This is a genomic window from Streptomyces sp. NPDC031365 (genome assembly GCF_055569765.1).
In genome coordinates this window covers 57,222-112,228 of record NZ_JBVIIM010000027.1, presented here as the reverse complement: position 1 = coordinate 112,228, position 55,007 = coordinate 57,222, and the positions used below count along the sequence as shown (strand labels likewise).

51 protein-coding genes and 14 pseudogenes are annotated in these 55,007 nt (G+C 68.9%); 38 read left to right on the top strand and 27 right to left on the bottom strand.

Going from position 1 to position 55,007, the window contains the following annotated elements; all coding sequences use genetic code 11:
- The first annotated feature begins 623 nt into the window (after positions 1-623).
- The 4 genes and pseudogenes from ACZ5C2_RS30760 (at position 624) to ACZ5C2_RS30745 (ending at position 4,152) form a co-directional block, all read left to right on the top strand.
- On the top strand, positions 624-1,034 hold the full coding sequence (locus ACZ5C2_RS30760; RefSeq protein WP_468798710.1) for a DUF4259 domain-containing protein: 411 nt from the start codon (positions 624-626) through the stop codon (positions 1,032-1,034).
- Positions 1,035-1,299: 265 nt separating this feature from the next.
- A pseudogene (locus ACZ5C2_RS30755) lies at positions 1,300-1,748 on the top strand (hypothetical protein); the annotation flags it as partial.
- Between the two features lie 41 nt (positions 1,749-1,789).
- Complete coding sequence (locus ACZ5C2_RS30750; RefSeq protein ID WP_468798707.1) at positions 1,790-1,915, top strand: aromatic-ring hydroxylase C-terminal domain-containing protein; 126 nt, start codon at positions 1,790-1,792, stop codon at positions 1,913-1,915.
- An 86-nt stretch (positions 1,916-2,001) separates the two neighbouring features.
- Positions 2,002-4,152: an MMPL family transporter gene (locus ACZ5C2_RS30745; RefSeq protein WP_468798704.1), complete on the top strand. Its 2,151-nt coding sequence runs from the start codon at positions 2,002-2,004 to the stop codon at positions 4,150-4,152.
- 199 nt (positions 4,153-4,351) lie between these two features.
- Here the strand turns inward: ACZ5C2_RS30745 and ACZ5C2_RS30740 are convergent, their stop codons facing one another.
- The 3 genes from ACZ5C2_RS30740 to ACZ5C2_RS30730 all read right to left on the bottom strand — a co-directional run bounded on the left by ACZ5C2_RS30740 (position 4,352) and on the right by ACZ5C2_RS30730 (position 7,310).
- Positions 4,352-5,803, bottom strand: coding sequence for a sensor histidine kinase (locus ACZ5C2_RS30740; RefSeq protein ID WP_468798701.1), 1,452 nt, complete (start codon positions 5,801-5,803; stop codon positions 4,352-4,354).
- Positions 5,800-6,492, bottom strand: a complete 693-nt coding sequence (locus ACZ5C2_RS30735) for a response regulator transcription factor (RefSeq protein ID WP_468798698.1) — start codon at positions 6,490-6,492, stop codon at positions 5,800-5,802. Before ACZ5C2_RS30735 ends, ACZ5C2_RS30740 begins: the two co-directional genes overlap by 4 nt.
- Positions 6,493-6,608: 116 nt before the next feature.
- Entirely contained in the window at positions 6,609-7,310 is a 702-nt protein-coding gene (locus ACZ5C2_RS30730; RefSeq protein WP_468798726.1) for a hypothetical protein, read from the bottom strand.
- Between the two features lie 854 nt (positions 7,311-8,164).
- On the opposite strand from ACZ5C2_RS30730, the gene ACZ5C2_RS30725 reads away from it, so the two are divergent.
- The 7 genes and pseudogenes from ACZ5C2_RS30725 to pepN all read left to right on the top strand — a co-directional run bounded on the left by ACZ5C2_RS30725 (position 8,165) and on the right by pepN (position 13,618).
- Entirely contained in the window at positions 8,165-8,611 is a 447-nt protein-coding gene (locus ACZ5C2_RS30725; protein WP_468798695.1) for a cold-shock protein, read from the top strand.
- Positions 8,612-9,010: 399 nt separating this feature from the next.
- A complete protein-coding gene (locus ACZ5C2_RS30720; protein ID WP_468798692.1) occupies positions 9,011-9,754 on the top strand; it encodes an ABC transporter transmembrane domain-containing protein in 744 nt (247 codons plus the stop codon).
- The gene (locus ACZ5C2_RS30715) at positions 9,715-9,990 is read left to right on the top strand and encodes an AMP-binding enzyme (RefSeq protein ID WP_468798689.1); all 276 of its coding nucleotides are present in this window, start codon (positions 9,715-9,717) and stop codon (positions 9,988-9,990) included. Before ACZ5C2_RS30720 ends, ACZ5C2_RS30715 begins: the two co-directional genes overlap by 40 nt.
- The gene (locus ACZ5C2_RS30710; RefSeq protein WP_468798686.1) at positions 9,987-10,136 is read left to right on the top strand and encodes a hypothetical protein; all 150 of its coding nucleotides are present in this window, start codon (positions 9,987-9,989) and stop codon (positions 10,134-10,136) included. The genes ACZ5C2_RS30715 and ACZ5C2_RS30710 overlap by 4 nt, the downstream gene beginning before the upstream one ends.
- Positions 10,136-10,489, top strand: a complete 354-nt coding sequence (locus ACZ5C2_RS30705) for a hypothetical protein (RefSeq protein ID WP_468798683.1) — start codon at positions 10,136-10,138, stop codon at positions 10,487-10,489. Before ACZ5C2_RS30710 ends, ACZ5C2_RS30705 begins: the two co-directional genes overlap by 1 nt.
- A complete protein-coding gene (locus tag ACZ5C2_RS30700; RefSeq protein ID WP_468798680.1) occupies positions 10,486-11,223 on the top strand; it encodes a tyrosine-protein phosphatase in 738 nt (245 codons plus the stop codon). Before ACZ5C2_RS30705 ends, ACZ5C2_RS30700 begins: the two co-directional genes overlap by 4 nt.
- A 3-nt stretch (positions 11,224-11,226) precedes the next feature.
- Positions 11,227-13,618, top strand: a pseudogene (pepN, locus tag ACZ5C2_RS30695) (aminopeptidase N).
- Between the two features lie 602 nt (positions 13,619-14,220).
- Here pepN and ACZ5C2_RS30690 read toward each other — a convergent pair.
- Entirely contained in the window at positions 14,221-14,970 is a 750-nt protein-coding gene (locus ACZ5C2_RS30690; protein ID WP_468798677.1) for an SDR family NAD(P)-dependent oxidoreductase, read from the bottom strand.
- A 128-nt stretch (positions 14,971-15,098) separates the two neighbouring features.
- On the opposite strand from ACZ5C2_RS30690, the gene ACZ5C2_RS30685 reads away from it, so the two are divergent.
- Positions 15,099-15,533 (top strand): Rrf2 family transcriptional regulator, encoded by a 435-nt coding sequence (locus ACZ5C2_RS30685; protein ID WP_468798674.1) that lies wholly within the window; start codon positions 15,099-15,101, stop codon positions 15,531-15,533.
- A gap of 69 nt (positions 15,534-15,602) precedes the next feature.
- Here the strand turns inward: ACZ5C2_RS30685 and ACZ5C2_RS30680 are convergent, their stop codons facing one another.
- Complete coding sequence (locus ACZ5C2_RS30680; protein ID WP_468798671.1) at positions 15,603-16,313, bottom strand: hypothetical protein; 711 nt, start codon at positions 16,311-16,313, stop codon at positions 15,603-15,605.
- 119 nt (positions 16,314-16,432) lie between these two features.
- Between ACZ5C2_RS30680 and ACZ5C2_RS30675 the strand changes: the two genes are divergently transcribed.
- The 4 genes and pseudogenes from ACZ5C2_RS30675 to ACZ5C2_RS30660 all read left to right on the top strand — a co-directional run.
- The gene (locus ACZ5C2_RS30675) at positions 16,433-16,810 is read left to right on the top strand and encodes a DUF6233 domain-containing protein (RefSeq protein ID WP_468798668.1); all 378 of its coding nucleotides are present in this window, start codon (positions 16,433-16,435) and stop codon (positions 16,808-16,810) included.
- A gap of 294 nt (positions 16,811-17,104) precedes the next feature.
- Complete coding sequence (locus ACZ5C2_RS30670; RefSeq protein ID WP_468798665.1) at positions 17,105-17,710, top strand: dihydrofolate reductase family protein; 606 nt, start codon at positions 17,105-17,107, stop codon at positions 17,708-17,710.
- 878 nt (positions 17,711-18,588) lie between these two features.
- Entirely contained in the window at positions 18,589-19,242 is a 654-nt protein-coding gene (locus tag ACZ5C2_RS30665; RefSeq protein WP_468798662.1) for a DUF6357 family protein, read from the top strand.
- A 100-nt stretch (positions 19,243-19,342) separates the two neighbouring features.
- Positions 19,343-20,363: pseudogene (locus ACZ5C2_RS30660) on the top strand (DUF6357 family protein); the annotation flags it as partial.
- Here the strand turns inward: ACZ5C2_RS30660 and ACZ5C2_RS30655 are convergent.
- The gene (locus ACZ5C2_RS30655; RefSeq protein WP_468798729.1) at positions 20,338-20,520 is read right to left on the bottom strand and encodes a hypothetical protein; all 183 of its coding nucleotides are present in this window, start codon (positions 20,518-20,520) and stop codon (positions 20,338-20,340) included. The pseudogene ACZ5C2_RS30660 and the gene ACZ5C2_RS30655 sit on opposite strands and share 26 nt — an antisense overlap.
- Before the next feature lie 652 nt (positions 20,521-21,172).
- Between ACZ5C2_RS30655 and ACZ5C2_RS30650 the strand changes: the two genes are divergently transcribed.
- A complete protein-coding gene (locus ACZ5C2_RS30650) occupies positions 21,173-21,934 on the top strand; it encodes an isocitrate lyase/PEP mutase family protein (protein ID WP_468798659.1) in 762 nt (253 codons plus the stop codon).
- A gap of 651 nt (positions 21,935-22,585) precedes the next feature.
- On the opposite strand, the gene ACZ5C2_RS30645 is transcribed toward ACZ5C2_RS30650, so the two are convergent.
- From ACZ5C2_RS30645 to ACZ5C2_RS30630, 4 genes and pseudogenes are all read right to left on the bottom strand, one after another.
- Positions 22,586-22,801 (bottom strand): hypothetical protein, encoded by a 216-nt coding sequence (locus tag ACZ5C2_RS30645; RefSeq protein WP_468798656.1) that lies wholly within the window; start codon positions 22,799-22,801, stop codon positions 22,586-22,588.
- A gap of 357 nt (positions 22,802-23,158) precedes the next feature.
- Entirely contained in the window at positions 23,159-23,725 is a 567-nt protein-coding gene (locus ACZ5C2_RS30640) for a hypothetical protein (RefSeq protein WP_468798653.1), read from the bottom strand.
- 5 nt (positions 23,726-23,730) lie between these two features.
- Positions 23,731-23,889 (bottom strand): hypothetical protein, encoded by a 159-nt coding sequence (locus tag ACZ5C2_RS30635; RefSeq protein ID WP_468798650.1) that lies wholly within the window; start codon positions 23,887-23,889, stop codon positions 23,731-23,733.
- Between the two features lie 209 nt (positions 23,890-24,098).
- A pseudogene (locus ACZ5C2_RS30630) lies at positions 24,099-24,287 on the bottom strand (TIGR02679 family protein); the annotation flags it as partial.
- A 225-nt stretch (positions 24,288-24,512) separates the two neighbouring features.
- Here ACZ5C2_RS30630 and ACZ5C2_RS30625 point away from each other — a divergent pair.
- Positions 24,513-24,686, top strand: a complete 174-nt coding sequence (locus ACZ5C2_RS30625; RefSeq protein ID WP_468798647.1) for a hypothetical protein — start codon at positions 24,513-24,515, stop codon at positions 24,684-24,686.
- Positions 24,687-25,487: 801 nt separating this feature from the next.
- Here ACZ5C2_RS30625 and ACZ5C2_RS30620 read toward each other — a convergent pair.
- On the bottom strand, positions 25,488-26,627 hold the full coding sequence (locus ACZ5C2_RS30620) for a PucR-like N-terminal domain-containing protein (protein ID WP_468798644.1): 1,140 nt from the start codon (positions 26,625-26,627) through the stop codon (positions 25,488-25,490).
- Between the two features lie 86 nt (positions 26,628-26,713).
- On the opposite strand from ACZ5C2_RS30620, the gene ACZ5C2_RS30615 reads away from it, so the two are divergent.
- On the top strand, positions 26,714-27,769 hold the full coding sequence (locus ACZ5C2_RS30615) for a ferredoxin reductase (RefSeq protein WP_468798641.1): 1,056 nt from the start codon (positions 26,714-26,716) through the stop codon (positions 27,767-27,769).
- A 7-nt stretch (positions 27,770-27,776) separates the two neighbouring features.
- On the top strand, positions 27,777-28,895 hold the full coding sequence (locus tag ACZ5C2_RS30610) for a fatty acid desaturase family protein (protein ID WP_468798638.1): 1,119 nt from the start codon (positions 27,777-27,779) through the stop codon (positions 28,893-28,895).
- A 14-nt stretch (positions 28,896-28,909) separates the two neighbouring features.
- On the opposite strand, the gene ACZ5C2_RS30605 is transcribed toward ACZ5C2_RS30610, so the two are convergent.
- Positions 28,910-29,119 carry a hypothetical protein gene (locus tag ACZ5C2_RS30605; protein WP_468798635.1) on the bottom strand — a complete coding sequence of 70 codons (210 nt, stop codon included), beginning with the start codon at positions 29,117-29,119 and terminating at the stop codon, positions 28,910-28,912.
- A 239-nt stretch (positions 29,120-29,358) separates the two neighbouring features.
- On the opposite strand from ACZ5C2_RS30605, the pseudogene ACZ5C2_RS30600 reads away from it, so the two are divergent.
- Positions 29,359-29,946 (top strand): annotated as a pseudogene (locus ACZ5C2_RS30600) (TerD family protein); the annotation flags it as partial.
- 97 nt (positions 29,947-30,043) lie between these two features.
- Positions 30,044-30,320, top strand: a pseudogene (locus tag ACZ5C2_RS30595) (transposase); the annotation flags it as partial.
- A gap of 492 nt (positions 30,321-30,812) precedes the next feature.
- Here ACZ5C2_RS30595 and ACZ5C2_RS30590 read toward each other — a convergent pair.
- Positions 30,813-31,373, bottom strand: coding sequence for a TetR/AcrR family transcriptional regulator (locus ACZ5C2_RS30590; RefSeq protein ID WP_468798632.1), 561 nt, complete (start codon positions 31,371-31,373; stop codon positions 30,813-30,815).
- A gap of 95 nt (positions 31,374-31,468) precedes the next feature.
- On the opposite strand from ACZ5C2_RS30590, the gene ACZ5C2_RS30585 reads away from it, so the two are divergent.
- Positions 31,469-32,212, top strand: coding sequence for an SDR family oxidoreductase (locus tag ACZ5C2_RS30585; RefSeq protein WP_468798629.1), 744 nt, complete (start codon positions 31,469-31,471; stop codon positions 32,210-32,212).
- A gap of 646 nt (positions 32,213-32,858) precedes the next feature.
- Here ACZ5C2_RS30585 and ACZ5C2_RS30580 read toward each other — a convergent pair.
- The 3 genes from ACZ5C2_RS30580 to ACZ5C2_RS30570 form a co-directional block, all read right to left on the bottom strand.
- Positions 32,859-33,242, bottom strand: a complete 384-nt coding sequence (locus ACZ5C2_RS30580; RefSeq protein WP_468798626.1) for a hypothetical protein — start codon at positions 33,240-33,242, stop codon at positions 32,859-32,861.
- Between the two features lie 66 nt (positions 33,243-33,308).
- Entirely contained in the window at positions 33,309-33,668 is a 360-nt protein-coding gene (locus tag ACZ5C2_RS30575) for a hypothetical protein (RefSeq protein ID WP_468798623.1), read from the bottom strand.
- On the bottom strand, positions 33,665-33,961 hold the full coding sequence (locus tag ACZ5C2_RS30570; protein WP_468798620.1) for a hypothetical protein: 297 nt from the start codon (positions 33,959-33,961) through the stop codon (positions 33,665-33,667). Before ACZ5C2_RS30570 ends, ACZ5C2_RS30575 begins: the two co-directional genes overlap by 4 nt.
- A 55-nt stretch (positions 33,962-34,016) precedes the next feature.
- Between ACZ5C2_RS30570 and ACZ5C2_RS30565 the strand changes: the two are divergent.
- Positions 34,017-34,144 (top strand): annotated as a pseudogene (locus ACZ5C2_RS30565) (MBL fold metallo-hydrolase); the annotation flags it as partial.
- A gap of 136 nt (positions 34,145-34,280) precedes the next feature.
- Here ACZ5C2_RS30565 and ACZ5C2_RS30560 read toward each other — a convergent pair.
- Complete coding sequence (locus ACZ5C2_RS30560) at positions 34,281-34,727, bottom strand: IS110 family transposase (protein ID WP_468798617.1); 447 nt, start codon at positions 34,725-34,727, stop codon at positions 34,281-34,283.
- 99 nt (positions 34,728-34,826) lie between these two features.
- Positions 34,827-35,021 (bottom strand): hypothetical protein, encoded by a 195-nt coding sequence (locus tag ACZ5C2_RS30555; protein ID WP_468798614.1) that lies wholly within the window; start codon positions 35,019-35,021, stop codon positions 34,827-34,829.
- Between the two features lie 236 nt (positions 35,022-35,257).
- Between ACZ5C2_RS30555 and ACZ5C2_RS30550 the strand changes: the two genes are divergently transcribed.
- Positions 35,258-35,386, top strand: coding sequence for a hypothetical protein (locus ACZ5C2_RS30550; RefSeq protein WP_468798611.1), 129 nt, complete (start codon positions 35,258-35,260; stop codon positions 35,384-35,386).
- On the top strand, positions 35,387-35,611 hold the full coding sequence (locus ACZ5C2_RS30545) for a hypothetical protein (protein ID WP_468798608.1): 225 nt from the start codon (positions 35,387-35,389) through the stop codon (positions 35,609-35,611). It begins immediately after the preceding gene.
- Between the two features lie 759 nt (positions 35,612-36,370).
- Here ACZ5C2_RS30545 and ACZ5C2_RS30540 read toward each other — a convergent pair.
- A pseudogene (locus ACZ5C2_RS30540) lies at positions 36,371-36,743 on the bottom strand (transposase); the annotation flags it as partial.
- 42 nt (positions 36,744-36,785) lie between these two features.
- Positions 36,786-38,069, bottom strand: a complete 1,284-nt coding sequence (locus ACZ5C2_RS30535) for a phosphatase PAP2 family protein (RefSeq protein WP_468798605.1) — start codon at positions 38,067-38,069, stop codon at positions 36,786-36,788.
- A gap of 743 nt (positions 38,070-38,812) precedes the next feature.
- On the opposite strand from ACZ5C2_RS30535, the gene ACZ5C2_RS30530 reads away from it, so the two are divergent.
- Complete coding sequence (locus ACZ5C2_RS30530; protein ID WP_468798602.1) at positions 38,813-39,997, top strand: Cmx/CmrA family chloramphenicol efflux MFS transporter; 1,185 nt, start codon at positions 38,813-38,815, stop codon at positions 39,995-39,997.
- 34 nt (positions 39,998-40,031) lie between these two features.
- Positions 40,032-40,254: pseudogene (locus tag ACZ5C2_RS30525) on the top strand (IS6 family transposase); the annotation flags it as partial.
- A 79-nt stretch (positions 40,255-40,333) separates the two neighbouring features.
- On the opposite strand, the gene ACZ5C2_RS30520 reads toward ACZ5C2_RS30525, so the two are convergent.
- Positions 40,334-40,960: a TetR/AcrR family transcriptional regulator gene (locus ACZ5C2_RS30520; RefSeq protein WP_468798599.1), complete on the bottom strand. Its 627-nt coding sequence runs from the start codon at positions 40,958-40,960 to the stop codon at positions 40,334-40,336.
- A 152-nt stretch (positions 40,961-41,112) separates the two neighbouring features.
- On the opposite strand from ACZ5C2_RS30520, the gene ACZ5C2_RS30515 reads away from it, so the two are divergent.
- From ACZ5C2_RS30515 to ACZ5C2_RS30490, 6 genes and pseudogenes are all read left to right on the top strand, one after another.
- Positions 41,113-42,072: a saccharopine dehydrogenase family protein gene (locus ACZ5C2_RS30515; RefSeq protein ID WP_468798723.1), complete on the top strand. Its 960-nt coding sequence runs from the start codon at positions 41,113-41,115 to the stop codon at positions 42,070-42,072.
- Positions 42,069-42,881 carry a class I SAM-dependent methyltransferase gene (locus ACZ5C2_RS30510; protein ID WP_468798597.1) on the top strand — a complete coding sequence of 271 codons (813 nt, stop codon included), beginning with the start codon at positions 42,069-42,071 and terminating at the stop codon, positions 42,879-42,881. Before ACZ5C2_RS30515 ends, ACZ5C2_RS30510 begins: the two co-directional genes overlap by 4 nt.
- Positions 42,878-43,081, top strand: coding sequence for a hypothetical protein (locus tag ACZ5C2_RS30505; RefSeq protein WP_468798594.1), 204 nt, complete (start codon positions 42,878-42,880; stop codon positions 43,079-43,081). Before ACZ5C2_RS30510 ends, ACZ5C2_RS30505 begins: the two co-directional genes overlap by 4 nt.
- Positions 43,082-43,142: 61 nt before the next feature.
- Positions 43,143-43,649: pseudogene (locus tag ACZ5C2_RS30500) on the top strand (response regulator); the annotation flags it as partial.
- Between the two features lie 448 nt (positions 43,650-44,097).
- Entirely contained in the window at positions 44,098-44,772 is a 675-nt protein-coding gene (locus ACZ5C2_RS30495; protein ID WP_468798591.1) for a lytic polysaccharide monooxygenase auxiliary activity family 9 protein, read from the top strand.
- 142 nt (positions 44,773-44,914) lie between these two features.
- A pseudogene (locus ACZ5C2_RS30490) lies at positions 44,915-45,141 on the top strand (IS1380 family transposase); the annotation flags it as partial.
- 98 nt (positions 45,142-45,239) lie between these two features.
- Here the strand turns inward: ACZ5C2_RS30490 and ACZ5C2_RS30485 are convergent.
- Positions 45,240-45,869 (bottom strand): TetR/AcrR family transcriptional regulator, encoded by a 630-nt coding sequence (locus ACZ5C2_RS30485; RefSeq protein WP_468798588.1) that lies wholly within the window; start codon positions 45,867-45,869, stop codon positions 45,240-45,242.
- 64 nt (positions 45,870-45,933) lie between these two features.
- Here ACZ5C2_RS30485 and ACZ5C2_RS30480 point away from each other — a divergent pair, with 64 nt between their 5' ends.
- Together ACZ5C2_RS30480 and ACZ5C2_RS30475 are read left to right on the top strand one after the other, a co-directional pair.
- Positions 45,934-46,416: an SRPBCC family protein gene (locus ACZ5C2_RS30480; RefSeq protein WP_468798721.1), complete on the top strand. Its 483-nt coding sequence runs from the start codon at positions 45,934-45,936 to the stop codon at positions 46,414-46,416.
- 115 nt (positions 46,417-46,531) lie between these two features.
- Positions 46,532-47,086, top strand: a complete 555-nt coding sequence (locus tag ACZ5C2_RS30475; RefSeq protein ID WP_468798585.1) for an AAA family ATPase — start codon at positions 46,532-46,534, stop codon at positions 47,084-47,086.
- Positions 47,087-47,217: 131 nt separating this feature from the next.
- Here the strand turns inward: ACZ5C2_RS30475 and ACZ5C2_RS30470 are convergent.
- A pseudogene (locus ACZ5C2_RS30470) lies at positions 47,218-47,399 on the bottom strand (telomere-protecting terminal protein Tpg); the annotation flags it as partial.
- Positions 47,400-47,539: 140 nt separating this feature from the next.
- Positions 47,540-48,133 (bottom strand): annotated as a pseudogene (locus ACZ5C2_RS30465) (methyltransferase domain-containing protein); the annotation flags it as partial.
- A gap of 533 nt (positions 48,134-48,666) precedes the next feature.
- Between ACZ5C2_RS30465 and ACZ5C2_RS30460 the strand changes: the two are divergent.
- Complete coding sequence (locus ACZ5C2_RS30460; RefSeq protein ID WP_468798582.1) at positions 48,667-51,447, top strand: SpoIIE family protein phosphatase; 2,781 nt, start codon at positions 48,667-48,669, stop codon at positions 51,445-51,447.
- A gap of 53 nt (positions 51,448-51,500) precedes the next feature.
- On the opposite strand, the gene ACZ5C2_RS30455 is transcribed toward ACZ5C2_RS30460, so the two are convergent.
- The gene (locus tag ACZ5C2_RS30455) at positions 51,501-52,262 is read right to left on the bottom strand and encodes an ABC transporter substrate-binding protein (protein WP_468798579.1); all 762 of its coding nucleotides are present in this window, start codon (positions 52,260-52,262) and stop codon (positions 51,501-51,503) included.
- Between the two features lie 527 nt (positions 52,263-52,789).
- On the bottom strand, positions 52,790-53,764 hold the full coding sequence (locus tag ACZ5C2_RS30450; protein WP_468798576.1) for an AraC family transcriptional regulator: 975 nt from the start codon (positions 53,762-53,764) through the stop codon (positions 52,790-52,792).
- Positions 53,765-53,877: 113 nt separating this feature from the next.
- On the opposite strand from ACZ5C2_RS30450, the gene ACZ5C2_RS30445 reads away from it, so the two are divergent.
- Positions 53,878-54,558 (top strand): NAD(P)H oxidoreductase, encoded by a 681-nt coding sequence (locus tag ACZ5C2_RS30445; protein WP_468798573.1) that lies wholly within the window; start codon positions 53,878-53,880, stop codon positions 54,556-54,558.
- An 83-nt stretch (positions 54,559-54,641) separates the two neighbouring features.
- Here the strand turns inward: ACZ5C2_RS30445 and ACZ5C2_RS30440 are convergent.
- Positions 54,642-54,839: pseudogene (locus ACZ5C2_RS30440) on the bottom strand (DNA glycosylase AlkZ-like family protein); the annotation flags it as partial.
- Positions 54,840-55,007 lie beyond the last annotated feature (168 nt).

The window sequence follows — 55,007 nt, the reverse complement described above, 5'->3', positions numbered from 1 at the left end:
GGCTCAGTGCTTGGCATATGGGGCGGTTCTCCTGTCGTGCCCTCTCAGGCTAACCCCGCAGAGCGGGACGTCTCACCCAAGGCTGACAGAGAGGGCGCCGCCACCAGCAGCATGAAGAGCATCTGGAGATGCCTCACCGCCACATCGAAGACATGGAAGGCGATGCGTACGCACTGGGGGTACTCATCACCAACAGCCACACCCACCTACCCGGCCCGCGCCCGAAGCAGCCGACAAAACCACCCATCCGCAACCAGTGATCACTCCAGCCGCCCCACCAGGACCACGCCCACGACATCTCCCACTGCACCGCCACCGCGTCATCCTCATGGCCTTGCTCCGACGCCGCTACCCATGACAGAGCGTCACCGGCGCACGGTCGCACCCCCAGCATCACGAAAATCTTGCCAGGGCCGCATAGACGAGTACGCCGACACTCACCCTGCCCTGGGACTCCGGCGTCGTCGAAGGACACGTCAACCGGACCGAGATGCTCAAGCGCCAGATGTTCGGACGGGCCGGCTTCGCATTGCTCCGCAAGCGGGTCCTCCTCGCCCCATGACCGATGTCAGCGGCTCCTGGAACCATGCCTTCGTCCGAGACAGCCGTATCAGGAGCGATGCATGGGAACGTGGGGAACCGGCCCCTTCGACAGCGACCTCGCCGCAGACTTCGTCGATGAACTTGAGGGACTCACCCACCAGCAGGTCATTGATGTGCTGGGGCGGGCATTTCAGCGAGTCACCGACTCGGGAGAACGCGTCGATGGCGGAGACAGGGCCGGAGCCGTTGCCGCCGGCGCTCTCGTAGCCAGCACCCTCCCGGACAGTCCCATCGTGATTGACCCGGACGACGGCCCCAGGGAACCGCTGCCCGAACTGCCAGCCTCCCTTGGAGCGTCGGCGAGACTCGCACTGGACCGGGTTCTCCGGGACGGATCAGAAATGGCAACCGGCTGGGTGGACAGCGCCGACGCCGACCAGTGGCACCAGGAAGTACGACAGATCCTCCAAGCACTCGAGCACCAATCGTGACCGTTATACGGGAGTCGTGCCAGAACCGGAGAACGGGCAGCAGATGTTCACCGCTTCGGGAGGCGCCACGGCACACCGGACATTCGAACACTGAGTGAGTCGCTTGCCTCGGTCGGAGGCGACCGCCGGTACCACGGCGGTGCCAGGTGTCGCTCCCGCAACAAATGAGAAACCCTGTCCGGTTGCCGACGAGCTGCGAAGATGCCCCTGTTTCCGCATCGGTGGACATTCGTTCGTTTTCGTGCGTGCGGGGTGCGGCACCGAGTTGACCACCCCGCTGTCCCAGGTCTCACTGCTCGTCCATGCCCGCCAGAAGTACGGAAAACGGGGCCCAGCTTCCGGTGCTCATGGAGTCCGGGACGTTTGCCGTGGACCCGGACCCTTGTGGGAGGGCCGTGGCGGATGTGGGATGAACTCGATCCGGGCGAGGCGGCGGCACGCGGCATCTATGCGCCGGTGCACGCCCTGCTCGACAGCCCGCCCGGGGCGAGTGTCATCGCGCCCGGCGATATCCGCGGAACCCGGCTGATGCCTGAGAAACTCGGCGGTGCCTGCTGCGGCCTCGACGGGGCCGACGGGGCCAACATGGCCTGTGAAGCCTGCGGCCTCCCCGTCGCAACCAGGGTCGACGATTGCTCGCTCTGGCAGGCAGTGCCCCTCAGCCCGGACGCGGTGCACCGCGTCCCCGTGGACGGTATCCATCCTGGACCCCTCCAGCCCCTTCGCTCAACACCGTCACCGCCCGCACGGACCAGGTGGACGTCGACGCGTTGCTCATCCGGCCCGACGGCTGTGTCACCTGGGCCTTGCCTACCGGGCAGAACCTCGACGCCACCACGCTGGTGCGTGCGCTGGGCACATGGTTCGGCCAACCGGCCTGAGCACCGTATTAACAGTCGTCTCAGGTTCGCTCGGTAGCAAGTAGGCATCCAGATAAGCGATGCAACCCGTGTGTAGGAGGCTAGTGATGGCAGTCAACGCAGCGCCGTCCGGGGAAGCGCCGGCCGGTCGGTTGGCAGGCCGGTGGGTGCCATGGTTGGTGATTGGCTTGTGGCTGGTGCTGGCGGCGGGCATGGTGCCACTGAGCGGAAAGTTGAGCTCGGTCACCACCGACAGCGCCGTGGACACCCTTCCGGCCAGTGCCGAGTCCACCAAGGTGGCGGCGCTGGACGACAGTCTCCCCGGCGGTGAGGACAGCACGTTCGTCTTCGTGTACCACCGGGCCGACGGCATGAACGCCGCCGACCGCGCGGCGGTCGAGCGCCACTACGACACCCTTGCCAAGCGGTACCCGCCGAAGACGACGCCGGCGGACGGCGAGGACGACGGGGGCTCACCGACGAGCCTCTCCACCGACCGCAAGGCGATGACGTTCACTCTCGAGGTGAGCACGGCCTACGGCCCACCGGAGGAGATCGTCGGCCCGTTGCGTGACGCCGCGAAGGACCGCCCCTCCGGCCTGGAACTCGACGTGACCGGCCCGAGCGCGATCGACGGCGACATGGATGCCGTCTTCGACGGCATCGACGAGCAGGTCCTCCTCACCACCATCGCCGTCGTCACGCTCCTGCTCATCCTCACCTACCGCAGCCCGGTGTTGTGGATCATCCCGCTGGTGGCCGTCGGCGCGGCCGCACTGACCTCGATGGGGACCGTCTACCTGCTCGTCAAGGGCTTCGGCATCGTGGTCAACGACCAGAACTCGGCGCTGCTGACGATCCTGGTATTCGGCGTCGGCACGGACTACGCGCTGTTGCTCATCGCTCGATATCGGGAGGCACTGCACCACCATGAGAACGTCCGGGTCGCGATGGTCCACGCGCTGCGCGGCGCGGCGCCGGCCATCGTCGCGTCCGCGGCCACCGTGGTCGCCGGCCTGCTCTGCCTGCTCGTCGCGGACCTGAACAGCACCAGCGGGTTGGGCCCGATCGGTGCGGCCGGCATCCTGTGCGCGCTGGTGGCCATGCTGACGTTGTTCCCGGCGGTGCTCGTGGTGCTCGGCAGGCGGATCTTCTGGCCGGCCATCCCGCGGTTCAGCACGGCCGTGGAGGAGAAGCCGGGGCTGTGGGGACGGCTCGGCACCGCCATCAGCCGCCGCCGGTGGGTGGCGACGCTCGGCTCGCTCGGAGTCCTCGGCGTGCTCGCCCTCGGGCTGGCGGGCAACACCGGCGCCCTGCGGGAGCAGGACCAGTTCCTGTCCGCGCCGGAGTCGGTCACCGGCTTCACCGTTCTCCGCCAGCACTTCCCGGAGCTCGGCGGCCAGCCGATGACGGTCTTCACGCGGCCGGCACACCAGGAGCGGGTGCTCGACATCGTCAAGGACACGCGCGGCGTGGTCCTGGCCGTCCCGGAACAGACCAGCGGTGGCTGGGCCAACATCTCCGTGTTCCCCAAGGACGCGCCGGACACCGCCGCGGAGTACGACACGATTCTGCGGGTGCGCACCGCCGTGCACGCGGTGAGCGGGGCGGAGGCGATCGTCGGCGGGCCGAGTGCGGAGAACCTCGACACCGAGGTGACCACCAAGCGCGACGAGAAGCTGGTGATCCCGCTGGTGCTCGTCGTCGTCCTGATCGTCCTCGGACTGCTGCTGCGCGCGATCGTGGCCCCGCTGATCCTGATGTCCACCGTGATCGTCTCATTCGCCGCGGCCTTCGGCGGCAGCGTGTTCGTCTTCGACACGATCCTCGGATTCAAGGGCATCGACTATTCGGTGCCGCTGCTGGCATTCCTGTTCCTGGTGGCGCTCGGCGTCGACTACAACATCTTCCTGACCAGCCGGGCCCGGGAGGAGACCGTGCGTCTCGGCACCAGAGAGGGCATGCTCAAAGCCCTCTCGGCCACCGGTGGCGTCATCACCTCGGCAGGCCTGGTCCTGGCGGCCACGTTCGGGGTCCTCGTCACACTTCCGCTGGTGATGCTGGTCGAGGTCGGGTTCCTGGTGGCCTTCGGCGTGCTGCTCGACGCCCTGCTGGTGCGGTCGGTCCTGGTGCCCGCCCTCACCTTGCTGATCGGCCGGCGGATGTGGTGGCCAAGCCGGCTGTCCCGTCCAGCGGCGGAGCTGCCGGACGGTCAACAGCCGCTCGCCGACGACGAGGAGCCCGCGCTGCAACGGTGAGCGCGGCGGCACGGACGAGTTCCGGGACGGGCCCCAGGCCCGTCCCGGATTTTCATGAGCCGCGGCCGCCGCCCTTTGGTCCTGCGCCACGCGCCGGGGCTGGGGTCGGCGCATCGCGGTGTCCTGCCCCGACGGGTGAGCCGCGCAGGGCCATGCCCGAGGGCCGGCCCCTTGTCCTGCGCCGCGCCACCAGGGCGGGTCAGCGCACCTCGGTGTCCTCCCCGGCGGTGAGCCGCGCGATCGGGGCGGGCGGGGCCGCGGCCGGAAGATCGACCCGCAGCAGCGCGCCACCGCGTGCGGAGCGGGCGACGGTGGCCCGGCCGCCATGGGCTTCGACGACCCGCTGCACGATCGACAACCCCAGACCGGATCCCGGCAACGCCCGGGCGCTGTCGGCACGGTAGAACCGGTCGAACACCCGCGGTACGTCGGCGGCGTCGATGCCCGGCCCGGCATCATCGACCTCGAGCACCGCCGACGCGCCCTCGGCACGGAGCCGGACCTGGACCGGCTGATCCGCGGGGGACCACTTGCCGGCGTTGTCGATGAGGTTGAGCACCGCCCGCTCGAGCGCAGCGGGGCGCCCGCTCACCCACACAGAGGTCACGTCGAGCGCGACCTCGCTGTCGGGCACGCGGGAACGCGCCCGGGTCGCGGCGGCCACCACCACGTCAGCGAGGTCGAGCACCTCGGTGCTCTCGTCGCTGACGTCACCGCGCGCCAGGTCGGTCAGCTCGGCGGCAAGGGTGCTCAACTCGGCCACCTGGACGCCGAGATCGTTGAGCAGCCGGGTCCGGCTCTCCGCCGGCAGTGCGCTGTCCAGGGTGCCGCGCCGATCGAGCCGGATCAGCAGCTCGACGTTGAGGCGCAGACTGGTGAGGGGGGTCTTGAGCTCGTGGGCGGCGTCCTCGGCGAGCAGCCGCTGGGCCCGCCGGGAGTTGCGGAGCGCGGCGAGCATGTCATTGATCGACTGGATCAGCCGCCGGATCTCCCCACCGCCCTCATCCGGGATGTCGGCGTCGAGATCCCGGGTGTGCGCGACACGTACGGCGGCGGCGGTCAGCCGGTCGATCGGTGTCAGCCCGGTCCGCGCCACGGTCCGCCCGACAAGGGCGCCGCCGACCACGCAGAGCAGCCCGATCAGCAGCATGCCGAACCCGAACTGGTTGATCGGGCCGTCGTCGACGACGCGGGCCACCTGGACCGCGCCGTCGCCCGCCCGCAGCGTGTAGATGACGTAGCCTTCTTCGTCGCTGTCGTTCGACTCCATCAGGTCGGCCGACACGCCCTGCGCCACGCGCCCGGCCTGCTCGCTGACCGGGGGCAGCGAGGGTTGGCCGGCCGGCGTCCGGATCGAGCCGTCGGACAGGATGACCCGCACCAGCCGACCGGCTCCGGGATATGGCGGTAGCTCGACCTGTGCCAGACCGGCGCGCTCCGCGTTCGCCGCCAGGACGCGGGAGTCGGCGCGCAGCTGATTCTCGGCGGTGTCCCGCAGCTCCCAGTCCAGTAGCTCGCTGGCCACCTGGAAGGCCAGGAACACGCTGACCGCGATGGCCGTCGCCGCGATCACCGTCAGCCTGGTCCGCAGGGACCGCCGGCGCCACCATCGGGTCAGCCGGCGCGGTTCCCGGCCGGCGGGCCTGCTCACGGAGGAGTCTCCCGCAACGTGTATCCCAGGCCGCGCAGCGTGTAGATCAATCGCGGCTCACCCTCGGCCTCCATCTTGCGGCGCAGGTAGCTCACGTATACCTGAAGGTTGTTGGCAGTGGAGCTCATGCCAAAGCCCCAGATCGCCTCGAACAGCACGTCGCGGGTCAGGACCCGGGTCGCGTTGCTCATGAGGACCTGCAGGAGGGAGAACTCGGTCCGGGTCAGACGCAGCGGCCGCCCTCCCCGCCACGCCTCGAACCTGTCGGGATCGAGCCGGACGTCGGCGAACGACAGGATCTGCGACTCCTCGTCGGTCGGCGTACGCCGGCGCAGCAGGGCCCGCACCCGGGCCAGCAACTCCTCGGTGGCGAACGGCTTGGGCAGGTAGTCGTCGGCGCCCGCGTCCAGCCCCGCGACCCGGTCGGAGACCTGGTCACGGGCGGTCAGCATCAGCACCGGCAGATCCCGCCCCGCGGCCCGCAACCGCCGGCAGGTCTCCAACCCCCCGAGGTGGGGCATCATCACGTCGAGGAGCAGCAGATCCAGCGTGTCACCGCTGGCCCCACCGACCCCTTCGAGCACGGCGAAACCGTTGGCGACGGTGCTCGTGTCGTAACCCTCGACCTGGAGCACTCGCTCCAGCGACTCACGGATGGCCACGTCATCATCCGCGATCATGATCCGCACGCCGGCCCGCCCCCTTCCAGTCGATGTTTTTGCCGCTCATTGTCCCCGATCAACCTGAGGCCAGGATTAGAGCGTCGCTGGGGACCGCGCCCCTACGGATGCCTAAGAAATGGAACCTACCTCGGCTCATGAGCAGGGGAGGACCAGATGACCAGCATCGCACCCGGCAACCAGACAGTAGATCCTCCGCGGCGGTCACGGGCGCTCGACGTCCCCAGGTGGCTCCCGCGCCCAACCCTCATCATCCTGCGGCTGCTGCCATTGATCCCGGTGCTCCTGGTGACCGTGCTGCTGGCCGCTGCGCTCAGCGGCGACGACGACGCCGTGGCCACGCTGAAGCAGAACGCCGCCGGCGTACTCGGAAACGCCGCGTTGCTGAGTCTCGCCGTGACGTTCGCGATCACGTCGGTCGCGCTGCCGAAGCGGCGCATCGACCACCGGTTGGAGGTGATCGCGAGGGGGACAAGCAGCAGGGTGGCGAAGACCGGTCTGTCCGAGGACCAGAGAGCTTGTTCCGCTACCGTCCGTCCGTCGGGGAGCACGAAGGGGTCGGCCTCTGCCGCGATTGGGGGGTACTCGAAAGACCGCGTGCGTGAAGTCCACCGTGGCGTAGCGCAGCCGTACCTGGGCCGTGGAGAACCAGCGCGTGCGTCGGCGCTCCAGGCGGCGCGCGGCAACGAGAGGGCCGTTGGGCCGTTGAACACCGCCCCAGACAACCTCACCCGCCCGGTGCACACAAACGGCCCGAGATTTACCAACCGTTCGAAAACCGCCTGCTCGAACCAGGCGTCGCCTTGGAAGGCAGCTGACTCGAACACGGCATCGCTCTGGAAGGCCGCCGCCTCGAATGAGGCGCCGCGCTCAAAGGTCGCCGACCTTAACCAGGCGCGGCCCTGGAAGGTGACCGCATCGAACACGGCGCCGTCCAGGAAGGTCGTCCTCGGGAACCAGGCGCCGTCCTGGAAAGTCGCCAACCCGAACGCGGCACCGCCCCCAAAGGATGCCGACGCGAATGTGCTGCCGCTCTCAAAGGCCGCCGACGTGAACACGGCGCCGCCCCGAAGGATGCCGACGTGAACACGGCGTAGCCCTCGAAGGTCACCGACACGAACCTGGCGCGGCCCAGGAAGACCGCTGAATCAAATCGGGCTCTGCCGAAGCGGGGGTGTCTGGTGGCGGGGGGGGCGCGGAGGGCGTTGAGGAGGGCGTCAAGAAGGAGCGAGGTGAAGGGGATACCGCGGTGATCGATGTCGGTGCCGGAGGTCAGGCTGGGCAGGTAGGCGTCGCGGTCGGCGTCGGACAGATGGGCGAGGCACGCGGTGTGGCCGGGGACGTGGATGCCGCGGCAGCCGACCGGGTCCTCCGGGGTGGTGCCTTGGCCACAGTGTGGCCAGTCAAGCTGAGTTGTGGACCGTTCGGGGCTCGGGTGTGGCATACCCGCAGGACGATCAAGCCCGGCCGATGGTTGCCGACTTCGCTTCTGAAGCCGCCGCGATGAACGCTCTGAAATGAACCGTGCGCTACTGAAATCTGACCTGGCGGGACGAGCCACCGACGGCGGGCCCGTGGGGGCGGCCCGCCGGTGCGCTCGCCTCCGAAGGCTCCCCTGTCCTATCTTCTGCAGTATGACGCTGATCCGGGCAAGGGGCCCGGTGGCAAGGGGTTGGTGGGTATGGTTACCGGTCGTGTGGTGCGGTTCGACAGTGTGCGGGGTTTTGGTTTCATTGCTCCCGATCATGGAGGGGACGACGTCTTCCTGCACGTGAACGATCTCCTGATCCCCGAGCACTACCTCCGCTCGGGCCTCTCGGTCCAGTTCGAGGTGGAGGAGGGTGACCGCGGGCTGAAAGCCTCGGCCGTCCGGCTCGCGGAGGGGGCCGACGCCAAGTCTCCGGCCTTCCAGACGCCCGCCGACGCCGCCGCGGCCCTGGCGTCGGAGCCCGCCAGGCAGGCGGACGGTGACGACTCCCTGTGCGACGTGCTCGCCGCGAACGAGTACCTGCACGAGGTGACCGAGGTGCTCCTGTCGAGCGCTCCATCACTGACGGGCGATCAGATCGTGCAGATCCGAGCGGGATTGCTCCAGTCCGCCAAGAACCACGGCTGGACCGAGGGCTGACCGACTGTCCGGGGGAGCTTCGGCTCCCCCGGATGTCACCCGCACCGTTCACTGCCTGCCGGTTTTTCAGGGGCTCCCACGCGCGTGACGCCATTCCGCGCCGGCACCCAGAAGCGCCGCTATCTCGTTCTCCTGTCTCGGCACCCTACCCGGGCCATTGGCCGAGCACCCCGCGTAACGTCCGGGTGAAACGGTCCCGTCCGGTATTGATCGGGGCGACCGTGCAATGCATCGTGGATGTCACGGTTTTCTGGAATGCTGCGACGGCGATTCAGCACACCGCAGAATTCCGCTCCTGGTCGCCGGATGTTGACCCGATGTCTTCTCTCCACCCGTTGCGGCGAAGCGGGAAGAACAGAGAGCGAGGCAGTTTCCGTGACCGTGCTAAACCGCCCGTCCATGGGCCCGATACGGCTGCGGCCGGGCGACGAGTCGCTCCAGCGCCAGCAGGTCAGACCGGGAACGGTGCGGCGCATCCTCCCGTACGCCCGGCCATACCGCTGGCAGGTCGCGCTGTTGCTGACGGTGACCGCCGTCGACGCCTGTATCACGGCCGCCAGTCCGCTGATCCTCAAGTACATCATCGATCACGGCATCCTGCCCGGGCACCTCGACGTCGTCGTGTGGCTCAGCCTGGCGCTGGCGGGACTCGCCCTGGTGAGCGCCGGGGTCGTCTACGTCAAGAGCCAGTGCTCGGGCCGGATGGGTGAGGGAGTCGTCTACGAACTGCGCACCCAGGTGTTCGCGCATGTGCAGCAGCAGCCACGGGCGTTCTTCACCCGCACACAGACCGGCAAGCTGATCAGCAGGCTCAACACGGACGTCGTCGGCGCCCGGCAGGCCGTGACCACTCTGCTCACCCAGGCCGTCTCCACGGTTCTGACCCTGGTCCTGGTCCTCGGCGCGATGTTCTACCTCTCCTGGCAGATCACCGTGGCGGCCCTGGTGATGATTCCGCTGTTCCTGATCCCCCGCGCGTCTGCTGACGCGTCGCATGCAGCGCATCACCAGATCGCTGATGGAGCAGGACGCGGAGATAAGCTCGATGATGACCGAGCGCTTCAACGTCTTGGGCGCCATAGCTCGGCGAGATCGAGGCGGTCGTGCGCGCGGTACCCGGGGTCCTGGACGCCGTGGCCGTGACCGAGGAGGCGGCCGGCGGTGAATCCGTCCTCGTCGTGTACACCACGCTCGACGGGGAGTCGGCGGCCATCGCGCGGACGGCCACTGTGCTGCGGGAGGCCTGCGCGGAGCGGCTGCCCGCCCACATGGTGCCCAATCGGATCACCGTGGTCTCCGAGATGCCTCTCGCCCCCTCCAAGAGGCTGGACCGGGCGCGTCTGTCCACCGACACGGAACTGCGGGTGACGCTGCGATGACCACCGAGATCGAGCGGAAGTTCAAGGTCGCCGAGGGCTGGCAGGTACCCCCGGGCACCGCTGGAGAGCGGCTGCGGCAGGCGTATCTGACTCCGTCCGGGGCCCCGGTGGAGTTCCGGTCCGCGCGGGGGAAGGTACACGGCTGATGACGGCGAAGACCTTCGACCGGGCCGCGGACGCCATGGTCCGTCAAGAGGTCGAATTCCCCGTCACCGACGAGGTGTTCGATCAGCTGTGGCAACTTGCCGACGGTGAGTGTCTGAGCAAGTTCCGCTGGACGGTCCCGCTCGGCGAGCATGTGGCGACGGTCGACGAGTACGACGGCGCCCTGGCCGGCCTGCGCGTGGTCGAAGTGGAGTTCGCCGACATCGGGACGGCCCGGGAATTCGTACCACCGGACTGGTTCGGCGAGGAGATCACCGGGAGCACCGCATGGAGCAACCGGGAACTGGCGGCATTGTCACGGACGATGCCGAGGCATGAGGGAGAGAGCCGATGAAGCGGCACGTCGAGTTCGAACGTCTGCACAACTTCCGCGACCTGGGCGGCTACCGGGCTTCCGACGGTCGCACCGTGCTGTGGCAGGCCCTCTACCGCTCCGACTCGCTCGGCAAGCTGCAGGGCGCCGACTGGGTGAGGTTCCTGGGGCTCGGCATCCGGACTGTGATCGACCTGCGCTACCCGTGGGAGATCGAGGCCAAGGGCCGGGTGCCGGAACCCGAGCGCTTCCACTACGTCAACCTCAGCATCGAGCACCGCCCCTACGACCAGGCCGAGATCGACCCCGAGATCGACCCCTGGCGCTACCTTGCCGACCGGTTCGCCGAGGTCGCCGAGGACGGAGCCGAAGAGATCCGGCAGGTCCTGGAGCAGATCGCCCACGCCCCCGGCCCGGTACTGTTCCACTGCACCTCCGGCAAGGACCGCACCGGGCTCATCGGCGCTCTCGTCCTCACCCTCCTCGGCGTGGACCGGGAGACGGTCCTCGCCGACTTCGCGCTCACCGAGCTGGCCACCGAGCGTCTCATCGCGGACTGGAAGGCCGCCAACCCGGGCCGCGAGCTGAGGTGGCCCGGCTACGGCCGCGCTCCCGCAGCGGTCATGGGGCTCGTCCTTGCGGATCTGGAAGCGAAGTACGGCTCCGTCGACGGCTACCTCGAGGACCGCGTCAAGCTGTCCGACGACACCGTCGGTGCCCTGCGCGCCCGGCTGCTCACCGACGGGAGCGACTGACGCATGCCCGGCACGAACCTGACCGCCGAGGAAGCCCGGCTGCGCTCCCGCGCCCTGGCGGTCGACACGTACGACGTCGCTCTCGACCTGCGGACGGCCGCCGAGTCCGGCACCTTCGCCTCGGTGACCGAGATCCGCTTCGACTGCGCCGACCCGGACGCGCCGCTCTTCCTCGACCTGCGCGCGCCCCTTCTGCGCGAGGTGACCCTCAACGGGCGTTCCCTGAAACCCGCCCAGGTATTCCGGAACTCACGGATCGCGCTGTCCGGCCTGGTGGCGGGCCGCAACCACGTGAGGGTCGCGGCGGACTGCGCGTACAGCACGACCGGAGAGGGGCTGCACCACTTCACCGACCCGGTCGACGGACACACGTATTTGTACAGCCAGTTCGAGGTGGCCGACGCCCGCCGGGTGTTCGCCTGCTTCGATCAGCCCGATCTGAAGGCGCGGTTCAGGTTCACCGTGACCGCCCCGCCCCAGTGGACTGTCATTTCCAACACCCCGCCGGTCGTCGCCGGAGCATGCGGTGACGCGACCGGCGACAACGTCCGGACCTGGAGTTTCGGCCGCACCCCGCGGCTCTCCACGTACGTGGTCTCCCTCGCCGCCGGCCCCTTCCACGCCGTGCACAGCGAGCACCGCACAGCCGGCCGGTCCCTCCCGCTCGGCCTGTACTGCCGCCGCAGCCTGGCCGAACACCTCGACGTCGAGGACCTGTTCGCCGTCATCCGGCAGCGCCTGGACTGGTTCCCGGAGCGGTTCGAACACCCGTACCCGTTCGAGAAGTACGACCAGATCTTCGTGCCCGGCTTCAACGCGGGAGCGATGGAGAACGCGGCGGCTGTCACCTTCAGCGAGAAGTACGTCTTCCGCTCACACGCCACCGAGGCCGCCTACCGTAAGCGGGCCGCGACCGTCCTGCACGAGCTCAGCCACATGTGGTTCGGCGACCTGGTCACCATGGCCTGGTGGGACGACCTGTGGCTGAACGAGTCCTTCGCCACGTACTGCTCCTTCGCCTGCCAGGCCCTGGCCCCCGGTTCGCGGTGGGCAGACTCCTGGACCACCTTCGCCAACCACCAGAAGGCCAAGGCCTACCGGCAGGACCAGCTGCCCTCCACCCACCCCGTGGTCACCCGGATCCACGACCTGGAAGACGTACTCGTCAACTTCGACGGCATCACCTACGCCAAGGGTGCCGCCGTCCTCAAGCAGCTCGCGGCCTACGTCGGCACCGACGCCTTCTTCGCCGGCGTACGGGCCTACATCGCCGCCCACGCCCACGGCAACACCCGCCTGCCCGACCTGCAGCGGGCCCTGGAGACGGCCTCCGGCCGGAACCTCGGCAGCTGGGCGGAACTGCGGCTGGAGACCGCCGGGGTCAACGTGCTGCGGCCGGAAATCGACACCGGTGTCGACGGCACGATCACCGGCTTCCGGGTCCGGCAGGAGGCCCCCTCCCTCCCGGCCGGCGCCGCGGTCGAGGCCGTGCTGCGCCCGCACCGCATCGCCATCGGCTTCTACCACCTGGACGAGACCGGCACCCTGAGCCGCGTGCACCGCGCCGAGACCGACGTCCTCGCGCAGGAGCTCACCGACGTCCCCGAGCTGGTCGGCCGCCCCCGGCCCCATCTGGTGCTGATCAACGACGACGACCTGACCTACGCCAAGGTGCCCTTCGACGCGGTTTCGCTGCGCACCCTGGCCGGACAGCTCGGCGCCCTCGCCGAACCGCTCCCCCGCGCCTTGTGCTGGACCACGGTTTGGGACATGATCCGCCCGCACCCAGCCCCACCTCGACCTTGTCGCAGGCATCCTGGAGGGCGTCGCACCCGCGCCCGGCCTTGTCCCGGACCCCGAGCTGCGCTGGGCGGCCGTCATTCGGCTGGCCGTGGCCGGCCGCCTCGGTGAGGCGGAGATCGCCGCCGAGGAACGGCACGATCCCACCCAGACCGGAGCCGCCCACGCGGCCACGGCCCGGGCAGCCCGTCCCGAGGCCGCGGTCAAGGCGGAGGTCTGGGCAGCCGTGATCGACCGCGGCGACCTCAGTAACCCGGTGCAGAAGGCGGCCATCGCCGGGTTCACCGAGACCGCCGACCAAGCTCTCCTCGCCCCGTACACCGAGCGGTACTTCGAGACGATCGGCGACATCTGGGAGAGCCGCAGCCACGAAATGGCCAAGCAGATCGTCCTCGGTCTCTTCCCGCCGCTCTCCGACGCGGCCACGGCCGAGGCCGCCGCCCGGTGGCTGGACGCCCAGGCCGACGCGCCACCCGCCCTGCGCCGTCTCGTGCGCGAGCAGCACGACGACGCCTGCCGCGCCCAGCGGGCCCGGGCCGCCGACAGATCGCACGCCCGAGAGCCATGCGCCCACGGGCCGTACTCCACCTCCTGACGCCGCATCCGGCGCGGCACTCATCGACCGCGACGCCATGTGCGCCGCGGTCCTCCCCCGGTCCCGGGGCAGCGCGGATTGGACACGACACATGGATCACGACCTGTACGAGTTCTACGGCTACCGGGTGGCCTGCACCGCCCCCGACGAGGCGTGGGCCGTGGTCACACGGCTGTTCGGCGCCCCGTTGGCGGTCGCGGCGGGCGATCACGCCCCCGACCGGTACGAGCACCCCAGCCCCCGCCCACGCCAGCCCCGTGACCAGCGAATTCAGGTTGGACGATGCTCCATGCCTTGCCGGGGTTCTTGGCGAGCCAGCGAGCACCTGACTTGGCGGGCTTGCCCGCCGAGTTGGTGTAGCGCTCCGCCTGCCGGGATGCCGTGCTGGCGGACCACGAGGCGTTTGTACCGGTGGAGCAGGGCGAAGGTCTGCTCGGCGACCAGCGGAGCTTGCCCAGGCCCCTGATGCGGGGAGCCCTTGCGGGACATCACCGCCTGGACGCAGCGGCGTCGCAGCTCACCGCCCACAGCCTTCGAGTCGTACGCCTTGTCGCGGGTCGTCGGCGGTGCTCGCCCCGAAGGCGTGATGTCTCTCGGGGGGTTCAGGCGTTGTAGCCGCCGTGGGCGTCCAGCACCGCGCCCGTGACGTACGACGCGGCGGGGCTTGCCAGGAAGGCGATCGCCGCGGCGATTTCGTCGGGGTGCCCCATGCGTTGCAGGGACAGCGAGCTGACCAGGGCGTTGAGGGTCTCGGGGTCCGGCGGTTGCATGCCGCCCTCCATCAGTCCGGCCTCCACGACGTTGGCCGTGATGTTCCGGGGCCCGAGGTCGCGTGCGACGCCCATGGTGTACCTCTCGATCCCGGATTTGGTCGCCGCGTAGTCGGCAAGGCCGGGGGCGCCGACCCGGGAGCCCAGTCCGGAACTCACCGTGATGATGCGGCCGTCCGTGCGCAGCGCTCGGGAGGCGGCCCGGATGACGGCGATCACGCCGAGGTAGTTGGTGGCGTGCATCCGGTCCAGTGCGGCGGTGTCGGCGTCCGGGTCGTCCACCGTGCCGGCCACGGAGATCGCCGCGTTGTTGACGAGGATGTCCAGGCCGCCGAAGTGCGCCACCACGTCGTCGATCAGCGCCGGCGCCCGGCTCGTGTCCGCCTGATCGGAATGGAACGCGATGGCCTTGGCTCCCTTGCCGTGCACCTCGTCGACGACGGCCTGCGCCTGCTTCTCGGAGCTGACGTAGGTGAAGGCGACGTCGGCGCCCTGCTCGGCCAGCAGTCGTACGGTCGCGGCTCCCAGTCCGCGCGACCCCCCGGTGACCAGGGCGACCTTGCCCATGAGTGGCTTGCTCATTCTTCTCACCTCGTTGATTGACCCTTCCCGACTGTCGCAACGTTAACTGTTACGACAGCCTGTTGCAACCTTCACTGTTACGACTGCGTTGTCGTAACATGAAGCGTTGCGGCCGGGAGGAGGGGTACATGAGCGCCAACAGCAGGTTGACCATTGCCGCCCACGCGCTGTCCTGGATCGGTCTCTACCAGCGCCAGGGCCATGAGGTCGCCACCTCCGAGCAGATCGCGACCAGCGCGAACACCAACCCCGTGGTGATCAGGCGGCTGCTCGGCGAGCTGCGCAGGGCCGGGCTCGTGGAGTCCCGGCGGGGCGTGGGGGCGGGCTGGTCGCTGGCGCGCGAGCTGGAGTCGATGACCCTGCTCGACGTGTACGAGGCAGTGGAGCCCGGCCCGCTGTTCGCCATGCACCGCACGACTCCGAATCAGGAATGCGTGGTGGGTCACGGCATCCAGCCGGCGATGCAGGGCATCTACGAGGGCATCGAGGAGACCCTGAGACACGAGCTGGCCCGCGTCACGCTCGAGAACGTACTCCGGGACGTACTCGCGGCACCTCGCTAGCCTCCCCGTTACACCCTGACATCACCAGGTCCCCGTCGATGCCCAAGCCAGTGAATACCTGGCAACCAGTCACGCCAAAGACGGTGGCGCCATCTCTCGCCCCAGGACCATCCTGACGTTCGCACGCACCGCGACCGGGCGGCTTCCAGGATCCGGTCCATGCTGGATCCCGAGCTGCTGGAACGGATCACCGCGCGGCGCGCGGAGCTGGACGAACTCGAAGAACAGCTGGCCAAGCAGCTGGCGGAGGTGGGGGCCGAGCGGGATGAGCTCGCCGTCGCCGAGCGGGTCCTCGAGCGGATGAGCGAACAGCTCGCCGCCTCCGAGCAGGCGCTGCACCGTGGCGGGTGAGACGGCGGCGAGTAGGCCGACGGTGTGGATTCCGTACTCGTGCAGGGCTCCGGCCTGGCGCGGGCCGATACCGTGCAGGGCCTCCACCGGCAGCGGGGCAAGCCAGCCCGCGGCCTGGCCGGGCGCGACGGCGAGGACACCGCCGGGCTCAAGAACCTGGGCGGAGGCCGTGGCCGCAACAGTGATGGAGGAACCGATGCCGATACGGACGTCGACACCGAGGCGGGAGATCGTACGGCCCCTCAGCATCTCCCCCAGCCGCCGGGTGTCCGTGCCGTGATAGCGCAGGGCACCCTTCAGCTCCGCCGGAGCAGCCGATGGCGGCAGCGCCTGCACCACAGGCGAAAGCTCGGTGAGCTCCTCCAGGACGTGCCGATAGGTCCCCCCGCAGCGGTCCGGGCAGCGCACATGCGTCAGCGTCGGCGCCACGCCTGCTGATGCGGCCTCTGCAGTCTCAGCACGGCCACCTCTTACCACCCCCCGCTATCGAACAGACACGCGAACGTGCGAGTGCACAAGCCGTGAATCGTGAGCATAGAATCAAAAATGTGTTCGATGACCTGCCGCCCGACCTCGACCGCCTGCACACCCTGCGGGTCTGGCACGCCCTGTGGCTGCAGCGCATCGACGCCAAGATCGCCACTCTCACCAGGCGGCAGGCCGAAGAGGAACGCGGTCGCCGCAGCCGGCCGGTGCCGCCGGAGTGGATCGTCGAACTCGGCATCGGTGACCGGCGCCCACCCCTGCAGGTCCACGCAGGCGACTGCTACATGGCCGGCAAGCGGCGCCGCCCCGTCGATGGGGACGAAGCCCGCCGCCTGCTCACCGCAGGACTCAAAGCGTGCGGGCACTGCCGGCCCGACAGCGCGCTCGGCATCAGCGAGTTATCCAGCGACTCCGCCCTCACTGCCGCCGCGGCGCACTGACCGCACACTCCTGCCATCCGGTCAATGTCACGCATCCGCAGCAATATCACTGGCTCGTGCTTCCGCGCGGAGAACGAGCGGTGGACCGCGTTCCGGTCGCACTACGGCATTGAAGCTGCGTATTGCCTGCCTGGCATTTGCCTGCCTGGCATCGAGGGAGCCTTGGAAAAGGGCGGGGATGAGGGACAGACCGGCTGCAGCGTCATGGGCTTTCGCGTTACTCCACGGCGCGGCCGATGAGTTTGTGGCTCCCGGCCGGTCCAAGCTCGTGACACCCTAAGAAAGGACACCGCCATGTCGGAGCTTCTCGTCGACTTCATCACCTCCCTCGACGGCCACGCATCGGGAGAGGGATGGCCCGGGTTCTGGGGCCTCGAAGGCCCGGAGTACCTCGCATGGCTCGGCGAGCAACCCGAGGCCACCTACCTGATGGGAGCGAACACCTACCGCCTGATGTCGGGCTTCGCCGCAGGCGAGGTCCCGAATGGCCAAGACGAGTTCAGGCCCGAGGAAGAGGCGTCCGTCGACGAGCTCACACAAGCGTCCAAGGTGGTGTTCTCCTCCTCACTGAAGGAGCCACTGACGTGGGCCAACTCCACGCTCGTCCGTGACGACGCCGTCGAGGCGGTCCGCGCCATGAAGTCGAGTGGCTCGGGGCTCCTCAGCACGATCGGCAGCCTCAGCCTGTGCCGGTCCCTGCTACGCGCCGGACTCGTCGACCGCTTCCGGGTCGTGATGTTCCCGGTGATCACCGGGGCAACGGGCGAAGAACGCATCTACGACGGCTATCCGGACGTTGCCCTTGAGATGATCGGGCACCGCACCTTCGACGGCCGCATCCAGCTGGTCGAGTACAAGCCCCGCGTGCTCGAGCACCCGCCGCTCGGCGGCCCCGCCTGACGTCGCCGCGTCCGCCGGTCTGGACGGCCGCCAGGCCGGCGCCGGCGGACGCGGAGCAAGACTCTCATTGGGGGCGGTACGGCCAAGGTCAGGACGTCTTGCCCAGGTCGTAGCGCGGTTGACGGGCCAAGGTTTCTCTCGCACCCGGAGGCGATCGTGCGCCCGAACGCGATTCCTGGCTCGGTCTGCGCTGTCCGGTCACAACACCGCTCACCTGGCTGCGATGTCGCGGGACAATCGCGCATTCACCGTCTATCGCAACGAATGTGGGGAGCCACCAGGTCGGCTACGCCCGTGACGGCGAGGTTCCGGCCTACTACCAGCCTGGGATGCCGCATTCGGTAGAGGTTGGCGTCGAGGCAGGACGCTGATCTTTGCTCGCCTGCCCGACGGTGATGCTCCGTCAGCGACGCGATCGGCCCCCTCACGAGGAACCACGGCCCGGACGCTGCCAGGGCGGCCGCGCTTGCCCCCACGGGCGGCGGCCACCTACCTACCTCTCTTGCTGATGTTGCCCTTGCTGTGACCGTAGGCGTGGCCGGCCGCGGTGGCAGGCAGACATGTTCCAGCCGCCGGGGTCGACCGGACCGTCCTGGGTGTAGCGCGGCGGGCCGTTCTTGGTCTCCGCCCCGCGAGCGGCGCATCGCGCCGGTCCGTGAACGTCTCCGCCCACACCCGCTTGGCCCTCAACACCCCCGCCATACCGGGGAAATGCCCAGTTCGAGGCCTTGTGCAACGCCCTTTGGCAGGAGCGACCACTCGCAATTGGTTAGATCCCCCTGCCCACGCCCGAGTCAAGAGCAACTGGTTGAAAATTCACATGACCCGCCGGACAGGACCCTAAGCTGTTGGAGTCACCACATGAACGAAGGACAACCATGGCCCGCCCATACGACCCCAAACCCAAGCAGTTCGTCTTCGCAGTCGGTGACGGCAACGACGCTCAGGTCTCCGTGGACGACGCTCAGGAAGCCTACGTGGCGTTCTCTGCGTTCTTCCGGGATCGGAACTCCGACACTTACACCATCGGTGACGAGCCGGCGGGGCAGAGTCTCGTACTCATGCCCGGCCAGGGTGTGATCGCCCGGGTCAAGGGCGCTAACCGGCCTCGATCGGAATACCTCCAGGTCGACCGAGCCAATCGCTACCTTCCGAGCGCAATGTTGTTCTTCGAAAACGGATATGCCGGCCTGGACCGCTTCGGCCAGTGGTTCTCCGACCTCGCTGACCTCGACGCATCACCGGAGACTCGCGGCGCCGCCCGCGCCGCCACGTTCACGAGCGAAGTAGCGGCGATCGAAGAAGTGGCTCGGCTCTGGGGAGCTTCGGGCATCGTGGACCCGAGCGGCCATTATCACGTCTTCTTCGACTCGCACGATGTCGACGACGACCGAGCCGAACGAGCCGAACTGCTCAAGCTGATCGAGTTCCTCGGTATCGAACGAGTCGACGCCCCGGCCGAGGCCGCCGACGGCGAAGTCTGGGTACGCACCGACGCACGCCTCGACGCCGAATGTGCACGGTGGTCGTGACCAGGTGCTGCGGGGCAGGGTCGCAACATCCCCGTGATGCTCGCACTGCACCCGAGGCGACCACGTCCAGCCGGTGCCGCTCCAGAGAGGCCCTGGACCCATGAGAGACATCGTGTTCACCCGCAGTAGCGGATGGATCCCGGACGTGATCAGCAAGGACGGCGAACTGAGGCTGATGCTTGGCGCCGGGGCCGACGCCAACCATGAGCCTCGCACGTTCACGTTCCCCATCGAGGAAGCCCATCTCACGGTGATCCGGGAGCATCTGCCCAGACACCTACTGCTGTGGAGTGCGGTCCTTCCGCTGTGCGACGACGCCGGAACTGCGGGCCGGCTCAACGAGAGCGCCGCCGTCGCGCTCCTGGACCCGGTTCTCCTCTCCTCTCCCGCAGACGTCGATGCGCTCTTCCGACACATCCGGTGGGACTGGAGCCGGCTCGTCGCCCATGGGGCCGACATCGATCTCCTCGAGCGCGGACAGGTCTGCGCGGCGATGCGCTCGGCGACCGAGACATGGAACGAAAAGCGTGCCCAAGAGCATCGTGCGGACCGCCGTCGCGCCGAGCGCGGAGTAGTCCCCGGCCCGCTCGACGCTGCGATTCTGCGGTACACGGGCCAGTACACGCACGGCGCGACGGTTCCCAGACGGATGCCCGATGCCGTCGACTCCGCGCTGCTGCGGGAGGTGATGAGTGTGATCGCCACCGCGGAGCAGGCGTGTGCCGGGATGCGGATCGGCATCGATCCGCGACGGGGAAAACGCGCCACGGACAAGCACGACTGGGATCGGGTGGCGACGACGGTCGACTCGGCTGTCCGCCGTGCATACCCCGGACTCGTCGACGATACGGTGCGTACGGTGAGCTTCCTGATGTGCTTGGAGACTGCGGACCGCTCCAGGAGCACAACCGAGGAAGATTGACGCGGAGGCTGCCGACGACCGCGCCGGCCACGGTCGGAGTGCGAGAAAGACGGCTCTGTCGTTCACGGACGACAAAAGCGCAGAGAAGAAGTGGCCGAGGGACGGCTCTCGCAGCGCCTCCGCAGAGTTCTGGCAATTCGTCGGCGATCGCTCCGCCGCGGACAACGAAGTGTTCACCATCGAGGACGAGAAGACGGGTCGGCTTCGGCGGCGCCGAGCAGCGCGGGCAGGGCCATGTGGGGCTGGGGCATCCGCAGGGACGAGTCCGGATCGCCGAAGGTGACCCTCATCGTGTACGGCATCGCTGCCCCGGGCTGCGGTGTCAGTGGTGCGGCGCGGTCCGGTGGCTTCATCATGGCGGCAAAGGGCGGCCCTCGGCCAGGGCGGTGAGCCCTGCGGCGATCCAGCCGAGGTCGGTGAGCCCGGCCTCCTCACAGGCTCGGCGTGCGGTCAGCAGCGCTGTTGTGCGCTAAACCTCAGGGCTGGTGGCGTCGATGGCGTGGACGAGGGCCGGGTCGAAGGCGAGCAGGCCGCGCACGTTGCCACCGATCTCGCGCAGGGCCCGGCTCGGCGCTTGACCCTCATCCCCTCGTCGCCGGGAGGGCGTGATAGCCGGCAACCTACGGCACGGCACTGACATGGTGCCGTGCCGAGCCCGGCGTCGCTAAGCACCCAGCTCAAGGCCGAGGCACCCACGCCCGGCCCCGCACGACGACGCAGAGGTGCCGTTGACGGGGCGGACAAGCACGCGAGAGAACCGTGCGCTTGTGGGACGCTTCGGTTCGCGGCATGGTGTGCCGGACGGCGTCCTCAGGTAGCGGCCGTTACGGCGGGAACTGTATGCCTCGCCGGCACTGACGTGGTCCGGCCTGCTAAACGGATCGCTACGCGACTCCGACAGTCGGTCGAGCCCTCCGCCCCGGTGGGAGCCCAGAAGTTCGTCTTCCCGTCACCGGCCGACGGCTGTCAGCACGTTGTCCGCGGCGATCCCGGGGTAGCGTCCCTGGCATGGCCTTTCACACCACCGTTGAGCGCGCTCAACGCCTCAAGCAGTTGCACGCCCAGTACAAGCCGCTCGTGTTGCCGACCGTCTGGGACGTCTGGTCCGCACGCACGGCAGTCGCCGCCGGGTTCCACGCGCTGACGATCGGCAGCCATCCACTCGCCGACTCCCGGGGGGCCGACGACCACGAGGGGCAAACCTTCGAGGAGGTGCTCGCCGCCGTCCGGCCGATCATCGCAGCGGTCGACGTCCCCGTGTCCGTGGACCTGGAGGCCGGGTACGGGCAGAAGCCCGAGGACCTCGTCGCCGGGCTCATCGAGGTCGGCGGGGTCGGTCTCAATATCGAGGACACCGTCCACTCGGACGGTGGCCGCGTGCGCAGCACGCAGGAGCACGCGAGCTACGTCGCCGGCTTGCGCACGGCGGCTGACGACTCGGGGGTCCCGGTCTTCGTGAACGGGCGCACCGACCTCTTCATACACGCGCAGGATGCTTCCGATGTCCTCGACGAGGCGATCGAGCGACTGCGTGCCTTGGAGAAGGCCGGCGCCGACAGTGTCTACCCGGTGGGCATTCAGGACGACGACGACCTGCTCGCGGCGGTGACTGGCGCCGTCACCGTTCCAGTGAACTCCACGGCCCATCCTGTCAGGCACGATCTCGAGCGCTTCCGCCGTCTCGGCGTGGGCCGGATCACCTACGGCCCACTGCTGCAACTCGCCATGGCGGACGCGATGAAGGACATGCTCAAGCCGTGGGCACCCTGAGGACTTGACCGGACGACGGGGCCGGCCGCCGGTGTCCTTGCACTTCCGGCGGAGGTGACGCGCCTCTGCGGAATCCGGTAGCGCTGCACCGAGGGCCCCAGCGGTCGTTGCCGGCCTTCGGGGCGGTGCGGTCCCGTTGTGCCGTGAGCCCGGATGCCGGCGACTCTGCCGGGACTGCGGCCGGGCCCAAGGACAGTGCCTTGCACTTCACCAGGCCGGGGTTTTCGTTCGGCTTCCTGTACACGCCCTGCATGCTGATGATCAAGATGTGGGGGCGAATTCGACCGCGAGCACTACAAGAAGCGCAACACTGTCGAGCGTGCCATCGACCGACTCAAGGGCTTCCGCGCCGTCGCACCTGGGGCAAGTGCCCGGCCCTGGCCGAGGGACAAACCCGTGACCCCCACCTGGCCTGTGGAACGTTGGAGGTGCCACTCGACTACCAGAAGCCGGACGGCATGAAGATCGACTTGGCGGTCTCCCGGCTGTCCACCGCACAGCCCGGGAAGCGACATCGCGGTTTCAGCGACCCGCTTCCGCGGGAGCCGGGGACGGGTCGTTCTGCTCGGTGGCGCAGGAACACGCCTTGGCATGGACGCGCTGATCGCCAGCCTGGAGATGGGCGACGACCCACGCACCTGCCAGTAGCCGTTACGCGGCCGTCCCCGGGCCCACCTCTCTGGGGTCGCCCATCGGACGGGTCAGCCCGTCATCCACCACCGTCCGCCGGCCCGGCTCAAGGTTGTCCAGCTCCCAATGGTGCTGGCACTCCTCGCACCGCACCAGGTCCTCGAGGGCGTCTTCGCCGTTCGGGCAGTCCGTGCCGTCCCCACGCCCCACACACGCGCGTTCTTTGATGTCCCCCATGCATGCACCGTGGACCGGCCGCATCCAGGCCGGGAGAGGGCCCTGGGGGCGCACAGACGCTCGACCCGGCATGATGCCCCACCACCCGCCAACCGCCCCACGTGACGCTCCACAGGCCCGGGGGAACGTTCGCCCGCCGCCGTCGGACTGGAGTGGTCTCGACATGGGACCTTCTTGAAGCGCCTCCACGACCCGGCTTGCAGGGCTGGTGAGGGGAGGAGCTGGCACAGCTCCCGGAGCGTCACTCAGAAGCTGTATCGCGTCCGCGGATTTGGCGCGGGCCGGCCGGGGTGTCAGGGGGTTCCGGCCGGGCATGCGCCCCATGACGACCGGTCCAACGACCGACGGCCCGCCCATTCACAGCAGCGGCTCACCCCGCGGGCTGGGCGGCGTGCGCATCACGTTCGAAACCGCGACGTGAAAATTCGACCGCTCCACCGACGCGCGCGCCGTCACCTGAAGCCACTCCACCCGCGGCACCTCGAACGGATCCTGTGAGCCCTGCTCGTGCAGCACGTCGCTCACGTCCCGCCATACGGCTAGGAGGTCGTGTACCGCCTCCGTGACGGCGGAGGGGCCCAAAAGTTCTGCCTGTTCGAGACGCGGCCGTAGCTTGGCCCAGACCTCGTCCCACTTCCGCGCTGCCACGTCCGACGGGTGAACGACGAACCCGCCCTCCTGGAGGGACTCCACCTGCTCGTTCCACCCGTCCTGGAACCGGCGCAGGTCCTGGATGGCTTCGTCCCAGTGGGTGAGCAGGTCGGTGTAGGCCTTCAGACGTTGTTCGCGGAGCCAGTGGCCGTGTTCGACAGTGGCCTGGTCGGCGGCCTGTCGGCGGCCGACGACGATGCCGCACAGGGCGCCTGTGATGCCGAAGACGCCGGCGGCTATGGCGGCGATGACGGCCGCCCATCCTTGGTCCATGCCGGTCATCCTGCCGTGGCCGGGTGGGGTGTCGGGCTGGGTTCGGGGAGGTGCTGACGACGCTCGTCCAGGGCGCGCTCACGCCGCTTCTCCTCGGCCACCTGCGCCAGGTAAGCGTCCAGCGGTAGCCCCGCCACGTCGGCCAGGGCCTGCAGCGCGTCCACGCCTTCAGCTGGAGAGCGTGCGCGCTCTCGGAGGAGTTGTTGTCCTGCCCATCCTTGATGGTCGACCGCGTGTAGCCGGCCTTGGGCGAGGTGCTTCCCGCGTGGATCGAGTCCTGGATCTCCTGCGGGAGGTCCAGCCAGTTGAGGACGGTCGTCACGGCGGCGAGCTCTCCCCGGCCCCGGGTGCCGTACTGCTCCGGGCCGAGCAGTACGGTCAGGACCTGAACTGCCTGTTGCAGCGCTCGTACCGCCGTTTTGGGCGTCACTCCTTTCGGAACGCCGGTGCGGCGCAGCAGGTCGTACCACTGCCGGGCCCAGCCCTGCCCGGCGAGCGGGGAAGCGTCCAGTGCCGAGGCGGGCGACGACCAGACCTGCTCGCGCTGCGCCGCGTGGGACGCGCGGACGGCACGGCGGTCGGTGAGTGGCGGGCCGAGTTCCTCAAGGACCTCCCTGAGCGGCTGGAGCGGGCTCGAAGATCACTACAGTCCCGTCTCGTGACGACGATTGCGACGCACACGGTCGAGTAGAGTCCAGCCGGACGGCGAGTGCAGGTGGTCGCCTGCGGCGTATCGACTCCACGTCCCGCCGGTCTCCTTGAGGAGGCGGCTGGTGGTCTTGTCTTGATGGCCGAGAGCGTCCGCGACAACGGGGGCGGGCAGCTCAAGGAGTTGTTGTCGGATGGCGGCTCCGCGAGCTGCGACGACCGGGACGCCGATCTCGCCCAGAAGCGCGGAAAGGTGGTCGGGGCGGGCAGGCTGGCCTGCCCGACGGCGGGGAAGAGCCAGCGGGACGCTTGATGGGTGGCAGTGTTCGTGCCGTCGCGGTCCGCGATGTACGTCAGCAGCGGGAATGCGACTGGGCGGGGACGGGTGAGGCAGGTTCTCCGAGCCGTAGAGGCGTTGCGTTGCTCCACTCGCCCGTAGGCGCCGACTGATCAACGCGGGCCGCTTCGCCACTTGCATCAGCGCAAGCCACACAGCCCATGCCAACGCGGCGGCGCCGAAGTGCTCATCCGTATCCCTTCCTCATGACCGACTGAACGCGTTCAGAATAAGAGACAGGTCGAATGCGTCGCATCAGGGCGGCCGGGAGCGTGGCGCCGAGGCGGTCGGCGAGCATTCCGCCGAAGTCGCGAATCTGCCCGGCGACCATGCCAGTTCGGGACCACGGCCAGAACGTCCTTCAGGCCGGCGCGGTCTGCCTCGGTCAGGGCTGCGGGGGGACGGGTGAGCCAGCCGGATCTGGCGCACCGTCGGAAGGCGGGGCTGCACGCCTGCCGGAACCGTGCGCAGGGTGGCGATGGCGCCCGCCACGCCGGTGCCGACACTCCCGTGGCCGATGACTTGCTGAGCGCGTCGACGAGCGGGCCGGGGCCCTTCGTCCAACGGATCCAGTCGAGCCGTATCCGTCACCGCGCTTCTCAGAGACATTGCCTCCGACGGGCTTCCCGAGGCCTTGTCCGGTCATCACGTCAACCCCCGGTCTCAGCTGGCTCATACCGCTCTTCGACGGGCCGCACGAGCCATCTGATGGCACCGAGAACGAGGCATGATGCCTGGACCGCTCGCGGACGCGGTCGTGGACGGTCGAAGTACGCGTCAGCTGACCCGAAGACCGACCGCCAGCGTCAGCTCAAGGACCCGGTGTGGCGATGCGAGATCCGGAAACAGCTCCCGCAGCTGCGACATCCGGTACCGGACCGTCTGGGGATGGACGAACAACGCCTTCGCCACCTCCTCCCGCCTGCCCTGGTGCAGCAGCCACGACCGCAACGTCTCCTCCAGCCGCGTTGCGGTCGCGACAGGCAAGGTCCGCAACGGTGCGAGGGCTCGGGCACGTAGGTCTGCGAACGCCTCCACGTCGGCGCTCAGCACCAGCTCGGGCAGGTGGTCCTCGGTGTCGCGAATATCGGAGGAAAGGGAGCGCGCGCGTACGGCTCGTGCGTACGAGGCGGACGCACGAGCCCATGGCCGGGCCGGGCCGACCACGGCGGCGCGGCCGGTCAGCTGCCTCAAGAGATGTGATCGGTCCGCATCGGGGACAAGCAGCACACCGGTGGCGTCCGGCAGATCGTCGAGGACGAGGGTGCTCGGGTCGAGCGCGCGGTAGGCAGGCCGGGCCTGTGCGGCGGGCAGCAGGACCGCGGTCAGCGAAACCGGAGGCTGCCACCCGGCCCGTTGAACGGAGGCCAGCAGCACATCCGGGCTCGCGCCGGCGAGGAGGTCGCGGGCCAGGTGTTCCAGGTGGCGCTCGTGGGCCCTGCCCCGGGCGGCCAGTTCGTCGGCGTGGCCCGCGGCGCTCGCGGCGGAGAGCTCGTCGATGTAGGCGAAGGTCAGCTCGGCGAACTTGGCGACCTCGGCGGCGGGCAGACCTGCGGGTACGGCACCCGCTGCCAGGCATCGCCAGGCCACGCGGGCGCCAACGCGGTAGGCGCTGAGCAGGGCGTCCATCGAACGGCCGTCGCGCACCTCGCCGCGGCCCAGCTCGTAGGCGGCGTCACCGGCGTCGCCGCCTGTGGCGTTCCCGCTCGCGAGGTCCAGGTAGTGCCCCAGGGCGGTGCGGACGGCTCGGCGGATGGTGGCGCCCATGTGGCCCGAAAGAGCGTTGGCGTAGGGAGGGACCTCGTCGATGATCGCCTGGACAACCTCGTCGGCGGTGCTCTTCAGCGCGGCCCGAAGTGCGGTGACTGTCGTCTCATCCAGGGCCAGTTCGCTGACCCTCCGGATTGCATAGCTCACGTTCTATTCCCTGCGAACAATTCAGCCGACCAGATTCACGTTCTGCGGTCAGGACTTTACGCCCCAAGGCGCAGCAAGCTGGAGACATGACGAGTGCAGCCCTGCGCAGCAGGGCGTGGAAACTGCTGGAGATGGTCACGACGCCGCTGCTGCCGTCGGACTACCTCGACCTGGTCAGCCCGCTGCGTGCGGGCGCTGACCTGCGTGGGCGCATCGAGGCCGTGCACCCCGAGACGGGTGACGCCGCGACCATCGTGATCAGGCCGGGACGGGGCTGGCGTGGCCACACAGCCGGTCAGTACGTGCGGATCGGGGTCGACGTCGACGGGGTGCGCCTGTGGCGTGCCTACTCCCTCACCTCGCCGACAAACCGCCAGGACGGCCGCGTCACGATCACCGTGAAGGCGATCCCGGACGGCAAGGTCAGCAACCACTTGGTCCGCAGGGCGAAACCGGGCACGCTGATCCAGCTCGACCAGGCGACCGGTGACTTCGTACTGCCGCGAGCCAGGCCCGCCAAGGTGCTCTACCTGACGGCCGGCAGCGGCATCACGCCCGTGATGGGCATGCTGCGCGACACCGAGTTCGACGACGTCGTCATGGTTCACTGCGCGCCACAGCCGCACGACGTGATCTTCCGCAACGAACTGCACGGCCTGGTCGCGGACAAGAAGCTGCGGCTCACCGAGGTGCACACCGACACGGACGGCATTCTCGACATCGCCCGTCTCGATGAACTCGTGCCCGACTGGACCGAGCGCGAGACCTGGGCTTGCGGGCCCGCGGGCCTGCTCGACGCCGCCGAAGAACACTGGACCGAGCACGGCGTCCAAGAGCGCCTGCACACCGAACGCTTCCGCCCCAGCATCGTCGTCGCCGGCGACGGCGGCGAGGTCACGTTCAGCGCCTCCGGCAAGACCGTCGACGCGGACGGTGCCACGCCGTTGCTGGACATCGGCGAGGAGGCCGGCGTGCTCATGCCCTCCGGGTGCCGCATGGGCATCTGTTTCGGCTGCGTCACGCCGCTCAAGGCGGGCGCCGTCCGCGACCTGCGCACCGGCGAGATCACCGAGGCCGAGCCGGGCGTCCTCATCCAGACCTGCGTGTCCGCCGCGGCGGGCCCCTGCGACATCGAACGGTAGGAGCACCTTGACCGCCATCGACCCCACCGCCCACCTGACCGCGGAGCAGATCGAGGAGCTCGGCCGCGAGTTGGACGCGATCCGCGACGAGGTGATCGCCGACCGCGGCGAAAAGGACGCCGCCTACATCCGTAAGGTCATCTCGGCGCAGCGCAAGCTCGAGCTGGTCAGCAGGGGCGTGCTGCTGTTCTCGATCTTCCCGCCCGCGTGGCTGCTCGGCACCGCCGGTCTGTCCGTGGCGAAGATCATGGACAACATGGAGATCGGCCACAACATCCTGCACGGCCAGTGGGACTGGATGCGGGACCCGAAGATTCACTCCACCACCTGGGAGTGGGATCACGTCTCGCCGTCCGAGCAGTGGAAGCACTCGCACAACGAGCTGCACCACACGTACACCAACGTGATCGGCAAGGACAACGACCTCGGCTACGGCATCATGCGCGTCGACGAGGACCAGAGGTGGCACCCGTTCCACCTCGGCCAGCCGCTGTGGAACTTCATCAACGCCTGCTTCTTCGAGTACGGCATCGCAGCGTACGACCTGGAACTCGGCAAGAACCTGCACAAGCGCCGCCGCAAGAACCCGGAGTTCCGCGCGCGGGCCAAGGCCGTGGGCCGCAAGATCCGTAAGCAGGTGCTCAAGGACTACGTGATCCACCCGCTGCTGTCGGGCCCGTCGTTCCTCACCACGCTCGCCGCCACGTTCACCGCGAACCTGGTCCGCAACATCTGGACCCACTCGGTGATCATGTGCGGGCACTTCCCCGAGGGCGTGCAAGTCTTCGAGCGCCGGTCGATCCAGGGCGAGACGCGCGGCCAGTGGTACCTGCGCCAGATGATGGGCTCGGCGAACATCAGCGGCAGCAGGGCCATGCACTTCATGACCGGCAACCTGTCACACCAGATCGAGCACCACCTGTTCCCGGACCTGCCGAGCAACCGGTACGCCGAGGTCGCGGTGAAGGTGCGCGCGCTGTTCGAGAAGTACGAGCTGGAGTATGTCACCGGGCCGCTGCCCAAGCAGGTGTTCTCCGCGTGGCACAAGGTCTTCCGGCTCTCGCTGCCGAACAAGAAGCCCAAGGTCAAGACGCCGGACCGCGAGCAGGAGCTCATCGCGGCCTGATACCCGGCATTGGTTCAGATCTTTCGGCCGTACCGGGCGGCGTAGGCGGCCGTGGCGCACCGGCGCCGGACGCCGGACGCCGACAGCGTGAGGTTCTGCCCTGGTTGCCGCGTGAGGTAGGCGGCAGTGGCATGCGGGAGAAGCGAAGGTTCCAGGGTGCGCCAGGGCGGGATGAGGGTCCTGCCCGAGGAGTGCGTCCGCCGCCGCTGGGACTGAGAGTTCATCGACTGGTCACGGTTCGCCGAGACGGTTGCCGATGTGTGACGCGTCCTGGACCGGGTTCACCCCGCGTCCTGTGCGGTGAGGCGGGTGTGGTCGAGGACACCTGCCGCCACCTCACCCCGGCCGAGGTTCGAAAAATGTCGTGATGGACGAGTTTCTGGTTCTTCTCTGCCCGGACTGTGGCCCGCATCTCCCCACATGACGACGGCCCCGCTCGCGCCTCCCTCGGTGCGGGGCCTTCATCCGCCAGGTCTGCCTCAGGCTCGGCGGCGAACTCGGACAGAAAGTCCTGCCCGTCCAGCGCGCCAAGCGCGGAACGGACCCCAAGGAACGCCGGAACCGCCTCGCCGACCAGCTCTGCCTGAACGGGCGGCTCCAGGCGGAACTGCGCATCGACAGCACCCCCGGCGTCCTGGCCGTCAGCGCCGACCTGCGCACCGGCAGACTGCGCACCGCCATCGACATCCCTGCTCCCGAGCAGGGCTACCCCCTGAGCTGGGCCAAGCGGCTCGTCCGGTACCTGGCCGAGGCGCCGGCGGACCTGCACGTCGAAACCCTCCTCGACAGCGAAACCGCAGGCCCGCGCGGAACCCTGGAGCGCCTGCGCCCCGAACCCGCGGACCTGCTCCCCAAGGACAACGACACCAAGATCACCGGGTTCCGCCTGTCCCTGCTCAAGAGCATGGGAAGCGGCCGCGGCAACGCCGAGACAGGTTTCATCCGCAGCGTCGACGACGCCGTGCACCGCTTCTACACCACCGTCGTCGTCCACCTCAACACCCCGACAACACGCCGGACACCGTCCAAGGGACGCACCAGGACCGGATGACGCCGGGGCACAGGCGGCAGCAACGCCGTCTGTGCCCGCCACGAGACCGTCCTCTTGCGCAGGCCCGCCCTCACCTGACCTCCGCAAGAGGGCCGGCTTCGACACCGAGGTCCGCCGTATCCTCTGCACCGCGAACGCGATCGAGTCCGGGAACGCCAGGATCCGGCGGGCGGTCAAGGCCCGTGGGCACTTTCCCGAACGAGACCGCCGCTCTGAAGTGCGTCTACATGGCCATCATGAGCCTGGACCCCACCGGCAAGGGACAGGCCCGTTGGACCATGCGCTGGAAGACCGCTCTGAAGGGAGCTGGAGTTCACCGCTGTGGGCGCCTACACGGGCGTGGCCATCGACCAGGACGCCGTGAAGGCCGGTGACCTTCCCGGCGTTCTCGTCGCCCCGGCATGACTGTCTGCCGCGCATGAGACCGGCTCCCACCCTGATCACAGGGTGGGAGCCGATGCCGTTGCGGCCAGGGGGTGTCACTTCGCGGCCGGCTTGCAGAGCATCGGCTGCCCCCGTCGATGCCGTACTTGCAGGTGTCGCCGGCCACCGGACGCCGGCCCTGGGCCGGGGAACCGCTTCCGCCCACCGAAGGCCATCTGCCATACGCCCTTCTGTCCGCGGTCATCAAACGCGCTGCCGACTTCGAGGAACTCCTGTCCGCCGCCACGACCTCTGTGCCGTGTGGCTTCGCAGGTGGGAGCGGCCACTACGTGCCGACGAGCTCAGGCAGAACTTGTCGATCACCGAGCCGTGAAATGTCGATGAGAACTGACACCGCTCGGTGGCGGAGTCGATGTCTCTCCGCTGCTATGTGGCGATGTTGGGGGGGGTGCTGTTCAGGATGTCCTCGGTGTTCTGCTGCCTCACCGGTCCGCGTCCTGTCGGCGAAGGCCGTCGAGGACGACGTTCATCAGAGGCCGCGCCGTTGATTCCCATTCATCCTGGTCCAGTCGGCCGAGGTAGGCGATCAGCAGGAGGACCCCGTGGGCGTCCACGTCCGCGCGGAGGGAACCGGCCGCTTTCCCGGCGTCCAGCAGGTGACCGAGGGCGCCTTCGATGGGGTTCTGGCTGTGAGCGACGAGGTCCTGCCAAGCGGCCGGCTCCAGCGCTGCCAGGACGCCGTACTTGATCTCGGCGTAGTCGATCACTCGGTCGAGCCAGCGACGCAAAGCTTCCACGGGCTCGTGGGCCGCCAGCAGAGTGGAGGCAGCGGTCACGAGTTCTTCGACGTCGCGCCGGTAGACCTCGGCGAGGAGCGCTTCGCGGTTGGGGAAGTTCCGGTAGAGCGTTCCCTGTCCTACACCGGCGCGCTTGGCGATCTCGTTGAGGTGGACGTGGCGGGACTCGGCGAGGGCCGCGCGGGCAGCCTCCACGATGCGGGTCCGGTTCCGCTCCGCGTCCGGACGGCGTGCTGGCGCACTCATGGGCCTCTCCTGATGTTCCGCCTACGACAAGTGGACACGTGTCCGGTAGGGTGGACCAAGCAGCGGACACGTGTCCACTTTACTTGGAGGCAGTAGTGCCCTCTCTTCACGGCAAGATCGTCGCTATCACCGGAGCGAGCGGCGGCATCGGCGAAGCCACGGCCCGCCTGCTCGCCGGCCGCGGCGCTGCGGTGGTCCTCGCAGCGCGCCGCAGCGAGCGCATCGACGCCATAGCGCAGGACATCCGGGAGGAGGGAGGCCGTGCTGCCACGCGCGTCGTCGACGTCACCAGGGCCGAGGACCTGCAGCGCCTGGTCGCCACCACCATCGACCAGTACGGCCGTATCGACGTACTGGTGAACAACGCCGGCGTCGCCCCGATCAGCCCGCTGGCCGACCTCGACACCGAGAGTTGGTCGGCCATGATCGATGTCAACCTCCGCGGCATGCTCAACGGCGTCGCCGCCGCGCTGCCGGCCTTCCGCGAGCAAGGCTCGGGCCACCTGGTGAGCATCGTCTCCGTGGCCGGCCTGTCCGGCGTGTCCCCCTCGATGGCTGTCTACGCCGCGACCAAGAACGCGGTGCGCGCCGTCCACGAAGGGCTGCGCACGGAGTCCACCGACGGGGTGGTGCGCACGACAGCCATCTCGCCGGGATACATCCGCACCGATCTCGCCGACTCCATGACAGACCCCAACATCCGCGAGCAGACGCGCAAGAACATGGACGCGGTGGGCATCCCTCCGGCGGCGGTCGCCCGCGCGGTGGCCTTCGCCATCGAGCAGCCCAGCGACGTCGAGATCGGCGAGATCAACGTTCGCCCCACCGTCCAGGCATGACCCTTGCCGTCACCGGTCAGTGGGGCGTCCGCCAACCGCTTGCACAACGCCACTGCCCGGCCGGGCGTGCCGACGGCCACGACAACCCGGCCCCGGGTGAAGGTCATACGCTCGCCGTCCGCGTGCACGTACCGGGTGTACGAGCCGTGCTGCTCCGGGCCCGGCGGGCGTTCCGCGGCCGCGTCCGGAGCCGGTATCGGCGCTCCGTCCGCGCGCTGCGCGAAGTGCTCCAGCTCGGCCAGCTCGGCTGCTGGAAGAAGCACGCTCACCCGCTGGCCCTCCGCGGTGATGGTCACGCGCTCGCCGGCCTCCTCCACCAGGGCGACCATATGCCCGAAGTCCTCGATCGGGCCTGTCATTTCGAAGCTGCTCATGCGCTTGGACGCTATCGGCCGCACTCTCGCCAACCGAACCGGGGACGGCCTGGCGGAATAACAGGGCTCCGAAGATGGGGAGCTTATCCAGAGTCCACAGCGGACGGCGGCCCGCGCAGAAGTCGCATCCATTGCATGCCGGTTGGCCGTTTCCAGGATGTCCGCCCCGTCTCTGCCGCAGCGTCGTCACCTCCAAGAACCGGCGCTACGAGAAGCTTTCGCCTTTCCATCCCCGCGGTCCGGCCGTGCCTCTGAGGCAGGCACAGGTGAAGTCAGCCCCAGTCGCCGTTGATCCACGCGAGCAAGCGGGCGCGCTTCTTGTAGGAGCAGGGAGCGTGGACAGTGCCGGACGTGACATACGTCTCGGACCCGACCCGCAGCTCGTGCCCATAGTCACTGGGGCCGTACTCGCCGTCGCGGCGGCCGTCCAAGTCGTCGGCCCAGTCGGCGAGACCGAAGTCGAGGTCGAGGTTCTCAAGGTACCGGCCGGGGTCGGCCGGTTCTACCGGTGCGGGATGACCGTTCGCCCCGGCGGTGGGCCGGTCTTCGAGGCAGCCATCGGAGCGCACGGGCTGGCCCAGCCACCACCCGGCCAGGAACACGGCGTACACAGTGGTGACGGCGCCGAGGCGGCGCGGGGTTATCCAGGCAGGCACCCGGGGAGTGTCGCACGATATGGGCCGGCGCCCGTGTCGGCGGACACCCCGAGCCACACCGCCTCTCTACCGCAAGTGGCCCTGGAACCACGCTCGCATGCGAGGGCGTTCGCTCGTGTCGTTGGTGCAGGCGACGGCATAGGAGATGAACGTGGTGTCGGCGCTCCCACGCGGGTTGGAGGCCGGGGCCGGTGTCGGGTCGATCGGGAGGGGAGACTTCGAGCCGTGCTGTGGCGGGTACGCCGTCGGCGTGGGGGTGGGGGGTGGTTCGGTTTCGTACTTGTCAGCGATCTGGTCGAGAGCCGCCTGGTCGAGGTGGCATGCGGGGGTGACGGGCTGACCCAGGTACCAACCCGCAACGAACACGGCGTAGAGCGCGGCGGCGGCGCCAAGGCGGCGCGGGGTGACCCGGCGGGGGGTATTCACCGGCGGCCCCGTTCCAGTACACGGGCGGCGTTCCGCAGCGCCCAGGCAGCGGCTTCGGCGTCCGTGGCCCGGCTGTCCCGGAGGAACCGGCGGACGGTCGAGAGCGCCTCATCCCCGGTGCCGTGGCGGGGCCCGACCGAGTGCTCGACGACGATGTGGTCCGGGTCCACACCGCCGCTCGGGTCGGCGGCGCGAGTGAGCCCGGCGTCGAACGCGGCGGCGGTGCAGGTCGCCCCAGTTCCGAGGGCGGCGCGGAGGCTGACCCGGCGTAGGGCAGGGGGTGTTGTGCTCATGCCGAAGGACCCTACCCGCAGGTGTAGACCTGTCTGCCAGCATGGGTAGTCGCCCGGCACGGTCACTGTGACCGGCGTGCCCACCACCCACGGCCCCGGACCCGCGCGAGGAAGTCGAACCGATCCACCGGCCAGGTCGTCGGGTTCGTCCTGACCGGCGAGGGCCTGCCCACCGTCCACGTGCCCCCCGTGCCGAAACAATCGTTGCGTCAAGCGGCAGAAGACGAGGCGGCAAGGGCCGGGGTCGGCTGGATGTGAGCTGCGGATGGCAGCGACGGACGACTGGTGATCCGGCGTGCGAGCTCCTTCACCTCGACTGTCAGCTGCTGAATGCGCTGGCCAGAAGCCGGAGCGTGAAGACGGCCGCGCCGCCGGCACAGGCATGGTTGGCGTACCCGTCGGTCAGTGACGTGTTGGTGAGCGTGGAAAGCGCCTCGCGCAGCAGGGGATCGACTCCGAGGAACCGGGCCTCGAGCTGGTTTTTCGCCTGTGTGCGGGCCTTGATGGCAGACTCCTCCGCCAGCCGCAGCACGCGTATGTCGGCCGCCGGGCCTTCACCGGTCCTGGGCGTGAGGTCAGCGCGTCCGGACAGCACGGCACGGGCAGCAGCCTCTGCATCGACGGCGTCGGTCTTGCCGCGCTTGCGGCGGATGGCGCGGTCGGGCTGGTTGACCTCGACGAACTGGACGCTCTCCAGCCGGCGGTATCCGGCGCCGGTGGCCTGGAACTCCTGGTGGGCCACGAACGCTCCGAGCGCGCTGATCACAGCGGCGACATGCACGTCCCCGTGTGCGCGGCGAAGGCCCGAGACACGGAAGCGGCCGCCCTCGCCTGCGACGGCCGGGGCCTGCCTCGGCCGTCCTCGTCACACCGCGCCGGCCAAAGGGGTGGACCCGACGAAGTCCGCGATCCGCTCGTCCGGGGCCAGCAACTCCCGCTGCCCGTCGGCTCCCTCCAGCATCACGTCACCGAACGGGCCGAACAGCGACTTCGACCAGTGCCCCAGGAACACCCTCGTCCGGGACGAGGTCCCGGCGGCGGTGATCCGCCCCGGAACCAAGGGCGTTCCTCACCCCGCGCACACCTTTCCTACGGAGCCTGTGCGCTCCTCCCCCGGCCCGTCCCGAGCGTCCCGTTCCTCCAGGATGCCCGGTGGGCCGGGGCACCCACCGCACCGCCGTCAGTCGGCTCGCGAGGAGATTCTCACTGAAACGTTGAAACAAAGCTGGTTGATGATTGATGGTTCATCTAAAGCTCCGTCCCCCCGGAGCTCCGACCGGAAGGAACCACGACACTATGCAGAGCCGACCCAAGAAACTGGCGCTGGGTGCCATGGTGGCCGTCGCGATGAGCATCGCGCTCCCGGCAGCCCCCGCGTTAGCCACCGAGGAGATCGACTGCGGCGCCGGCACGGATTCCGTGTAGGTGACGTACCTGGAGAACGGCACGGAGCACACCCGGTGCTGGACCGGCCCCGGCGACGTCCCGCTCGAACAGGGCGGTGTCACTTCCTTCTCCTCGGGCGCCCACAACGTGGTCGTCTTCTGGAGGACGAACCTGGGATGGGACGTCGAAGTGCTCCCGCCCCACACGCTGGCCCCCTTCACCGGCGCCGACACCTACCACGTCTACGGTTTCCACGTCAGGTAACCGCTGACGGCGGCCCGGCCGGTCCGTCCGGGCCGGCCGGCCGTTCGCGACGCACACGGTGATGAGGGGTACTCGCCACCCGGCGGCGGGCGGAACCTCTCGTCCGGAACAGTCCGGGATCTTCCGGCGCAAGGGCGGTGCGCCCGGGGACAGTCTCGCCGGAGGCGACCGGATGTCCGGTGCACAGCACAACTCGCGGAAAACCTGCTCACCCACGAAGACACCGAGTTGCGGCACCCATACACGATCCTGACCCACTGGCAGACAAACAGCCCGATCGAACACCGCAAGGCCCAGCGGCCCCTTGCCAGGCCATCATGGAGCACATCGGCCTTCCCCACCTCCTGGCAGGCACCACGGAGGGGCCGTGCACGCGGTGGAGCACCCGCGAGCCGATACTGCTGCTCTCCGGCGACCACGCGGCAGGCGACGCTGTCCGCGCACCCTGCGCAGGCGTTCGTCCAGGACGAATACTCCGCGTTCGACTCCGGCCGCCTGCCCTGCACCTGGCAGCTCGACCGCAATGGGGCCGGGGAGAGCCAGGGTTGGACCTTCAACGCCCACGCCGCCACGAATACCTGGTCAGTGCCCGGCGGGGATGCTCGCCTCCTGGGCGGAGCACATGCCCGTCCAAGCCCCAGGCGACTGGGCGCACTTCAGACACCCGACGGGTGGACCCGCCGCCCGCCAACCGGCACGGGCCCTTCTTGCTCCGCCGGGCGGTGGTGCTGCCTGTCGGTCGGCCCTGGCGTGGCGCCCGTCCACCGCGATCAGGCGAAACTGCGGCTTCTTGACGATCTTCGGGTCAAACGTGCCGTCGCGGTCGCGGGGAACGGTCATCTCCACCGGACCGACGTCGGTCAGCAGGGTCTTCGCGCGGTTGCCGTCGCGGGAGTTGCCGCTCTCCCTGTCGTGCTTGTCATAGCCGAGGTGGTCGGTGATCTCGCCCTCCAGGGTGGACTCGCGGCCGCTTCGTCAGCTGTTGGATCAGTCCGCCCTCGCCGGTCAGCTGCAGGCCTTCGGCCTGGGCCCGGGACACCAACTCGTCGATCAGCCGGTCATCCACCACCTTCGCCGGCTGCGGCTCCAACAGCTCGACGGTCTCGGCCCCGGTCACGTTCTCACTGGTCATCGATGCATCCTCCATGATCGGGAGCTACACCGAACCCTCGGATCAGACCGGTTCGGGCTGCGGTTCGCGTCGCGGTTCCGGCAGGTGGGCCGGCACGGCCGTCCGTTCCGACAGCCTGGTGATCCGTGCATAGCCGTAGACCACTGAGGCCGTTGCCAGCATGAGCAGCGGGCCGAACACCCACGGATGAGCAGCCATCTCCGTCGGCAGATAGCGGTACGCCGCCAAGAACGCGGTGAAGACCACCGCGCCGTAGACGACGAACCGCTTCGCCGACCGGTCCCAGCCGCGGTCGAGTGAGCGCAGCGCCATATCGATCGTGAGGGTGAACACCACACCGGCGATGATGTCCGCGCCGTAGTGGTAGCCGAAGCCCAGCGTTGCGCCCAGCGTGGCGATCAGCCAGGACGCGCCTGCGAACCGCAGCACCCACGGGCCCCTGAGGGCATGGATGAAGATCGCGGTGGCCCATGCCGTGTGCAGACTGGGCATGCAGTTCCGCGGAGTGATGTCGTCGAAAGGCATCGGCTGCGGATTGCCGACCGGCGGCGGCGTGTCCGGCCACAGGTTGGCCACGGCCCAGGGCCCCCCGTCGGCACCGTAGGCGAAGACCGGTCCGACCACCGGGAAGATCATGTAGATGCCGGGCCCCAGCAGGCCGATGACCAGGAAGGTGCGCACCAGATGATGGCCCGGGAAGCGGCGCTCGACCACCACATGGCGCAGTTGGTACAGCGCGACCGCGACCGCCGCCACCGGGAGCTGGATGTAGACCCATTCGAGAACGTGGGCGCCGACCGTGCCGGTGGCCTCGACGATCCGGCCCGCCAGCCACGACGGGTTGCCCAAGGCCTGATCGGCGGTGGCCACGTACTGGTCCAGCACCGTCGGGCGGGTCTTCGACGTGATCAGCAGCCAGGTGTAGCCGGTCTTGCGGCCGGCCACCAGTAGCAGGGCCAGTCCCACGCCCTGCAGCAGCAGGACACGGTCCCGGCCGGTTCGGCGCGTGACGGCGATGACACCACAGGCCACTGTCACCCACAACGCGCCGTTGCCGAACATCATCTCGGCGCCGACAGCCCACCGCACGAGCCAGAAGACGATGTCGATGCCGGCTGCCGTGCCGAGCGCGATGAACCGCTGGCGCCAGGTGAGTACCACCATCATCAACGCCATGCTGACGTACAGCACGGTCCCCGACCTGGGGGCGAAGATCACCTCTCGCGCCTGGTCTGTGATCGGCCCCCGCTCGCCGTATCGACGCGCGGCGATCTCCAGTGCGATGAGGAATCCGAGGCCCACCACGGTCACCACGACCCATACCATGCTGCGTGGTTGACGCCATGGAACCGCCCGAAGGCTGCCGCATATTCGCGAGGACCCTCGCGTTACCCCAGATGCCAATTTTTCAGCCGATGTGTCATTGTCCAACATGATTGTCGCGAGCTCGAACATGCTAGCGGGGCGGGTGGCTTCACTGATCCCCGGTACGTCGAATACAGCGATCGGCGCCATCCGCCCACGGTTGCGGCGAACATGGAACGCCGCGCCGCTCCCACGGACGCGGCGGGCGTTGGCCTTGGCCGTGACCGGTGCCCGGCTCGGCTTGGCGGACGCCGCCCATACCGCGCGGACCTCTTGCCCCTCCTCTGCGCCGCAGTGGCGATCGTCGCGCTCTTCGCCTTCCACGCAGCTGTGGGCTGGTGGAAGGAGCCAGCCGTGCGACACGGCCGCGGCCGGCCAGTGCGGGCGGCCGGCTGCACTTCGCGCGGTGACGCATCCCCGTTGGGCCTGTCACTGGCTGTTGCGGGACATGACGTTGGTGACACAAGCCAATGCCGGTAAACCCAAGGTGCCCTGACGGGCATCAGTCGGGTACCGTGCGGGCCATGTCGAGTCCTGAGTCAGACGAGGTGGGGGCTTTCGGTCACGCCGTCAGCCCCCTGAACCACTGAGCTCGTAGCCCTGTCGTCGCGCCGCATTCTGCGGCCGGGGGCGAGTATGCCTTTGGGGCTGGCCGCGGTGACGAGATGACCTTCTCGTGCTTCTCCTCACCTCGGAGCCACTCGATGCCTCTCCCTCTCCCGCTGTATCTGCTTGCCATGGCGGTTTTCGCCATGGGCACCTCGGAGTTCATGCTCGCCGGCCTCCTGCCGGACATCGCCTCAGACCTCGACGTCACCGTCGGGACAGCAGGCACGCTCACCTCGGCCTTCGCCGTCGGCATGATCGTCGGCGCTCCCCTTGTAGCCGCGCTTGCACGCAACTGGCCCAGGCGCTCCAGCCTTCTCGGGTTCATCCTCACTTTCGCGGCAGCTCACGCCGTGGGCGCCATCACCACCGGCTTCCCGGTCCTGTTCGCCACCCGGGTCGTCGCCGCGCTCGCAAACGCAGGGTTCCTCGCCGTCGCTCTCACCGCTGCCGCCACGCTGGTCTCACCCGACAAGAAGGGACGTGCGCTAGCCGTGCTGCTGTCAGGCACGACGATGGCCACGGTCGCTGGTGTACCTGGCGGCTCGGTGCTCGGCACGATGCTCGGCTGGCGGGCCACATTCTGGGCCGTCGCCGTTCTCTGCATGCCTGCCGCCCTCGGCCTATTGAAGGCAATCCCGGCGGGACGTGTGAAGGAAGAGGCGACTGGCGGGCCAGCATTGCAAGCGGAGCTCGCCCAGCTCACAAGGCCGCCATTGATTCTGGTGATGCTGCTCGGCGCGCTGGTGAACGCAGCCACGTTCGGCAGCTTCACCTTCCTCGCCCCCATCGTGACCGACACCGCCGGGCTGGGCGAGTTGTGGATCTCTGTCGTTCTGGTGCTCTTCGGCGCCGGTTCCTTCGCCGGGGTCACCGTCGCCGGCCGGCTGTCCGACCAGCGTCCCAGTCTGGTCATCGCAGTCGGCGGCCCGCTGCTGCTCATCGGCTGGCCGGCACTGGCGGTGCTGGCCAACGAGCCGGTCGCCCTGTTCGCCCTGGTGTTCGTGCAGGGCGCCCTGTCGTTCGCGCTGGGCAGCACCCTGATCACACGGGTCCTCTATGAGGCCGCGGAGGCCCCCACCATGGCCGGGTCGTATGCGACCGCGGCACTCAACGTCGGCGCCGCCATCGGCCCCCTCATCACCGCAACCACCCTCAGTACCGCGGTCGGGAACCTCGGGCCGCTGTGGGCAAGCGGGCTCCTGATTGCGATCACACTGCTTGTCGCGTTCCCCTTCCGCACTGTGGTCGCGGCAGGCCGAAGCGCCGAGGTGCTCCAGTGACACCTGCGAACGCCCCCTGAACATCGAGGGACGCCGAAGGCTCGGCGCCGCCCACCGCGAGATCATGCCCTCCGTCGAGCACCGGCAGTCGAAATACCTCAACAACCGGACGGAGAACAACCACCAGCCCACCCGCCGGCGAACTTCCGCCCCGCCGCCACCTGATGACCGACACCGACTACCGCGCCGAGATGACCGTCCGCTTCGGCGTCTGGAACCAGATCACCAACGCCGCTGACCTGACTGCCGAGGCCTGAGCACCGGCCCGACACCGGACCCACGCCACGTCCCGACACACCGTCACAGACCCAGGTGCCCAACAATGTGACAGCGCCGTCAGGGGAGCAGTTGGCGCACGAGGGAATCAGCGGCCCATTGCTCCCAGCGCGCTGGTGACCAGCCCCGACCGGTGACAAGCAGGGTGTAGGTCTCGGGACCGAGGACGGTCATGGCGATGTCGGCGGCTGATTCGGCGGTCTGACTGTCGCGCAGCCCTGTCTGGGTTTTGGCGATGAGGGCTTGGGCGAAGCGGTGCTGGACGGTGTGCCGCTGCTTCAAGTTGGTCTGCCACAGCTGGGCGAGCTCGGGTTCGGCTGCCGCGGCGCTGCGTACGACCTCCAGCAGGGGTGTGGCCCGTTCGAGAATGCGGCGGGCGCCGGCGGCCTGGAGGCGGAGCTGGATCGCGGGGTCGGGTTCCTTGATGACTGTGCGGGCCCAGGGGCGGTCGAGGGTGGCGATGGGATCTGCGTCGCCTGCGACAGCGGCGTCCACCACCTCTTTGAGCAGGGCGCGTTTGCTGCCGAAGGTGAAGTACACGGTCTGGGTGCCGACCTCGGCGGTGCGGGCGATGCCTTCGATGGTGGTGCCCGTCCAGCCGCGTTCGGTGAAGAGACGGGCGGCGGCGTCGGTCATGCGCTGCCGGGTGCGGCGGGCTTTCTCGGCCCGGGTGATGGGCGCAGCCACCAGAGACCCTTCCTTCATCTTTCTCAAGGAATCTTTGACTGTAGTGAGACTACAGTGTATCTCACTGGAGTATGACTACAGTGAAACCGAGCGGTGCTGGACGGATCCTTGTCGTGGGCGGGTACGGGGCCGTCGGAACGACGGTGACGACCATGCTGGAGCAGTGGTTCCCGGGACGCGTACTCCCGGGTGGTCGCGATGGGGACCGGGCTCGCCGGCTCGGCGGGGTACGCGTCGATACGGGCGATCTTGCCGGCTTCGGGCGGGTGCTTGACGACCTCGGTGACGTGGGCGCTGTGGTCCTGTGTGTCGAGCCCGAGGACGCTGCACTCGCCCGGATCTGCCTGGAGCGGGGCATCCATCTCGTCGATGTCGGTGCGACCCACGGGCTCCTGGCCCAGGTCGCACAGCTCGATGATCTGGCTGCCGGGTCGGGGACGGCGGCTGTGCTGAGTGTCGGAGTGGCGCCCGGGCTGACCAATCTGCTCGCCCGTCGTGTGCATGAGGAAGTCGGCGGGGCGCAGCGCCTGGATCTCACGTTGCTGCTGGGCGCGGGAGAGCGGCACGGAGCCGACGCGGTGCGCTGGACGGTCGCCGGTCTCGGTCACCCCGTCCTGGCCCGGCCTCAGCGGGTGGTCCTGCCCGGGTACGGTGTGCGCAGGGCTCATCCGTTTCCCTTCTCCGATCAGCACACGGTGCGGCGCACGCTCGGTGTGCCGGAGGCGACGACGCGGTTGTGCCTGGACTCCCGGCTGCTGACGGCCGCGCTGTTCGCCGTGCGTCGGCTGGGGCTTTTGCGCGGCACACGTTGGCCAGGGCGGCAGCGGCTGCTCACGCAGGCCTTCAGCCGGGTGCACCTGGGAGGTGAGGGGTTTGTGGTGCGGGCGGATGCCCGTCGCGGCGACCGGCACGCGGTCTGTGCCCTGACCGGGCGCGGGCAGAGCCGGGTGTCGGGCCTCGTGGCCGCCTACGTCACCCGCGCGGTGCTGGCAGGCAGCGTGCCCGCCGGGGTGCGGCACATCGAGCAGGTACCCGTGCTGGCGGACCTGCCCGAGCAACTGGCCGTCCACGGCGTCACGGTGTACGGCATCGCCAGTGGGGCCCGGCGATGAGCGAGAGCTGGCGGGGTGGCCATTACACAGCGGCCGGCGATGCCTGGGCGCATGCAGCCGACGAGGTCGTCGCCCTGGCTCTGGGAGAGCTCGGACTTGCCGCAGACGGTCCTGCCCCGTCGCGCGCACTGGATGTGGGCGCGGGGTCCGGTCCCGCTGCCCTTGCCCTGGCCCGGGCCGGTCTGCGAGTTGCTGCACTGGACCGGGAGCCGTCGTTGCTGCGGGTCGCCTCCCGTCGGATCCACACGAGCGCCGGATGCGGTACGGCGTACTGCGTGGCAGGTGATGCCGTGGCACTGCCCTTCAGGGCGAACGCCTTCGAGTTGGTGGTTTCCACGTTCGGGGTGATGTTCGCGCCCGATCCCGCCCGGGCTGCGACAGAACTGGTACGGGTCTGCCGCCCGGGAGGAGTGATCGCCGTCGCCTCGTGGACCCCGGAAGGGACGATGGGGCAAATCGCTCCGACAGTTCTGGCGCACCTGGACCGGCCGGGCAGCAAACCGTCTCCGATGCGCTGGGGTGATGCCGGGTGGGTGTGCACCTGGTTCGCGCCGCTGCCGGCGGACCTTCATCTGTCGGTACGGCAAGTCCTGGTGAGGTACGACTCGGTGGAGCATGCCGTGCGCGCTTTCGAGAACAAGCCCGGTCCGCTGCGAGCCCACCGTGCGGCGCTTCGGGCAGCGGGCCGTTGGAAGCAGGCCCGTGCCGCTTTGAGCAGGTTGTTCGAGGACGGCAACGAAGCCGATGACGGCAGCTTGCTGCTGCGGATTCCCTACCTGCTCCTCATCGGACACGTAAGGGAGACGTGAGCGCCACGAAGGCTCTGTTGCACGGCGGTGCGGCGGCGGGCACACCCGACGTGGCGCTGCTGACCGCGGACGTCCTGGACAAGGAGCTCTCCCGGCCGGTGTTCCGGCGGCCGGGCCGGAACGGACACCTGCCGGCCCCTACACCGTGTCGCGGTGTTCGGTACGCGGCGGGCGCTAGCGGCCGCGCTCGCTACCACTGACGGCCGGACCGATGCCGACCGGCTGCTACCGGGTGACGGCCCGCATCCCACGGAGCGCGGTATGACTGCGGACCGGCCGCCTCTGCGCGCCGTCATCACCGATGATCAAGCGCTCGTACGCACCGGTCTCAAGATGATTTTGGCGGCGGACGGCATCGAAGTGACGGCCGAAGCCGCCGACGGGGCGGAGGCTTTCGCAGCGGTTCGCCGTACGCGGCCCGGCGTCGTCCTCATGGACATCCGGATGCCGGACCACTACGTCTACGCCGCGCTCACGGCCGGCGCCAGCGGCTTCCTGCTCAAGGAGGTCACCCCCGAACATCTGGTCTCCGCCTTACGCCTGGCGCAGACCGGCGACGCCCTCCTCGCGCCCACGATCACCCGTCGGCTGATCGAACGCTTCGCCATGCCCGACGAACCGCGGACCATCGCCCCGCACCGCGATTTGTCCGGCTTGACCCCGCGCGAGCTCGAGGTGCTCCGCCTACTCGCGACGCGCCTCGGTAATGCCGAACTCGCCTCTCGGCTGTTCCTGAGCCCGACCGCGGTCAAAGCAGCGAGGGGTCGTGGCCTGCTGGGCAGGGGCTGTTGGCAGGTGGCGCACGCCGGTCCAGCACCCCAGGATGCCCTGGAGGGCGTCGCGGGTCTGGCAGGGAGTGAACCCGGTGTGGATGCTCCTCCCAGGCAACTTGCCCGGCGAGGCCGACTCGGGTGTACGGAGCGCACCATCGGGACCTGGAATCTCGCGTGTTGTGAAACTGGACAGCCCTCGCGCCAGAACCAGGTCCCGTTGCCGTGCTGCGAACGCCCTCCCTGGCATCGCCCCGCACACCAGTCCTGGCCGCATCCTCGCTTTCCGGTCCCGGGAGGGTTCTGCCTCCCGGCTCACGGCAGATTCCCTGCTCGCCGCCCATCCCTGTGATCAACTCCGTTGGCTTTATTGACATTTCACTCAGGAGACGTACCGTTGGGAGCGCTCCCACTACAGTCTTGCAACTGGAAGGAGTTCCCCCCACATGCGCAAACAGAGTCCATTAACCGGGCGTTCGCGACCGTCCCTCCGCCGCCCTCTCCAGACGCTCGTCATGGTGTTCGCCGTGGTTGTCGGCGCACTGGCCTGGTCGACCCCCGCCCAGGCTCACGGCACCATCGTCGACCCCGCCTCCCGCGCGTACCAGTGCTGGAAGACGTGGGGCAGCAACCACACGAACCCGGCCATGCAGACCGAAGATCCCATGTGTTATCAGGCATTCCAGGCCAACCCCGACACCATGTGGAACTGGATGAGCGCGCTGCGCGACGGCCTCGGTGGCCAGTTCCAGGCGCGGACCCCCGACGGGACGCTCTGCAGCAACAACCTCTCGAGGAACGCCAGCCTGAACAAGCCCGGGCAGTGGAAGACGACCAACGTCAGCAACAACTTCACGGTCCAGCTGCACGACCAGGCGTCCCACGGTGCCGACTACTTCAGGGTCTATGTGAGCAAGCAGGGCTTCGACCCCAAGACCCAGACCCTGGGCTGGGGCAACCTCGACTTCATCACGCAGACCGGCCGCTTCGCCCCGGCGCAGGACATCAGGTTCAACGTCGACACCTCCGGCTACACCGGACACCACGTCCTGTTCGTGATCTGGCAGGCCTCGCACCTCGACCAGGCCTACATGTGGTGCAGCGACGTGAACTTCGGCTGAGTCGGAGAGCGCCGCACACGGCACCGGCCTCTGCCGGGCGCCGGTAACCCGCCGCCCGGCCGACCGAGCTCCGTCGGGGCAGGGGACCATGTGGTCGCCCTGCCCCGACGGGGCTCCCTGCGCTCCTGGTGTGAACACACGGCTGACGGCCTTCGTCGACCACGGGCCGGGCGGAACCGGCGATCCCGTCGCCGCCCTCCTGCGACCGGGAGACGCGGGATCCAACACGGCAGCCGACCACATCACCACCGCCCAACTCGCCCTGGCCCACTCGGCCTGACCCAACTGCCCAAGCACTGTCGGCGAGGACGGCAGACGCTGACCCGCACGAACTCCGCCGGCGGCACCCATGACTTCGTGTCCTGGCTTGTCGATGTACTCGGTGGGGTGCTCAGGTGCGTACGGATAGATGTGCTGAGTCGTCAGGCGACTCTGCTGTCCCGCTCGATGGCCATGGGAGCAGTTCTTCAGCCTGTGGCTGGAGCCGTTTGCGCAGACGCCGACGCCTCAGGGAGCGAGCCGAGCAGTGCGGCGGTGCACTCCTCGGCGAGGTCTTCGGCATGGGCCGGGAGGGGGTCGCCGCCCCGGAGGTGGCGGCGGACCAGTGAGAGGGGCAGGTCGACCACGGCGAGCGCGACTCGCTCGGTGGCCTGCTGGCCTTCGGCGCCCAGGGCAGTGGCGAGGGCGGCGAGGGAGGCGCGCACGCGCTGGTTGCCGCGGTCCGCCCGTTGGAGGTGTTCCTCTGGCCAGTCGGCGCGCCCGAAGTCTTCGGCGCCGTAGAGGAGGAGAGCGGCCTCCTCCGGGTGGGCGCGGCTCCAGGCGACGACATGGCGTGCCGCTGCACACCCCGCCTGCCGCGCGTCGACGCCTGCTTCGAGTGCCGCGAAGTAGCCCTCCTGGAAGCGCTCTACCGTCCGCAGCCACACCTCGGCGAGCAGCGCGGCCCGTCCGGCCAACCGGTGGTACACCGAACCGCTCGGAGCGCCCACCTCCATGGCGACCGCGGACATCGTCACCGCAGCCGGGCCCCCTGTGGCGGCCAGTCGTACGGCTGCGTCGAGGAGCTGCTTCGTCTCGAAGCGGGGTGGTCTCGCCATGAACTAGAGAGTACTCTCCACAATATTAGAGAGGCATCTCTAAAAGGAACCCGAGGAGGACCGTATCGGCGTCTACAACGTGCACGAGCGCCTGCTGGCTGCCAAGCGAAGCGAGGTGGGAGCGCTGATAGACACGCTGGCAAGCAGTGACGACAAGCTATGGCCGCAGGGCAGCTGGCCGTCGATGGCGTTCGACCGTCCCCTGGCGGCCGGGGCGGTCGGCGGGCACGGCCCGGTCCGCTACACCGTCGCCGCACATGTCCCCTCACAATGGGTGCGCTTCACCTTCAGCGGACCGCGCGGCTTCCACGGATTCCACGAATACGCCGCCCTGGCAGTCGACAGGGAGCACACCCTGCTGCGCCACACTCTTGCCATGGCCGCCCGCGGCCCGGCGCGTCTCACCTGGCCGCTCATCTTCCGCCCCCTCCATGACGCCTGCCTGGAGGACAGTCTGGACCGCGCCGAACTGGCCTGTTCGGGCGCGGTGACCCGCCCGGCTCATTGGAGCCGCTACGTACAGCTCCTGCGCGGCCTCATGCGCTGACCACCGGGCAGGCGCGCTCATGTCCAGACCACACAGCAGAGGGGCGGGGCTGGGACCAGGTGACCGGATCGATATCGGATCGCGTGAGGTGGTCGCCCGCTGGCACGCTGCCCCCATGGAACACACAGAAGTACTGCTCATCGGAGGACGAGCTGGTGTCGGCAAGACGACGGTGGGGTGGGAGGTTTCGGCGCTACTGCGCTCCGAGGCGGTCGCTCACGCGATCATCGATGGTGACTTCATGGGGCAGGTGCATCCGGCTCCAGAGGGAGACCCTCACCGCGCGGAGATCACCGAGAAAAATCTGACTGCCGTGTGGGCGAACTTCGCCCAGCGCGGCTACCGACGCCTGATCTATACGAACACCGTGAGTGTGCTGCCGGAGGCGACGGGCATGTTTGAGCGTGCCACGGGGGCCGGAGTGGGGATCATACGAGTCCTGCTCACCGCCTCCGATGAAACCGCCCGCGAGCGGCTGGTGGGACGAGAACTTGGCTCAGAGCTGGAGCAGGAGCTGGAAGGAAGTGTCCGCAAGGCACGGCTCCTGGACCAGCGGGCCCCTGCGGAGACCGTGCGAGTGGCGACGGACGGACGACTCGTCGTGGACATCGCGCGGGAGGTAGTCGCCGCCACCGGTTGGGCCGGGCCTCACTTTGCTCGCAGAGCATGATCGTTGATGGGCTGGTCCGGGAACGGCACGGCCACTGGTGATCATCAGTGGGTGAAGACGGAAGATCAGTCGGTGGCCGCAGGTCACAGTTCACGACCTCCAGTCTGCTGGGCGCGCGAAAGATCGAGGCTGACAACCAGGCCGCTGGTGGAGGCCGCCTTCTTCCTCGCATTCGCCCGCACCTGTGGCTGCCACCACTTCTTGACCTCACGCTCTATGCGGCCGCGCAGGCCCTGGCGGGGCCGCTTGAGCTTGCCCTGGACGTCCCGCTCTCCACCGTGCGCTGGGAGATCCCGAGCGCCTGCGCGGTGGAGTACTGACTTCGGCTTGTCAGGGTGGGGCCGGTTCGTCGATGGTCAGGCCGGCGCCGTCTGAGTAACGGGCAATCCGCAGGGTGGCAGGTCCTGGACACCGGGTCCGGCTCGCGCCGACCAGGTGGCCACCACCTCCCCGTGGTGCGGTTGCGGTTGCCATGAACATCGGCATTGCCAGGAAAAGACGGTCGGCCCCGGCCCGCGCACGCTGCTCAGCGATCCAGCTATCCGTCTGCTCGCGCGTGACGACGCCGGTGGAGCAGACTCCCTCGGCCAGTCCGGTGAGCAAGGGCAACATGGCCGGGCCGGTGAACACGCCCCGTGTGCACCTCGACCGTCACGTTGCCGAAGGAGGCGTCCAGCAGCAAGCTGCGGTAGCGGCGAGCAGCGCGCGGGCTGGTGGTCATGTCGGCGCGGGCGTGCACGTTGATGCGGGTGAGGGCCGGATCGTCGGAGTCGATGATGAAAGTGTCCCAGTCCTGGCCGAGCAGCACGATCCTTCCTCGGGGCGTAAGAACCCTGCGGGCCTCGGCCAGCGCCCGCTCCGTTCGGCCAGTTCATGGAACACCTTGTCGGCCCGGTAGCCATCCACCGAGGAGTCTGGCAGCGGCAGGTCGTACGCTCCTGCGATCCGGAAGTCCGCTTTGGGCCACCGACCTCGGGCTATGGCGATCATGCCCTCGCTCGGGTCCACGCCGACGGCCTTCACGTCCCGTTCGGCCAGTTCTGCCACAGCTCGTCCGGCGGCGAAGCGCGGCGGCCGACCGCCGCGGGAGCCGAGCTTCTGGCGGTTGCGCGCCTGGTCGGCCTTGTCGGGCACAGTGCATCGGATCCCTCGGTGGCGCAGGTAGGCGCAGTTCTCGCGGGAGGCGTACGCCTTGTCAGCACGCACCCGATCAGGGCTGCCAGTGGGCAGCGGTCCGGTTGCCTGTCGTGGTTCAGTTCCCCTACCAGGGGGAGGTCGCTCACCGGATACGGCGGGCAGTGGCCGGTCGCAGCATTCACGATGCCTGTCCCCCTGGACGTTGAGGTGCCCAGGCACGACTCCGATGCCGTCGGCGACCTCGCGACCGTCCGGTTTCCGCGGATCCCGTTTCGGTTCGCTTCGGGCCGGGTCTGCCCGAGGGCGGGCCATCGGAGACGAGGCCGGACTGCCATGCCCTATCCGTCGACGGGTCCTGACGGACCACTCCCTGCTCACTGCGGTACCGCCCGGCGGGCCCGTCCTGAGCCGCGCCCACCGAGCCGGTCACCAATACTGGAAAAATGGGTAAGATCCGGCGATACGCCCCTGCGGGCCGACGGGACGGCCGAGTGCCGCCGAAGGCCGGGCCGCCGGAGGCCGGCCAGGAGGCACATCACCGTCCGGCCGGGACGCGCGTCCTGTCCTTGCTGAAGCCGCGCAGCGTCGCCGGTCAGGTTTTCCTGCTGCAACTAGTGGTCGTCCTGCTACTCATCGCCACGGCCGTGGTGGCGCTCGTGATCCAGGACCGCAACAGCACAATCCAAGAGGCCGGCGATCGGTCACTGGTGGCGGCTGAGGCGTTCGCGAAAGCACCGGGCATCGCGGAGGCGATGCAGAGCGACGACCCGACCGCGGCACTCCAGCCCCATGCCGAGGCAGTGCGCAAGGAGACCGGCGTCGACTACGTCGTGGCGCTGAGTCCTTACGGCTTCCGTTGGACCCACCCGGACCCGGACCAGATCGGGGAGCATGTCTCCGCCTCCTATGGCGAGGCGCTCGAAGGGGAACCCCAGCAGACCACGTTCGACAGCAGTCTGGGAAAAGCGGTCGACTCGACGGTGGCCGTCTTCGACGAAAAGGGGACCGCGGTCGGCCTCGTCACCGTGGGAGTCACGGTGGACAAGGTGACCAGTACAGTGCAGCACCAACTGCCGGTGATCTTCGCCTCCGGCGGTGTCGCGCTCCTGCTGGCCGCGGGCGGGTCGGCACTGGTCAGCGGGCGCTTGCGGCGTCAGACCCGAGGTCTGTTGCCGGTGGAGATGACCCGCATGTACGAGCATCACGACGCGGTGCTGCACGCGGTCCGTGAAGGCGTGATCATTCTGGACGGTGACGGAAGGCTGCTGCTGGTCAACGACGAGGCGCGCCGACTGCTTGAGCTGCCACCGGGGGCCGAGGGCAGGCAGGTCACCGCGCTCGGCCTGAGCCCGGCCCTGGCCGGGCTGCTGAAATCGGGCCGTGCGGTCACGGACAAGGTCTTCCTCGCCGGGGACCTCCTGCTCGCGGTCAACCTGCGGCCGGTGGGCCCCAAGGGGGGTATCGTCGCCACCCTGCGGGACACCACGGAGCTGCGCGTCCTCGCGGGCCGGGCGGAGGTTGCGGGCGGACGCCTGCAACTGCTCTATGAGGCCAGCACGCGGATCGGTACCACCCTGGACATCAAGCGCACCGCCGAGGAGCTTACCGAGGTGGCGGTCCCGCGCTTCGCCGACTTCGCCACCGTCGAGTTGGTCGAGCCCGTGCTGCTTGGTGGTGAACCAACGGGAGCGCGCATGGAGATGCGCCGCATCGCAGCCGCGGGCATCCGGGAGGAGGCGCCCCTCGACCCCGTCGGAACGCCTTTGCGCTATGTGCCCGACACCCCCGTGTCCGTCGGTATGACCTCCGGTCGGCCAATCCTGGTGTCGCACCTCGCCATGGCCGACGGATGGCGCGCCCAGGATCCGGAGCAGACCCGGAAGGTCATCGAATACGGTATCCATTCCATGATCTCAGTGCCGCTCCAGGCTCGAGGCCAATTGCTGGGCGTCGTGGAGTTCTGGCGTTCGGAGCAGGACCCCTTCGAGTCGGACGACCTGTCCCCCGCCGAGGAACTCGCCGCCCGGGCGGCCGTGTGCATCGACAACGCACGCCGCTATACCCGCGAGCACACCACGGCCGTCGCCCTCCAGCGCAGCCTGCTGCCCGGCACACTCCCCGAGCTGTCCGCCTTGGAGGTCGGGCACCGGTACCTTCCCGCCCAGGCGGGCGTAGGCGGCGACTGGTACGACGTCATCCCGCTGCCGGGGGCCCGGGTGGCCCTGGTGGTCGGCGACGTGGTGGGACACGGGCTGCACGCCGCCGCGACGATGGGTCGCCTGAGAACCGCGGTGCACAACTTCGCTTCCCTGGACCTGCCTCCGGACGAGCTTCTCGCGCACCTGGACGACCTGGTCACCCGGATCGACCAGGACGCGGCAGCCGAGGGGAAGACCGAGGCCGTCACCGGCGCCACCTGCCTTTATGCCGTCTATGATCCGGTGTCCGGACGGTGTGTTGTCGCCCGGGCCGGTCATCCCGGTCCGGCACTGGTTTCGCCCGACGGCTTCGTGACCTTCCCCGACATCCCCGTTGCCCCGCCGCTTGGCGTGGGAGGAGGCCTGCCGCTCGAGACGGCCGAACTCCGGCTGGCAGCCGACAGCCGACTGGTCCTCTACACCGACGGGCTGGTCGAGGCCCGAGGCCGTGACATCGACGTCGGGCTCGGCATGCTGAGGGAGGCCCTGGCTCATAGCGACGGCGCTACTCCGGACGACACCTGCCGGGCGGTGCTCAGCGCGATGCTGCACACCAGGGCGAGTGACGATATCGCCTTGCTCGTCGCGCGCACCCGGCTGCTCGACCCGGCACAGGTCGGAGAGTGGGAGGTGCCGGACGACCCCGCCGCCGTGTCCCGGATCCGCGCCGAGGCCGCCGGCAGGCTGGAGTCCTGGGGGCTCGGAGAGACCGCTTTCACAACCGAGCTGATCCTGAGCGAACTGGTCACGAACGCCATCCGTTACGGGGCGAGCCCCGTCAGCCTGCGGCTGCTGCGCGACGGCGACAGCCTGATCTGCGAGGTCAGCGACGGCAGCAGCACCTCCCCGCACCTGCGCCGCGCGGCTATCACCGACGAAGGGGGCCGTGGTCTGTTTCTCGTGGCGCAACTGTCGCGCCGCTGGGGCACCCGGTACACCGACAGAGGCAAGATCATCTGGGCTGAGCAGGCACTGTCCGCCGGAGCCGCCGGGGACCTGAGCGGTCTCCTGATGACGGATTTGTGAGGCGGGACGGACGCCGGCCGTCGCTCACCTCGCGGTGTCCACACCCGGCGCGTTCAGGAGCCGTCGTCGACTGTGAGGTACGGGATCTTGACCGGGTCCTGGCCGAAGGCGGCCCCGAGGTAGACGGCCGACAGTTTGGCGAGCGTCCCGTCGTCGATCAGCTGCTTGATGATCCGGTCCAGTTCGCCTTTGTCGGATGACCCCTTCGGGTACAGGGCGCCGTAACTCTGACCGGTCCTGTACTGGCCCACGAGGCGAACCCCGTCCTCCCTCGGTTGGGAATATGCCAGCAGGATGGTCGTGTCGTGGATGACGGCGTCGATCCGCCCCTCCTCCAGCGCCGTGACCATCTCCGGGTCGTTGGCGAACGCGGTCACGGGCTTGGTCGGCCTGAGGCGGTCTTCGACGAAATCCTCGCCCGTGGTGCCCTCGGCCACTCCTACGCGGACGTCGCGGATGTTGTCCTCGTTGATCTCCTCACCGTCCCTGATCAGCAGGCCCAGGGTCGAGGAGAGGTAGGGCGGGGAGAAGTCGGCGACCTTGGTCCGTTCCGGGGTGATCGTGATCTGCGCCAGGGCCAGGTCGAAGTCCTCGGTCCGGCCGGAGACGATCTCCGGGAAGGGGGCGTTCTCCACCGTCACCCGGTCCAGTCCGGACCGGTAGGCGATATTGGCCGCCATACAGTATTCGTAGCCGCTCGTAATGGAGTCCGGCGTGTCACCGTTCCACCAGCCGGGTGCGGGCAGGGTCGTCCTGACGGTGAGGGCGCCCACCGTCTCGGGCGACAGGTCGAACTCCCCGTAATGACCTGACACCGGGCAGTCACCGTACCGGACGTCGGACGGTTCCGACCCACCCTGGTCACAAGCGGGAGCCGCGACGACGAGCACCACGCTGACAGCCCTGGAGACGATCGCTGCCGCGGCGCGCATCATTGCACCTCCGGTAGGGACATCCTCCTTACGTCACCATAAATCAACCCGAACCATACGACCGCCGGAACCAGGTGGGAGGGATCCACTGCGCAGGGTCCATCGCCCGTCTCCCAGCGACGTCGCAGGGGTGGAGCGGACCCGTATCACCGGCGGCGGACCGGTGATGCTCGGCGGCCGGCTGGGCGACGTCCTCGGCAGGCGCCGTAGCCTCCTCGGCACAGCACTCTTCGGCGCCGCGTCCTCGCCGGCCCGGCTCCCGCCACCCTTCGCCGTAGGGGTGACAGTCCGGCTTCCGCTGGGTGCCGGAGAAGCACTCGCATGGCCACGCTCACCACCGCACCACCGCATCACCGACGGCGAGCACATGCTGCTCCCACCCGGTACCGGACCCGCAGTGGATTCCTCGCCTACCGCACCGCCGGCTGCCCGGAGGCGACTGAACTGGAACCCGCCTCAGCCACCCTGGAGCGGAACGTGCTGGGGCTCAGCCCCTTGTGGCGTTTGAACGCGGCACTGAAGCCGAAAGCGTCGGCATAGCCAACGGACCTGGCGATCAGGGCGATACCGAGGTCCGTGTCGGACAGAAGAGCCTCGGCCTCGTCCATGCGGCATTCGGTGAGGTAGGAGAGGGGCGGACGGCCCATCAGCTGGGTGAAACGCTTGGCGAACAGCGCGCGAGAGACGCCGGCTTGAGCAGCCAGGGACGCCACCGTCCAGGCTTCGGCGGGCCGGTCGTGGAAGGACTGCAGGGCTGGAGCGAGGATCGGGTCGGCGAGGCCCCTGTACCAACTGGGCGCGTTGGCCCCCGCCTTGTCCAACCAGCTGCGCAGCGTGCAGACGAGGACCCAGTCGAGGAGCCGGTCCATCAGTGCCTGCGAACCGGCCGAGTGCCGGGCGGCGTCGCCGGCGGCAGTCTCCAGCCAGGCACAGACCTCTGCGTCCTCCTTGACCACCAGGACGGGCGGGAGGGCACGCAGGAGCCGCTCGTGGCGGTGGCCCGAGGCGCGGTAGGCGCCCACGATCAGCGCGGTCGCTTCATCCGTGTCGTTGTCCCAGTTGATACCTCCGAGTTCCTGGGCGGTGCACTCGTCGTTCGTGGTGAAACAGGCGAGCTCGTATGCGGCGTGGGCGCTGTGGAGGGTGTGGGGATGGTCCACGAGGTGGAATGGTGCGGGGCCGCGGACGACGGCCGTGTCGCCCACACCGACCGCTCGTTCCGTTCCGTCGGACAGCAGCAGGGTGCCCCCACCGCGCAGCACGCTGATCATGATGAGCGGCGCGTCATCAACAAAGCGGATAGACCAGGGCACCGTCAGTACGGCACGGCTGACGACCGAGCCCTCGGCCCGGATTCCGCTCAACAGCGAACTCAGAGGATCCATGAAGGGCACCGTAGACGATCTCCTATGCTTGGGAGCGTTTCTCCCATGGATCATCCACGTCACCGCGGTTGTACTGGGTTCATCGAACCGATCGACACCCACCGGGAGACACCGTGACGCAGTACGGCAGCCATGCCAGGACAGCCCTCGTGGTCGTCGCACACCACCGCATCGATTCCCTCACTGGGCACACGGCCGGTCGTGCCGCCGCCCGGCTCGAAGCCGCCGGATACCGAGTTGACCTGCTCGACCTGCATGCCGAGGGTTTCGACCCGCGGATGAACGTGGCGGACCAGCCGGACTGGGGCAACAGGGAGAAGGCGTACTCGGACGAGGTGCACGCCCATATGCAGCGAATCCTCGACGCCGATGTCGTCGTCGCTGTCTTCCCGGTGTACTGGCAGAACGTACCCGCCATCCTCAAGGGGTGGATCGACCGCGTATGGAACTACGGGTTCGCCTACGGCCGCAGCAAGCCCCGCCTCGCCGGCAAGCGCATGCTGTGGCTGGGCCTCGCCGGCGCCACTGCTGACGATCCCGTCGTGGAGGGGATGCAGAGCGTCCTCGAAACCAACCTGAGCGACGGCATCGCCTACTACTGCGGCTTCTCCCGTTCCACGGTCGGTCTGCTCACCGACGCGGAGGAGCGCCCGCAGCGCCTCGACGCCGACGGCAGCCTCCTGGTCGGCGAAGCGGTCACGGGCGCCGAGCGAGAGGCGCAGTACGGGGCTCTTGACCGTCGTGCACGGGAGTTCGTGGACAAGTTCGCCGCCGAGGAAACCGTGGCGTCCTGACCCCTGGGCTCCCGCAAGGCCGTAAGGACGTTCAGGCTGAGTCGCCCGGGTCGCTCTGGTCCGCCTGGCTCGAAGCCTCCTTGGCGGGCGCGCCAGGCGAGCGCGTCGCCCGCGGTGACGAGGTGGACGGTGCGACGCATCAAGTGGGTGCGCACCACCGTACGGCCGGTCAGCGCGTCGTCCAGTCGTTCGGGTTCGAAGTCGGCCAGGCGGGACCACAGACCGATGAAGGGTTCCTGGGGTTCCTGCGCCTGCAGGCCGCACAGGTGGGCCACCGCCTCGGGCGCGGAGTTGCGCGCCGCAGGACCAGGGACCGGCCCACCGCCGTGAGAAACCCTCACCGCGCCGCTCAGCCCCTCCGGCGAAGCAAAATGCTGCGCGGGCAGCTGGTGGCGCGGGCAGATGCGCGAGGAGTCACCGGCGGGGATATCGGCCGGGCCGCCGGCGGT

Bases quoted from the DNA above. Each gene is read 5' to 3' on its own strand.
- ACZ5C2_RS30760 (WP_468798710.1), top strand. From the start codon at position 624: ATGGGAACGTGGGGAACCGGCCCCTTCGACAGCGACCTCGCCGCAGAC.
- ACZ5C2_RS30745 (WP_468798704.1), top strand. From the start codon at position 2,002: ATGGCAGTCAACGCAGCGCCGTCCGGGGAAGCGCCGGCCGGTCGGTTG.
- ACZ5C2_RS30725 (WP_468798695.1), top strand. From the start codon at position 8,165: ATGGTTACCGGTCGTGTGGTGCGGTTCGACAGTGTGCGGGGTTTTGGT.
- ACZ5C2_RS30720 (WP_468798692.1), top strand. From the start codon at position 9,011: ATGGGCCCGATACGGCTGCGGCCGGGCGACGAGTCGCTCCAGCGCCAG.
- ACZ5C2_RS30710 (WP_468798686.1), top strand. From the start codon at position 9,987: ATGACCACCGAGATCGAGCGGAAGTTCAAGGTCGCCGAGGGCTGGCAG.
- ACZ5C2_RS30705 (WP_468798683.1), top strand. From the start codon at position 10,136: ATGACGGCGAAGACCTTCGACCGGGCCGCGGACGCCATGGTCCGTCAA.
- ACZ5C2_RS30700 (WP_468798680.1), top strand. From the start codon at position 10,486: ATGAAGCGGCACGTCGAGTTCGAACGTCTGCACAACTTCCGCGACCTG.
- ACZ5C2_RS30690 (WP_468798677.1), bottom strand. From the start codon at position 14,970: ATGAGCAAGCCACTCATGGGCAAGGTCGCCCTGGTCACCGGGGGGTCG.
- ACZ5C2_RS30685 (WP_468798674.1), top strand. From the start codon at position 15,099: ATGAGCGCCAACAGCAGGTTGACCATTGCCGCCCACGCGCTGTCCTGG.
- ACZ5C2_RS30670 (WP_468798665.1), top strand. From the start codon at position 17,105: ATGTCGGAGCTTCTCGTCGACTTCATCACCTCCCTCGACGGCCACGCA.
- ACZ5C2_RS30665 (WP_468798662.1), top strand. From the start codon at position 18,589: ATGGCCCGCCCATACGACCCCAAACCCAAGCAGTTCGTCTTCGCAGTC.
- ACZ5C2_RS30655 (WP_468798729.1), bottom strand. From the start codon at position 20,520: ATGATGAAGCCACCGGACCGCGCCGCACCACTGACACCGCAGCCCGGG.
- ACZ5C2_RS30650 (WP_468798659.1), top strand. From the start codon at position 21,173: ATGGCCTTTCACACCACCGTTGAGCGCGCTCAACGCCTCAAGCAGTTG.
- ACZ5C2_RS30645 (WP_468798656.1), bottom strand. From the start codon at position 22,801: ATGGGGGACATCAAAGAACGCGCGTGTGTGGGGCGTGGGGACGGCACG.
- ACZ5C2_RS30640 (WP_468798653.1), bottom strand. From the start codon at position 23,725: ATGGACCAAGGATGGGCGGCCGTCATCGCCGCCATAGCCGCCGGCGTC.
- ACZ5C2_RS30625 (WP_468798647.1), top strand. From the start codon at position 24,513: ATGGCCGAGAGCGTCCGCGACAACGGGGGCGGGCAGCTCAAGGAGTTG.
- ACZ5C2_RS30615 (WP_468798641.1), top strand. From the start codon at position 26,714: ATGACGAGTGCAGCCCTGCGCAGCAGGGCGTGGAAACTGCTGGAGATG.
- ACZ5C2_RS30605 (WP_468798635.1), bottom strand. From the start codon at position 29,119: ATGAACTCTCAGTCCCAGCGGCGGCGGACGCACTCCTCGGGCAGGACC.
- ACZ5C2_RS30590 (WP_468798632.1), bottom strand. From the start codon at position 31,373: ATGAGTGCGCCAGCACGCCGTCCGGACGCGGAGCGGAACCGGACCCGC.
- ACZ5C2_RS30570 (WP_468798620.1), bottom strand. From the start codon at position 33,961: ATGAGCACAACACCCCCTGCCCTACGCCGGGTCAGCCTCCGCGCCGCC.
- ACZ5C2_RS30550 (WP_468798611.1), top strand. From the start codon at position 35,258: ATGCAGAGCCGACCCAAGAAACTGGCGCTGGGTGCCATGGTGGCCGTC.
- ACZ5C2_RS30535 (WP_468798605.1), bottom strand. From the start codon at position 38,069: ATGGTATGGGTCGTGGTGACCGTGGTGGGCCTCGGATTCCTCATCGCA.
- ACZ5C2_RS30530 (WP_468798602.1), top strand. From the start codon at position 38,813: ATGCCTCTCCCTCTCCCGCTGTATCTGCTTGCCATGGCGGTTTTCGCC.
- ACZ5C2_RS30515 (WP_468798723.1), top strand. From the start codon at position 41,113: ATGCTGGAGCAGTGGTTCCCGGGACGCGTACTCCCGGGTGGTCGCGAT.
- ACZ5C2_RS30510 (WP_468798597.1), top strand. From the start codon at position 42,069: ATGAGCGAGAGCTGGCGGGGTGGCCATTACACAGCGGCCGGCGATGCC.
- ACZ5C2_RS30495 (WP_468798591.1), top strand. From the start codon at position 44,098: ATGCGCAAACAGAGTCCATTAACCGGGCGTTCGCGACCGTCCCTCCGC.
- ACZ5C2_RS30485 (WP_468798588.1), bottom strand. From the start codon at position 45,869: ATGGCGAGACCACCCCGCTTCGAGACGAAGCAGCTCCTCGACGCAGCC.
- ACZ5C2_RS30475 (WP_468798585.1), top strand. From the start codon at position 46,532: ATGGAACACACAGAAGTACTGCTCATCGGAGGACGAGCTGGTGTCGGC.
- ACZ5C2_RS30460 (WP_468798582.1), top strand. From the start codon at position 48,667: ATGGGTAAGATCCGGCGATACGCCCCTGCGGGCCGACGGGACGGCCGA.
- ACZ5C2_RS30450 (WP_468798576.1), bottom strand. From the start codon at position 53,764: ATGGATCCTCTGAGTTCGCTGTTGAGCGGAATCCGGGCCGAGGGCTCG.